Raw genomic sequence first — 57,671 nt, 5'->3', positions numbered from 1 at the left:
TGGTGCCGTAGGTGGTGTGATCGTAGTCTTCACCGTACCGATGCTGGACCGCATGAAGATCGACGACGTAGTTGGTGCGATCCCGGTTCACCTGATCGCAGGTTTCTGGGGCACCTTCATCGTGGCTTGGACCAACGATGGCGCATCGTTCGTAACCCAGATCATTGGTTTCGCTGCGATCGGTATCTTCGTCTTCGTAGTCAGCTTCATCCTCTTCTCGATCATCAAGGCAACTGTTGGCCTGCGGGTTGGCGAAGAAGAAGAAATCAACGGCCTGGATATGGGCGAGTTGGGTATGGAAGCCTATCCCGAGTTCTCCAAGGGCTAAGGCTTGAGTTAAAGAACCGAAAGCCGGGCGTTCGCGCCCGGCTTTTACTTTTGGTTAAACCCAACAATAAAAAAAGGCCGCGCAGATCAGCGCGGCCTTTGTTGTTTGATATCGTGTCTTCTTAAACGCCGACGTCAACAATCGCCTTCGCCAGAATCGGCACAGTGGTGGCGTTCAGGCCGGCGATGTTCAGACGGCTGTCGCCGACCATGTAGATGCCATGATCAGCGCGCAGTTTCTCGACCAACTCCGGCGCGGCACCCAGACGCGAGAACATACCGCGATGCTGGGCGACAAAGCCGAAACGGTCAGACCCGCTCAGGCGCTGCAACTCGTCAGCCAGTTGTTGGCGCAAGCCCAGCATAGACAGGCGAACTTCTTCCAGTTCCGCCGCCCAATCGGCGCGCAGAGCTTCGTCATTCAGGATCGTGGTTACGACGCGCGCGCCATGATCCGGCGGGAACGAGTAGTTCTGGCGATTCAGGAAGGCCAGAGTTGACTGGTTAAGCGAGGTCTGTGCCGCATCATCACTGATCGCCATCAGTAGACCGGTACGCTCACGGTAAACGCCAAAGTTCTTCGAGCAGGACGCCGCGATCAGGCAGCGTTTGACCGACGAGGCCACAAGACGGGTTGCCTGTGCGTCTTCTTCCAGACCGTCGCCGAAACCCTGATAAGCGATATCGATCATCGCAACGAGGCCAAGCTCATTGATGATGTTCACGACCTCTTGCCACTGCACCATGTTAAGGTTGGCACCGGTGGGGTTGTGGCAGCAGCCATGCAGCAGCACAACATCGCCTGCTTTGGCGGTTTTCAGGTCTGCAACCATGCCGTCGAAATCGACACCACGGGTTTCACCGTCGAAATAGCGGTACTGGACTGTTTCCATTCCCAGGTAGTTCAGGATCGACAGATGGTTCGGCCATGTCGGGTTCGACACGAACACACGCGCCGAAGGGTTGGCCATGCGGATCATCTCAAACGCCTGACGGCAAGCGCCGGTGCCACCGGGGGTCGCCACAGCCGCGATATTCGCGCGCGGAACCGAAGTACCAAGGATCAGGCCGATCATCGCGTCAGCATAGGCCGGATCGCCAGCCAAACCGGTATAAGCCTTGGTTTCCTGCTCTTCGAGAATGCGCTTTTCGGCAGCTTTGACAGCACGCATCACAGGCGTCACGCCCTCGGCATTCTTGTAGACGCCAACACCCAGGTCGATCTTTTCATCGCGCGGGTCTTCGCGGTACATCTGCATCAGCGCCAAGATCTTATCGGCGGGCTGCGGTTTGAGGTTCTCGAACATCAGTTCTCTCCGGTTGCGACGGGCAGGGTCGGGAAAGCACCCCATTCAGCCCAGGAGCCGTCATAAAGCGAATGATCTTTCTTACCCATGCGTTCCAACGCAAGGCTGAGGATCGCGGCGGTCACACCCGATCCGCAAGACGTGATGGCCGGCTTTGACAGGTCAACGCCAGCGGCTTCGAACACGGCACGGCAGTCATCGGGCGACTTCATCGTGCCGTTCTTGTTAAGCAGTGTCCCGAATGGCACATTGCGCGATCCCGGAATATGGCCCGAACGCAGACCTTCACGAGGTTCAGCCTCGGTTCCGGCAAATCGGGCGGCCGAGCGGGCGTCAATGATCTCGTGATCGGCCAATTTCGTGGCAGCCGACACTTGGGTCACATCGCGGACCAGATGGTTCTGCACGCGTACCGTCATATGTCGATCACGGATGACTGGAGGCAGATCCTCAATCTCACGGCCTTCGGCCTGCCATTTCGGGAAACCGCCATCCAGAACGGCGATATTCTCTTGTCCCATCAGGCGAAACATCCACCATACCCGAGCGGCGGACATCAGCCCGGCACCGTCGTATACAACAACCTGATGGCCATCGCCCACACCCATCGCCCGCAGGCGCGACATGAACTTTTCGACTGGTGGCGCCATATGCGGAAGGTCAGATCGCAGATCCGAAATCTCGTCGATATCGAAGAAGCGCGCACCCGGAATATGAGCTTCGTCATATTCGGCTTTGGCGTCCCGTCCCTGCTGCGGCAAGTACCACGAGCCGTCCAGAACCCTAAGGTCCGGATCGTTGATATGGGCGGCAAGCCATTCAGTGGAAACGAGTGTTTTCGGATCGTCCTGCATTAAAGCCTCCCCTAAGCGAGCTTGGTTTGTCCCTATACGCGCGCGCATTTGGGTTCAAGGCTGGATCAGGTTTTGAACGGCTACCGTACGCGTCGAAGCCGAAAAAACTGAATGATCCCGATCAAGCTGATCAGAATCCAAAAAGACTCGATCAACATCGACGCCAGATTGAAGTTTTCAAGCAGCGAATAGACGATCAGGATTGAGCCCCCGAGGTTCAACAGCGGAAAAGCCAAGTCATCCGAGTTCATCATCCGCATTTGGGTTGCGAAGTAAGCCGCAACAACGATCAAAGCGCCGAATGAGCCCACTGCATCCGCCAATGTCAGGCTTTCCCATAAACCAGTCATCAAATACCTTTTTCAATACGTTGCTTCAGCCAATCGCGGCCAGAGCGTCCAGTTGTGCGTAATGGTGCATGTTCAGAAACGCGGCGCCCATTTCTCCTGCGCGGTAACCATGTGGCAGATCCGCAGCAAAACGCAAACCCTGCCCTGCCGACAGCGGCACCCACTCGCCGTCTCGCAAAATCTCAAGCGATCCGTTTAGAACAAAAACCTCTTCTGTCACGCCGGTCGCGTGCGCGGCGCTTTCGTGGCTTTGGTTTGGGGCAAGGTCGACGTGAAAGGTCTCCGCGCGCAAGGCAGGATCAAACGGAAAGACAATCTTAACCTCGATGCTGCCGGGAAAAGTCACTGTATGGAATACGTCCGAACTGGGTGTGTCGCGCAAGGCCTCCGAGCCGATCAGGGCGCTCAGCGGCAGCTGAAACCCTTTGGCAATCTTCCAAAGCGTTGCGATGGTCGGGCTGGATTCGCCGCGTTCTATCTGGCCCAGCATGGCTTTGCTAACGCCGGTCATTTCGGCCACCTTGGACAGGCTCAACCCTGAGGCCGCGCGCACATCGCGTAATTTTAAGTTTATTTCGTCTGGTGCCATATCGATCGTCTTCCGAATCCTCTTGTGCGTTATAGCGCACATGTGATACGTGCGCTATAACGTACGCAGCCCGAATATCGCAAACGGGGCAAAAGGGAAACAGCATCATGCCAATGTACCGATCCAGAACCTCCACCCATGGCCGCAACATGGCCGGTGCCCGCGGCCTTTGGCGCGCGACCGGAATGGGCGACGATGACTTCGGCAAACCGATCATCGCCATCGTCAATTCATTCACCCAGTTCGTCCCCGGACACGTCCACCTTAAGGATTTGGGCCAGATGGTTGCGCGTGAGGTTGAGGCCGCAGGCGGCGTCGCCAAGGAGTTCAACACCATCGCGGTGGATGACGGTATCGCCATGGGTCATGACGGGATGCTGTACTCGTTGCCGTCACGCGAAGTGATCGCGGACTCGGTCGAATACATGGTCAACGCGCACTGTGCCGATGCAATGGTTTGCATTTCGAACTGCGACAAGATCACCCCCGGTATGCTGATGGCCGCCATGCGCCTGAATATTCCGGCTATCTTTGTCTCGGGCGGCCCGATGGAAGCCGGCAAGATCGACATCGCCGATCTGGAAGCCAAGAAGATTGACTTGGTTGATGCAATGGTTGCGGCCGCTGACGACAAGTTCACCGACGAGCAGGTTCAGCACATCGAAGAGAACGCCTGCCCCACTTGTGGGTCATGCTCGGGTATGTTTACCGCCAACTCGATGAACTGCCTGGCCGAGGCACTCGGTTTGGCTCTGCCGGGTAACGGGTCCACACTTGCCACACACGCGGACCGCAAAGAGCTGTTCCTTGAGGCCGGTCGCCGCATCGTCGAAATCACCAAGCGCCACTATGATCTCAACGAGAAAGGCTTCCTCCCGCGTGAGATCGCCACTTTCGAGGCTTTTGAGAACGCAATGAGCCTTGATATCGCCATGGGTGGGTCGACCAACACCGTTCTGCACCTTCTAGCCATCGCACATGAGGGCGAAGTTCATTTTACCATGTCCGACATGGACCGCCTCAGCCGCAATGTACCTTGTCTGTGTAAGGTCGCACCGAATACCGAGAACGTTCACATGGAAGACGTCCACCGCGCTGGCGGAATCTTCTCGATCCTCGGTGAGCTTGGCCGCGCCGGGCTGCTGCACGAAGATTGCAGCACGGTACACTCTGGCACGATGGGTGAAGCGATTGCCAACTGGGACATCAAAGTCGCCAATAACCCCAAGGCTCAAGAGTTGTTCAAGGCCGCCCCTGGCGGCGTCCGTACCACGCAAGCATTCAGCCAGTCGAACCGCTATAAAGACCTGGACACCGACCGCGAAAACGGTGTGATCCGCAGCAAGGAACACGCCTTCAGCCAAGATGGTGGCCTGGCCGTTCTCTTTGGCAACATCGCCCGCGACGGCTGTATCGTCAAAACTGCAGGTGTTGATCCGGCCAGCCTGACATTCACCGGCTCAGCCTATGTCTGTGAAAGCCAGGATCAGGCCGTGAACGACATCCTGACCGGCAAAGTAACTGCTGGCGACGTAGTGGTGATCCGCTACGAAGGACCGCGCGGCGGGCCGGGCATGCAAGAGATGCTGTACCCAACCTCGTACCTGAAATCCAAAGGTTTGGGCAAAGCCTGCGCCCTGCTGACCGATGGTCGTTTCTCTGGCGGCACATCCGGCTTGTCGATCGGTCACGTTTCACCCGAAGCCGCCGAAGGTGGCGAAATCGGATTGGTTCGTCAGGGCGACAAGATCGAGATCGATATCCCGAACCGCACGATCCATCTGGCCGTGTCGGACGAAGAGTTGGCAGCACGCCGCGAAGAGCAGGACGAAAAAGGTTGGCAACCCGCCGAACCCCGCAAACGCAAGGTCTCCACGGCGCTTAAGGCCTACGCCAAACTGACCACGAGCGCGGCAAAAGGGGCCGTGCGTCAAGTCTAATACAGTCTGGAAAAGCTTTCGAAAGGCCTCGTTGTATTGCGCAACGGGGCCTTTTCAGTTTGGGTGGCCCAACAAACGAACGAGGAACAGATGACGATCTGGCGCCCACATCCAAGTATTCGCGTCAAGGCAGTGGGACTATTGTGGAGGGGCAAACGATTGCTGGCCGCAGATGTTCACGATGACAGCGGTTCACTGAAAGGTGTGCGCCCTCTTGGCGGGTCAGTCGAATTCGGCGAGACATGGCAGAGCGCGTTGAAACGCGAGTTTCGAGAAGAGCTTGACGTTGACGTAGAAATCGCAGGCCCACCGCTGGTATTCGAGAACATCTATCACCACGAAACAGGACTCGGGCACGAAATCATTTTCGCTGCGGACGTGGTCCTCGCCAACCAATCGACTTTGCCAGACACTACCATAACTTTCGCAGAGGATAACGGTGTCATTTGCACAGCAAGTTGGCGGACCCTCGACGATCTAGATACAGCAAATGGCCCTGATCTTTTTCCTACTGGCCTGAAACAAAAGCTACTAGCACGCTAGAGAGTTCGGGTCCGGCGCCGTACCCAACAAGAGGAGATTTCCGTCCGATTCACTGTAGATGAAGGGGAGCAATCCCGATGCTTAATCAGTCGCCAAGCTTGGCGTGCACCTCATCCAGATCGATCTCACCTATCGGCATCTTATTTGCCGGGTTCTCGAAATCGTATTTGAACAGATCGAAATCCTGTTTGTAGATCTCATAGACCAAGTGCATGGAAAGGTCGTCAAAATAGGCTTCGACAGGGTGTGCTCGTTTTGGGCCATGCCCCTCAGATTCATTGAACCTTGGGATTTCTGACAGGTTAACCACGTTTGGCGTGTTGAGGTTGTCCAGAACGCCCTGCATCCCATCGTTGAACTTTTCAGTCCAGAAAATCCGATCGTAGCGCCCGCCATTCACGATGAAGGTTGAGACATGGCCTGACATAGCAGACCAGTGAATGTCTGGATCCATCGGCCGACGCCAACGGATGGTATCGCGGGCGAACAAAAGAAAGCGGCGAAAGCTGGCAATCTGGTCAAATTCTCCCTTGCCGTCATCGCCACCAACTTCGATGCCGTAGTTGTATATCAATGTGGGGACAAGGTTGCCCCGATATCGCTTACCGTTCCGTTGAATGCCGCAGATCTTGTCAAAAAACGAACTCAAAATCCGCGTGTAGGGATTGCGAACGCAGGTAAACGAATATGACGCGTGGTTCCTGATGTTACCTGAGATTCGATCTTGGCTATGATCGAAAGCCCATTTGTGCATCCCGTCTTTTGCGTCGTGAATATCACCGTCAAAAAACTGACCATGATCCGAGTAATACATGATCTGCCCAATGGTCGAACACGCGCATTTGGGCACAACACGATAGACCATACTTTCACTTTCGGTCATCCATGTACCGGGAAAACCCATCTGCAGTGCCTCCTTAACGGGTAAACAATTAACCTACACGCCCGCTTAGTTACCTAAACAACCAAAAATATTCTGTTTATTCAATCGCCCATCCTCAGTATCACGGGTCAAACAAGCTGAAACGGATATCACAGAAACGATATGGCAAGGATTGCCTATATTCTTTTGTGCCACAAAGACCCAGAAGCGATCATTGCACAAGCCGAGCAACTGACCGCCGCCGGTGATTGTATGGCCATACACTTTGATGCGCGCGCCAACGCGGCCGCGTATGAGCTCATTCGTAGTGCGCTGAAAGACAATCCAAATGTCACCTTTGCAGCCAAGCGCATCAAATGCGGTTGGGGCGAATGGTCTCTGGTGCAGGCCACGCTAAATGCCCTGCAAGCCGCCGTGGATGCATTTCCACGCGTCACCCATTTCTACATGCTGTCCGGTGACTGCATGGCCATCAAGACGGCTGAATACGCACATTGGTTTCTGGACGAAAATGACAAGGACTACATAGAAAGCCACGATTTCTTTGCCAGCAACTGGATCAAGACCGGCATGAAGGAAGACCGGTTGATCTATCGGCACTTCTTCAACGAGCGAACGCAAAGCAAGTTGTTCTACACCTCGTATGACTTGCAAAAGCGCTTTGGCCTGACGCGGGACATCCCGGCGGACATACAGGTGATGATAGGCAGCCAGTGGTGGTGTTTGCGTCGCCGCACAGTCGAGATGATCCTAGAGTTCCTCCAGCAGCGCCCGGATGTGATCCGCTTTTTCTCAACCACATGGATTCCGGATGAAACGTTCTTCCAAACATTGGTCCGTCATCTGATACCAAGGGAAGAAATCGAAAACCGTACCCCAACCTTCCTAATGTTTTCGGATTACGGGATGCCGGTCACCTTTTACAACGACCACTATGACATGCTGCTGGGGCAAGATTACCTGTTCGCCCGCAAGATCAGCCCCGAGGCACATGAACTGAAAGAGCGGCTCGGTAAGCTCTACGCCAGCGAAGGTGTCGAGTTCAAAATTTCGAACGAAGGCCGAAATCTGTATGGATTTCTGACTGGTCGAGGCCGAGTTGGACGTCGCTTTGGGCAACGTTTCTGGGAAGCCAGCAACACATTAGGCCCTGAGCGCGACATCTTTATTATCGTCTGCAAGAAATGGCACGTGGCCAAGCGCCTGGTCGATCAAATCGTTTCGGAAACCGATATCCCGTGCGTTGAATACTTGTTCAACGAAGAGGACACCGCCCTGCCCGACCTTGGGGGGATTGAGACCACACTGGTAAAAAGATCACGGCATCGGCGTGCCGTTGTCCGCATGCTGTTCGACCACTTTGGTAAAGACAGGCTTGTGCTGTGTGTAGATCCGGCCAATCTGGACATCATTCAGGATTTCTGCGCCGATCAGGCTAAGACGCACGTTCTGGAGATCGAATGCGAGTACTCAGACGATTATCTGATCGGACACGCGCGTCGAGTCGGTCTGGCCGGTGAGAACAGCCCCACTGAAAGTGTAGCTAATCTGGTGCCGACGCTCCGCAATTCGATGGCGTATGAATCTGAGATGATCCGAGGAGCAGGATTTGACGGGTATCTACGTATCCGCGAATCCAACACTCGTGCTGAAAACGAGGCTGCAGTGGCCGCGTTTCTCGACGTTTCACAAGACAAGGCTCATGCGGTGATGCGCCTGGATTACCTGTTTGCGGATTGAACCGGCGGCGTCGCGTGACACCGCCAGTTAGCTTAATCAGATATCGAACTTGACGCCTTGTGCCAGCGGCAGTTCGGCCGAGTAGTTCACGGTGTTGGTTTGACGCCGCATATAAGCCTTCCAAGCATCCGAACCGCTTTCGCGCCCTCCGCCTGTCTCTTTCTCACCACCAAAGGCGCCGCCGATCTCTGCTCCGGACGGGCCGATGTTGACGTTTGCAATCCCACAATCCGAACCGGCTGCAGTCAGGAATTGTTCGGCCTCACGCATGTTAAGGGTGAATACGCAAGATGACAGCCCCTGCGGCACATCGTTCTGCAGCTCAATCGCATCGTCAAATTCATCGTAGCCCATTACGTATAGGATCGGAGCGAATGTCTCGGTTTTCACCGTAGCGGTTTGCCCAGGCATTTCGACAATTGCGGGCTCCATATAGACCCCTGCGGGTACGCTTTCGGTCACACGGCTGCCGCCAAACACTGTACCACCTTCAGCGGCTGCGGATTTCAACGCTGCGGCCATAGCCGCACCCGATGCTTCATCCACCAGAGGGCCGATCAGAGTGCCCTCGGACAGCGGATTGCCAATCGGAAGACCAGAGTAAGCCTTCTTGAGACGGCCAACCAACTCTTCGCGGATCGAATTGTGCACGATCAGGCGACGCAGAGTTGTGCAACGCTGACCGGCAGTGCCGACAGCCGAGAACACGATCGCCCGCACCGCCATTTCCAGGTCGGCCGAGGGCCCAACGATCATCGCGTTGTTGCCACCGAGTTCTAGGATGCACTTACCAAAACGCTGTGCCACGACTGGCGCAACGGCTCGACCCATTCGTGTCGATCCAGTGGCCGAAATGACCGGCACGTCCTCGCTGGCGACTAGCGCCTCGCCCAGCGCGGCGCCACCAATCAGAGTCTGCAATAGGTTTTCAGGTGCGTCACCGAACCGGGCCAGTGCGCGTTCGAAAATCTTCTGGCACGCCATCGCTGTCAGCGGTGTCTTTTCTGACGGCTTCCAGATTACTGTATCACCACAAACCAGGGCGATCGCCGCGTTCCACGACCAAACTGCAACCGGAAAGTTAAAGGCCGAGATCACACCCACCGGGCCTGCCGGGTGCCAAGTCTCCATCATCCGGTGGCCTGGGCGTTCGGACGCGATGGTCAGGCCATACAGCTGCCGCGACAGACCCACTGCAAAGTCGCAGATGTCGATCATTTCCTGCACTTCGCCCAGACCTTCGGATGTGATCTTGCCGGCCTCCCAGCTGACCAATGCACCCAGATCATCTTTGGCTGCGCGCAGTTCTTCACCCAAGAGGCGGATCAATTCACCACGGCGCGGAGCCGGAACAGTGCGCCATGCCTTAAATGCCGTTTTGGAGCGGGCAAAAATCGCATCCATTTCCGAGGCTGGTGTTTCGTGCACTTCAGCAAGAAGGCTGCCATCGATTGGGGATCGCACGGCCAGCGTACCACCCGTTAGCTCGGCCTCCTTCAGATCCAGATTTGCGAGCGTGGTTTGGGCTGTCATAACGGTGTCTTTCATTTCTTAAGCCGCCTTGTTTTGTTCGGTTACGTCACCAGCGCGATAGAGCCGGCCAAATTCTGTGTTGAGGAAATCGGAAAGGTTCACTTGTTCCTGCCGGACAAACCCTTTCGAGGGCAAAGCACCGGTCCGCATCAGATCAACCACTCCCAGGACGCCAGCAGCGGTCGTGACCTGAATCGCACTCCAGACATGTCCGTTTATTGTGCGGGCAAAGGATTTGTTGATCAGAGATTTTTCCCGCAAGGTGCCATCAATCATGCCCTTCGCCGTGCAATAGACCAGAACCACATCCTGATCTGTGCGCGGCAGAGCGGCCTCAAAGATGTCTTTCAACAGATCACGGCGGCGCTCTAACCCCAGATCCTTGAGCAACAGTTTCAGGATATCGCAATGGCCGGGATAGCGGATAGAGCGGTAGGACACGGCCCGCGCTTTGCCATCCAGTGTTTCTGGCAGAGCTCCCAAGCCACCAGAGGTGTTGAAACACTCATACTCGACGCCGTCGTGGCCCAACACCTCGTAGTCTTCCAACGGAGCGGTCTTGACGCGTTCGCCGTTCACGATGGCATCGCAAGGGTTGCAGTATTCGTTGATCAGGCCATCGGTCGACCAAGTCAGGTTGTATTTCAACGCGTTGGTTGGATAGAGAGGCAACGCCCCTACCCGCATGTGCAGGCTGTCCAACTCATCGAATTCAGCCGCCAACGAGGCCCCGGCAATGCCGACAAAGCCAGGTGCTAAACCGCATTGGGGCATAAACGCAGTTTCACTGCCTTCGGCCAATTCGCGAACGGCATTGGTGGCCGCGACATCCTCGGTCAGGTCAAAGTAGTGTGCGCCAACAGACTTGGCGGCTTTGGCAATACTTGGTGTCAGAAAGAACGGAGCGGCGGAAATAACCGCGTCAAAGCCGGCAAGTCCCTGAGCTAATTGAGTGTCATCTCCAACATCGATTTGACGGGTCGAAACCCCTAGCCGATTTAGAACGGACAAAGCCGCCAAATCACGGTCGGCAACTGTCACGGAATAGTTCGACGATGATTGCAGCAGACTTGCGATCATCTGTCCGATCTTGCCTGCGCCGATGACACAAATTTTCCAGCTCAAAACGGGGCCTCCTCTTTCCTTTTGGAAAGTATGAGGCCCCGAGTGTTCGAACCGCAGAGGTAATCTTGACGAAATCGCAGATTATTCCGTTAATTTGACGATTTTACCGACGTATGGTCAAGTCAGGCGGTTAGCACCATTCGCGAATCCGCTGCCTCGGACGGTGGCGCTTCGCTCGTGACATCCAACTCTGAGAGCGCATGTTTTGCGGCTGCGATAACCGCTCGCACCATCTCAGAACTCATCCGCCCGATACAGCCGATGCGGAAATTTTCAACTTCGGTCAACTTGCCTGGATAGATGATAAAGCATTGATCTTTCATAAGATCATGAAACCGGTAAAAGCTGAAGTTAGGGTCCGCTGGACAGAAGAAAGTCACAATGATTGGGACGACCACTCATCCAACAACAAGGTTTCAAAGCCAAGTGCACGCATCCCATTGTGCATGCAGGTCCGGGCTGAGCGAATTGCAGTTGCCCTTGGCATCGGCAAGGGCTGTGTTCCGGGCCAGCACAAAATCAAAGCAGGGAACCTCTTCGATACCTTTGTTTGCGGATGAAACCATAGCGTCGAAGGTGTAATCTTCGGACTACAAGGTTACGGGCCCAAAGGCGGACAAGCTGTCAATCAATAGCTTTCGATCCGACGCTGCTATTGCTTCAGAGATTTCCCTCAGAGGATTCAGGATACCCGAGCTGGTTTCGCAGTGAACGGCAATGACATGGGTGATTGCTGGATCATCTGCTAAAAACCTTGCCACCTCGGCCCCGAGTGGCGGCCGGTATTCCCCTTTGTCCAACAAATCATATCACGCCCGGCATAGGCGAGGGGTTAAGCCGCGCGTTTTCCATAGGCGCCGCTGGACAGCACCAATGCTTAGCCCTTGGGCGAGATCATTGAGGTTAACATAGCCTCAACCACAAAACTTCCCGATCCCTGCATCGGCACACACTCATACGCATCTTTGCCATTCCCCAGCAGGCCTAATAGCCGCACACACAGATCGGCCGTCACGGCGCGAAAATTATCATGCCAACTGCCCCAATCCCGCATTATGGCTTGCTTTACGGTGAATGAAGTCGTCAGAGGCCCCAGTGTCGGCAAAAAAGGCTTACCGAGTTCAGGGCGGGATAGGGAAGTCGTGATACCGAACCTAATTCAGAGAAAACACTTGCCTCGCCTTCCATTGAGATGAGGGCTTTTTCTCTAGCTGCCATAGAGTTTTCCAATGACAATGACGTTGCTAGAAAAATGGCATCAAACTTCGGCCAATCTAACAGGACGGATGTGAACAAAAAACAGCCCTGATTACGAAGTCGTACAATCATATCAACGTGATCCGTGATTTTTGTATCTAAATAGGATACGGTTCATCCAATTGAGCCTATTTGTTTGCATTTTATTTCTCAGGCCTTTGGTCCGCCCATCTTAGCCTTGATCGCCGAGGCCAGGGATTAACTCGACCACGGACCGCCTGAAAGCTGCCTATGGATGCAACGCTGGCTCGTTGACGCGTTTGATGGCCAAGTTCAGGGGGGAAACAACGTGCCTAAGGATCCTATTGAAAACACTATGCCTTTTGACCCAACAGACGAAGACTGGGCATTGATTAATGCCGTTCTGCCTGCGGATGACCCGTCAGTCGTCAAACCACATTTTGAGTTTTTTGAAGTGGCCGAAGACACGGTTCTGCCTTCGCGGGGGATGTATGTCGTTCTCGGCGGCGTGGTGCAGCTGCGACAGGACCAGACTATTCTGGCGACGGCAGATATCGGTGATTATTTCTATGAAGAGCACCTTAAGATCTTTGATATACCTGTCAGCCTCGAAGCACTGGCAACACCCGGCACAAAGCTGGCCTATCTGTCCAGCAAACATTGGTTCGAAATACCAATCGAAATCCGCGAAGCTTGCTATTCTACATTGTTCGGTGACTTGGTCAGCGTGCATATGCAGAACTTCCAGCAGCCCATCAATTGTTGCAGTGTGACTGCCGCAGCACTGAGTATGTCGGCGCTTGGTTTCAGTTGCGAAGTAAACGACATCTTTCGCGAATGCTCGCTGCCAACTTCCTTTGTGGTGAATGACGGCATTTCGCTGGGTGAACTCTATGACGTCGCATGCACGTTCATTCACACGCAAGGACTGCGCGAGAAAGTACAGGTTCAGGCCTATTTCATGGACGAGGCCACAACCTCACCAGAATTGCTTCTTGAGGCGATTGACGAATCCAACCGTCTCGGCGGGGACAACGACATCCTGGTCGCGAATTTCCAGGTTGGCGTTGCACACGGTAAAGAGAACATGCCGGGCGGGCATTTTGCAATTATTGCCAAGTGTAACCCCAAAACCGGCCTGATTCACATGATGGATGTGCACCCCGAGAAATACGGCAAGCTGTGGGTCACCACCGTTGATCGGATTTGGGCCGGGATGTCTGATCGCGACGGAACGTCGATGCGGTCACGGGGCATTCTGCGCTTTTCGGCTCGCGAGGCCGTAAAAACCCATTTGCAGACCCTAAAACAGGACTGCAACTACGTCGACAGCACGCTTTACCTGGCGAAAGACCCCAAAAAACGGCGCAATCTGTTTCGGCGGGCCAGCCCGAACATGAACTCGCTTGGGGTATTGGCAGAAAGCCTAGCGATCCTGGGGGATGAGCAGGTCGACGAAGATAAACTGCTGATCGCAACTCAAACAGACTTCACCGAAGCCATTAGCCGGGTGTCTACCGCCAAAGAAATGCATGCGATGGCGCAACGGTATCTCAGCCAGTCGCCGGACGTTCATCTTGGCAGCGTTTTCCGCAGCTATGGGACGCGCCCCGACAAAGGTAACAAAACACCCGAAGAGTGGTTTCGGGATCAGCTGCGTAGCCTGAACAAACACGAAGATCGTCACTTGATGATCAACATAGACTTCAACCGCGTTCTCGGCTTCGAAGTCATCCGCCCGCCAGAAAACGTGTATCGCGAAACCGCGCTGCTGGAAGAATTCTGGTGTCTGTGCATCGCGTATGATGAAGAAACAGACCTTGTGACAGTCGTGGACATGAGCCCGGCAACATCACAAGTCTGGCAGGCGCCGAGAGGGCATATCTTCCGTGGTCTACGCGACCTCAAGAGCCCCGCAATGCTGGTGATTGAGGAACAAGAACCACCTGAAGACCCAACCGACGTTGCGCGCGTCGTACTAAAGAACGAGATCGTGCTGTATTATGCGGACGAAGACCCTTGGTCCTACATGCTGCGCAGTATGCTGCGCAATATTGGCATCACAACCGCCCGTCTGATCGACATCGAAGGTCATGGCGCCAATGTCATGAAGATGCGCCGGCAGTTGACGATGATGACCGGCAAGGAAAAGGCTCCATACCTGTTCTTCCAAGGCGAATGCATGGGACGGCGGCAAGACATAGTCGACTCTGTACTGGACGGCAGCTTTCAGAAGCGTGTGAAAGAAGCTGGTCTGCCTGTCCTGCTGCGCCACGAGTCCCCCAGCCTGGACAAAAACATCTTTGGGTATCCCAAGGGCGGCTTGACCGACGCACCAAGCGAAAAGCGCAACGTGTTGCTGTGCGCCTGTGGGTCCTCGGCGGCGGATAAGGTGCCGGACCTGGTCAAGCGGATCAAAGACGCAGGCCACAACGTCAAACTTATCCCTTCGGTTTCGGCCGAGAAGTTCTTTCGCGATATCGAAGTTGAGGAGGAAACCGGAAACATCAAGAAAACCCGGCCCAAGAAGATCGACGACTATATCTCGCACCACGACTATTACCGAGATGATGACGAGTGGAACTTTCGGTACACCGAGTTCGGAATGCCATTGCGAGCCTCACACCTTGCATTGTGCGACTGGGCAGATTGCGTGATCGTTGCGCCGGTTACGTGCAATACCATGGGCAAGATTGCCAACGGGATCGCCGACAATCTGCTGACATCAGTTTTTGTGGCATGGCAGTACCGGAACAAGCCGGTGATCCTCTGCCCCGCATGCAACACGAATATGTGGAACAACGTCACCACGCAGAATAACGTAGAAAAGCTGCGTGACCTCGGCATCGATCTGGTCGGGCCACGTAAAGGACGACTGTCTAACGGAATGATGGGGATCGGCATGATGGCGACCCCGGAGCAGATCATGGAGGTTCTGGACGAAGCCTTCGAAGAACTGGCCGATCAGGAACATAACATCTGCAGATGGGCACAGGAGGCTGCTGCTGCCGATAACTTCCAGCAATGGACACGCGTGTTGCAGGCCATCGACAACGGGATGACCGGAATCGACATCGTTGATGATTCCAACGGCGACACCTTGTTGCATTACGCAGCAGGTGGCGAAGGTGAGTTGCACGAGAATGGGGTAGATCTGGGCAAACCAGACCTTGAGGCCGCGCAGGCACTGATCGATCGGGGTATCAACGTCAACGCCAGCAATGACCACGGCTTTACCAGCCTGCATGTGGCCGTAATGAACAATTCGGTCGAAATGGTAGAAATCCTGCTCAAGGCAGATGGCATCGACGCAAGCTCATGCATTCACTTCCTGCAGAACCCGAACAATACCAAAAATATAAAGGTCGCCGAAGAGATTGTCGAAATGCTGGATGAATGGGCCAACACCCACACGCTGACGGAATTAGAGGAAGAGGACGAGAATGATCTGATCGACGATCGGGAAAAGACCTATCTCTATTTCACATATGGTTCACTAAAGAAGGGGTTCCCGAACCACGATGCCCATGCCGAAGTACTGGATGATTTCGTGGGTGAGGCGGTAACCCGACAGCGTATGCCTCTGATCGTGCCGAACGAGCCGCATTGCGATAACCCTAATTGCGGCTTCTTGCACCGCATGGCCACGCTGGTCGACCAGAAAGGCCGCGGCAAAGCGGTAATGGGCGAGGTCTACCGAGTCTCATCTACCGGGATGAAGGAACTGGACAAGCTGGAAGGGTATCACGGCCCCGGTTCTCCCGAGAACGTCTATGTGCGAAAACGGATCAACGTCTTGATCAACGGCGTGAAAAAGCCGGCCTATACCTATGTGATCGCTCATCCCACCCAGTATCTGGATCAATGGGAGAAAGGCACGTCTGGAATCGTAGCGGAGTACACACTGGATATGGCCACGGGCACACCCAAACCGGGGTACACGCCACCGCCGGCCTAGTTTTGCATCTCGATCACGGTTGCATCCTCAGGATCGGCTTTGAGGCTAAGGTTGTAGGCCGTGATCCCAACCATGCACAGTAGAACAAAGGGCCAAAACGCGGCCTTGGGTATAAGATTGTCGCGGTAGTGGATGAAACGCAGCGAGGGGACCGCCTCTGATGCGAAAAGGTAAGTGTTCACGGATACAGCCAGCAACAGGAAATACATCAGGAAAAAGAACGACTCCATGTAGATCACTGGCGATCCGGCAAATCCTTCTCTCAACTGAACATGGGCCAGCAGGATCACAAAGAACAGAACCGAACAGGTGCCGATCACGCTTGAGGTGCTGAAGTCGTGCCGCTCTACCAGATTGGGGCGGCGGGTCACGGTCATAACCGCACCAAACAGCAACATCGTCACCACAATCAGAGGGATCATGTGGACAATGAAGGCATTCCCAAAGTTTCGCTTGATGACAAAGTTATAGTGCAGTTCCGGCAGATTGGTCTGGAACTCATTCTCACCGATACCCAGCGTTGTGTTCAGATCGGACAGGCGATAGTCGAAATAGGTGTTTTCACGCTCCCACGTGCCCATAACAATGTGCGGATCGATACCGAAGATGTCGCTCGGCCCAGTAGCCGGATATGCTGAAAGATCTGGGATTAGAGCCACATTTGTATCGAACTCTGCGGGCCAGAAGCGAACCCAGACTGTTTTGTGGTCGAACGGGTAGCTGGTGTAATCGAAGTTCTGTCGCAGGGTCTGCTCAAAGTACCAGCCGATTAGTTCTGAGCCATTCTGATCCATGCGATAAGCTTCTTCGATCAGGCCGTTTGCGGCATCAGTGGCTTCGGGCAGAATGAAACCCACCTCACCCTTTACCGGTTTGATCGCATCATGGGTGCCGTCCAGGTAGTGCTGCCAAATATAGCCGCTGACATGTAAGTCGCTTGCCCCGATGAAATAGAAGGATTTGATGAAGATGCCGGTTTTCACGCGGTATTCCGGCACGTTCCCAAGTTCTTTAAAATAGTCGTCAACCGCGGCTTGATCCGGCAACTGCGTCGGATCGCCTTCGAAGTGATTCAATGCGACCAACAGCTTGAACAACAGCAAGGCCAGACCAAACGTCAGAGCACCGGAAATCAACCAAACCTTCTTTTCTATGCTCATTCAGCCCCTCTCATGCGTGGTCCAGTCGTCCGACGAGGGATTGTGTGATGCCCATTTCGGTAAACCGAGCACCCAGCGCTTCGAAGTCTTCATGCGCACTCATGGGAATACCCCAACCGCCGCATGCGGCCAGAACCCGCGCATGTTGAATGGACAGGTCAACCATCGGCAGGGGCTCATCTGCCGTGAACTTGCCCAAAGCTTCGGCGTATTCAGTGGCCCTGTCCCATTCCTGCCGTGCCAACATGACTGCGCTGGCATCTGGGTAGAAGTGCAAGTGACTGTGACCGACACAGCCTTCGGCGATGATCTGGGCGCCCAGTTTCAGGTGCTGATCCTGTTTATTAGGGTCTGTTTCGGCCATTGCCAGTGCCGACAGCGCCTTTGGCCCAACAAAGTTGCGGCCATGCTCCAAAGCAATATCAACGGCGCGTTGGCCGGTTTCCCGAGCCTCTTCCAATTGTCCTGCGTAAACCTGCGTACGGGCCAAATGTTCCAGCGCCTGCGCCTCAAGCCGTTTAGCTCCGACGCGGTTGGCGATCTCAGCCGAGACGGTAAAGGTCTCCAATGCCTGATCCAGCTCACCCAGAAACGTATGCGCAACACCCAAGCAGGTCTGCGCCACGCATTCAGGAACAAACGCGAAATACTTCTGTGAAACCTCGATAGCTTCCTGCGCATCCCGTTTGCCCTGCGCTACATCGCCAGTATAGCTACGCGCAACGCTCAGGTTGTGAAGGTTCGCCGCCAGATCCCGGACCAGCCCCTTCTCTCGGGCGCGTTCAACCGCCTGAGTATAAAACCCGGTGGCAGTCTGCATCGTGGCGTTCATGAAGTTCGCATCGCCAAAGCCGCTCAGCGCGCCTACTTCTAACCGAGCGGATTCAAGTTTTCGAGCCAGTGTTAGAGCCTTTTCGTTGCTCTGCAGCGCGTCCTCAACCCGCCCCAACGGGAAATAGACATTACCGCGCACATAGTTGATTTGGGCAATGTCCCGCTCGGATCCGGACCGCTCTGCCGCAGCCTCAGCGGTATCGAGGCTTTGCAGTGCTTCTTTATACAGGCTGGCCTGACGTGCCGCTTGCGCCAACCCGATATGGGCGCGACACACCTGTTCGTCTGCGTCGGCCAGATCTGCGGCCTCTTTGAACTCGCTCAGGGCGTCATCCGACAACCCCTGCAAGCGATGAGTTTCCCCGCGGGCACAGAACAGGTCAAACCGCACCCCTGACGGAGCAGGCAGTTCCAGCGCTCGCTCAATCAGCGGGCTGGCATCGTCGAACTGGAACGCCTGAATCAGCTTCTCGGCAGCCTCTAGGTAAGCCTGTGCAGCATTGGTGGCCCCGGCCCGGTCCAGGTGCTGAGCGCGCAGCGTGGCGTCTCGGTCCTCGAACCATTTCGCCGCCTGACGATGCAGTCGGGCGCGCTCGGATTTTACCAGTGTCGCATATGACCCGTCCCGGATAAGCGCGTGGGCAAACATCAGGTCAGTACCTGCCTCGCGGATCAGTGCTGAACGGATCAGGGTCGAGGTATCCAGATGCCCTTCGCCCAGAATGAAGTTCAACACCTCTGGCGAAAACCGTTGTCCAAGAACCGACGCCGCCTGAAGCGCGGCCCGGCTGGATCGGTCCAGCGCGTCCAAACGCGACTGCACAATGCCCTGAATGCTACCGGGAACAGATTCCCGTTTCAGCACATCGATATTCCGCAGCAACTGCTCCAAAAACAGCGGGTTGCCTCCGGCACGCTGCACGCAAGCGTCCAGTAATTCTGGATCAATGCCGGTGAACTCTTCGACCAGTTGGCGGGCCTGATCCTCACCCATTGGCGCCAGTTCAAGCTTGGAGATCAGCGCGCCATCCGTGCTCATCTGCCATTCTCGGTTGATCGGGTCGCCCTCAACGCGGCTGGTCATCAGCAAAACGCAGGGCAAGTCACGCGTGGTGGCGGCGATATGGGCGCAAGCGGTCAGGATATCATGCGCGGCCCAGTGAATATCTTCGATCTGGATGAGCATCGGCGCTTCGCTACTGCGCGCGGCAATCAACTCATCAATCACCTGCCGCCGCCCGCGCAACCGTGTCGCATTGTCCATCACGGCGTAAACCTCGGCCACGCCGGGATCTTGCTCCAACTCCAGCAACGCGTTCAGGTGGGCGGCATTTGAAGGCGACACCCAACCTTTAGCCACCGCGCTCTGGGCCATTTCTGCGCATGTGGCTGCATCATCCATGGCCTCAAGCCCCAGAATACTGCGTGCAACGGATTGAATGGCCGAGTGCCCCTCGCGCGCGCCGAAATCCATCACTACGCCATTATGGATCGAGTAACCCAAGCTACTGGCCATCTCGGCCACCTGCTCGGACAAGTGGGTCTTACCAATCCCCGGTTCACCAAGAACAATGTGAACCTCGCCTTTGCCATGTTGCTGGCACCGGTCGAACGTAGCCGAGAATAGCGACAACTCGCGCTCGCGTCCCACAAAGCGATGTCGACGTGACCGAATGTTTCGCGCCATGCGATCCAAACGCCAAAGCTCGACCGGCTCATTCAAGCCTTTTATCGCCTTCTCGCCCATACTCTCGCCCACGAAAAGCGGCCCTAACGCGCGCTGAATATCGTGTGAAACCAATGTTTCGCCCGGTACGGCCATATCAGTGATGCGCGAAGCGAGGTTCACGCCATCACCCGTTACTGTGTATTCCGTGTGGGCTTGACTGCCTGTCGTACTGGCGATCACCTGCCCCGAGGCGATGCCGATATGGCAAGACAAAGGCGGGTTCAGGCTGGGTAACACCGCGTGGATCTCTAGCGCCGCACGTGCTGCGCGCTCCGTATCGTTTGTGTGGGAAATCGGCGCGCCGAAAACCGCCATGACTGCGTCGCCGATATGCTTGTCGATCCGGCCGCCGAATTTCTCAACAACGTGATCAACCTTGGCGAAAAACGCGTTCAGCAAGGCGTGCATGTCCTCGGCATCCAATTCGCTGGTCAGGCGGGTGAAGCCCGTAAGGTCAGCAAACATGACCGTCACCTGCCGTTTTGCAGGCTCTAGTGGTGCTTCGGGCTCATAGGGTTTTACTGTCTCAACGGTCTCAAGCTCAGCAATCGCGCGCAGTAGCCTGCGGCGGTCTCCGACGGCGGTCACTCCGATTTCGATCAGGTCTTCGCCCGTCAAATCGGGCAGAATTGCGAAATCAATTTTGTTATCCAAAAAGGCTTGCGCGTATTCAGATAGCCCAAGCGCGTTTAGCCAGTCCCCTAGGTCCTGAGACATGTCGCCCCTCTGAAGCCCCACTACTTCAAAGTTAGACCTAGCACGGCAAACCCCTCTGAGTCTGCAATACATGACGAATTTAATGTTTATGTACGCCCATATGGCTCAAATATGGGCATCCAGCTTATAGGCCCAAGTTGCACATTCAACTCAAAGGGGCCCGTGAGCGATTGACTCAGAGCTAACCTAATTACGGAACGTTGCTGATCCAGTCGGCTGAAACACCCTCTGCAAACGCCACACTATGGCCCGGCGAATATGCCTAGACAAAACCGACAGCCCCAAGCAACAAAACAGGCTCTATGTAACAAGATTTTTAAGCTCAAAGGCTATTCTACAGGCAACTGGCTGCGTGTTTATGAACACGACAATTAATAAAGATGCGCGCCCCTTTATCATTTTTCTCAACGCGTGTAGAGAGCGGCAGTACACGCGTCCCGCGTGTTTAAAGGTATTTGGGATTGTAAATTTGATATGAAGCAGGTTCCAATTCACGACGCCGATTTCAAAGCAGGTGGAATTCCGGTGATCGAAGAAACCGGAGAAGATACGATCGACTTGGGTGCGTTGATCGGAACCTTGTGGCGCGGTAAATGGATTATCGCACTGGCAACCGCTGCAGCCATCTTAGTTGGTGGATATTACGCCTTTATAGCCGCAGTCCCACTGTATCGATCCACAGCCGTGGTCATGCTGGAAACCGACCAGGCCAGCGTAGTCGACCTGCAAAGCGTTGTAGGTGGGCTAGCCGGCGACACGACCGAGGTGAATTCAGAACTTGAAGTGCTGAAGTCCCGCGGCCTGATGGGAAAAGTTGTGGACCGGTTGGATTTAGCTTCGGACCCAGAATTTAATGGCGCGCTTCAACCTGAGTCCACGCTCGCCGGCCTGAAACAATTTGTAAAAGCGATGCTCGGAGCGGGCGGCCCGCCCGAAGAAGTACCTGAAGAGTTGGCCAAGCAATTAACCCGAGACAGCGTTATCACAGCTTTGCTCGAGAAGATCTCGGTGCACAATGTGCGGCAGAGTTATGTTTTTGAGGTCACGGTCGAAACTGAGTCAGCCCGCAAATCCGCCTTGATCGCCGATACAATTGTTGAACTGTATGTGCTGAACCAAATCGAGGTGAAGTTTGAGGCGACCGAACAGGCAACCGCGTGGCTGACTGATCGGGTGACGGAACTGCAGATCGAACTGGAAACCGCCGAAGCAAAGGTTAGCGAGTTCAATGCGACAACTGCGCTGATCTCGCCCCAAGCGCTTCAGTTACAGGAAGTGCAACTTAAAGACCTGCGCGAACGCGGTATTTCAGCTGAGGCGACCAATGAGGCAGCGCAGGCGCGCTATGAAGCTTTGATCGCTGCGGATACCCGTGCAGAGCAAGCACAGGTCAGTCAGAACCCGCAACTGGAACGCCTTTTTGAGCAAATCGAAGAATCCGGCGCAGGTGAAGAGGCATTCGACACCGCATTTCAACGCCTTGTTGCCCGCACCGCGCTTGAAGCGCGACGAGCCGCGCAGCAGGCTCAGGCCTTGACGCAGTCATCCGAAGAACTGGGCCAGCAAATCTCGCAACAAAACGCTGACCTGATTACGCTGCAACAGTTGGCACGCGAAGCCGAAGCGATCCGGCTGCTGTACGAGTATTTTCTGGCTCGCCTAAAAGAGACATCGGCCCAGGAGGGCATCCAGAAAGCGGACAGTCGGCAACTGTCGAGTGCTGTGATCCCTAACAATCCAGCTTCACCTCAGAAACCTCGCATCCTGGCGCTATCCCTTATTCTGGGTCTGTTGCTGGGCTCGGGTATCGTTTTGCTTCTCGAAACACGCCGAAAGGGTTTTCGCTCCGCCCAAGAATTAGAGCGCAAAACCGGTTACAGTGTTTTGGGCCAGATTCCGATCTTTCCGGCTCGTAAGCGCCGCAAGGTGCTGGAGTATCTTGCCAATAAACCCTCCTCTGCCACTGCAGAGGCCGTACGTAACCTGCGCACATCGGTGATGTTGTCTAACGTGGACCGCCCACCTCAGGTCGTAGTTATGACATCGGCCCTGCCCGGCGAAGGTAAGACAACGAACTCGCTCGCGCTGGCGCAGAACTTTGTCGGAATCGGTAAAAAGGTCTTGCTGGTCGAAGGTGATATTCGCCGCCTGACAATGACCGCGCAATTGGAGGGCGTACCGCGAAAGGGCATCGTATCCGTACTGGCCGGTGATGCGACCGCCCAAGAAGCGATCTTCCAAGACCCCTTGTTGGGTTGTGACATCTTGGCTGGAGAAGAAAGCTCGGCCAACGCGGCTGACTTGTTTGCATCAGAACGGTTCAAACAGTTCCTGGAGGACATGCGCAAACAGTATGATGTTATCCTGATCGATACGCCCCCGACCTTGTTGGTTTCAGACGCGCGTCTGATTGCGCGTAACGCTGATGCAGTGCTGCTGACCATCAAATGGAACGATACATCAGAGCAGGACGTTACCGAAGCCCTCCGGTTGTTCCATACTGACAATCAGCGTCTGGCTGGACTTATTCTGGGCCAGATCAATGCCCGGAACGCCAAACACTACGGCTATTCCTACGGCAGCTACGCTAACAAATATTACAGCGACTAAAATCGCTCCGCAAAAAAGAAAGAGCGCGCCAACCTGGCACGCTCTTTCTTTTTTTGGCATGAAACTTTTCGTTTAGTTGGTGCCAACCGTACTTGTGGTGCTGTTAGATGAACCACCGCCACCCGCAGCCGCTAGACCGACCCCCGCCGCTGCTGCAGCAAGCGCGGGAGCGACAAGCGGCACAAACCCTGTGATACCAGCCGCTCCTGCAGCACCGGCCGCCGCCCCGGCGCCAGCACCAGCTCCTGCGCCAGAACCAGCGCCTGCCCCGGCACCAGCACTACCGCTGCCTTGGGCAGCAGCTGCGCTACCGCCGGCCTCTTGTGCGTACGCACTTGTGGCTGAAAGGGCCACAATCAGAAGTGTCATTCTGATCATTGTGAATCTCCTAAAACAAGTCTTGGCGAAAACGTATCACAGCTGTTTTGACCTGAGAATGCCGCATCCGCAAAAAATCCCATAAATTTCTCGAAAAGCACAGTTTTTCGACTTGGAGGTAAGCCGCAAAACCCGCTCTGCGCAGGTGAGTGGATCATTTTCCTAGCCCAAACAGCAGCTCATCGTTTGATTTTATTTTGTGTGATTTGTTGTTGCGATTGATTGGAGACAGTTTGGTTGGAATTGGTTAATCAGGCGCCAAGAAAAAAGCGATAACTTGACGTGAAGATTCGAGCGGTATCTGTAAGGTTGAAGGGCCTGATGGCCTTGGCGTGCACTGTTGCCACTGGCATGGCGCAGGCGCAGTCTGTGTCGACCTATGGCACGCCCGGCCTGTTGGAGATTCCAACGGCCGAGATGTTCGACGACGGCATGCTGGTCTTTACTGCGTCCGGGCTCCGCAATACCGGGCGCGCGACGATGACCTTCCAGATGCTGCCCTGGGTGCATGGCAGTTTCCGCTATGCGATGATCGACCAGCTGGATGGCCCCGGCAGCAAACGATACGACCGCAGTTTCGACCTTCACTTCCGGCTGCGCGAAGAGAGCAAGCACGGCCCGGCCATTGTGATGGGACTGCGCGATTTCGGCGGCACCGGTGTTTATGCTGCGGAGTACTTCGTGGCCACAAAAACCTTTCGCGATCGGTTCAAGCTGACCGGCGGCATCGGCTGGGGGCGCATGGCGGGGCGGGGCGCATTCTCGAACCCGCTGGGCGTATTCGGCAGCCGGTTCGACACCCGACCTGCCTCGAACTCGAACGGTCAGGGCGGTGAACTGGAGTTCGGCAACTGGTTCCGCGGTGACGCAGCCCTGTTTGGTGGCGCGAGCTGGCAATATAATGACCGACTGACCTTTCTGGCCGAGTACTCGCCCGACCTGTACACTCAGGAAGGCGACGGCGGCAGCTTCCGGGTCCGGTCCCCCATCAATGTCGGTGCGCAATACAGGTTCAAAAACGGCTCGCAGCTGACCACGTCCTTTCTCTATGGCACGTCACTTGGGCTGACCTACAGCTACTTCATCGACCCGCGCAAAGCGGTGACCCCTGGCGGACAAGGTGCCGCGCCGCCGCCTCTGCAGCCCAGATCCCAGGTTGCGGCCGCCACCGCCAACCGCGCGCCCGTCGACATCCGCGACCGGCTGCAGCGCGCGCTGGATCAGGAAGGGCTGCGGCTGGTCTACCTGTCAGAGAGCGGCGACACCGTCCGCGTCGGGATCGAGAACAACAGATATGGTCAGGCCGCCCAGGCGCTTGGGCGCACCGCCCGCGTGCTGGCAAATGAAGAACCCCCGCAGACCGAACATTTTGACATCGCGCTGATGTCGGACGGCGTGCCGCTCAGTGCGGTACGGGTCAATCGCGACGACCTGTATGAGCTGGAGCATGACCCCGACAACGCCTGGCGCAGCTTTGCCCGGGCCGAGGTCTCTGACACGATCCCGCTGGTGCAGGGCGGCATCCTCACCGACGCCTTTCCGCATTTTTCCTACCGGTTCGGACCCTACCTGAACTTCTCGTTCTTCGACCCCGATGACCCGCTGCGGTACGAGGTCGGGGCCGCGTTGGGGCTGGACTATACCCTGTTGCCCGGCTTCACCCTGTCGACCGAGCTGCGTCAGCCGATCCTCAGCACATTGGATGACAGCACCCGCATCTCGGATTCACCCCTGCCGCATGTCCGCTCGGACTGGGCAATCTACGCCCGAGAATCCAACCTGCGGGTCGAACATATGACCGCCGAGTATATGTGGCGGCCCGGAACCAACCTCTATGCCCGCACCACGCTGGGCTATCTCGAGACCATGTTTGGCGGGCTTTCGGGCGAGTTGCTGTGGTTTCCCGCCGACAGCCGTCTGGCCCTTGGGGTCGAGGCCAACTATGTCGCCCAACGCGACTATGACGTGCTGTTCGGCTTTCAGGATTACAAAGTCGCCACCGGGCATATCTCGGCCTATTACGATCTGCCGGGCGATTACCACGCGCAGGTGGATGTCGGGCGCTATCTGGCCGGCGATTACGGTGCCACCTTTGCGCTGGATCGCGAGTTCAACAACGGCTTCAAGGTCGGCGCCTTCTTCACCCTGACCAATGTCAGTTCAGAAGAGTTCGGCGAAGGCTCGTTCGACAAAGGCATCCGGCTGGAAATCCCCATCTCCTGGATGACCGGCCGCCCGTCGCGGAACAAGATCGCCCAGACCATCCGCCCGGTCCTGCGCGATGGCGGTGCACGGCTGAACGTACGCAACCGGCTTTACGGCGTGACCCGCGAAGCCCGGGCGCAGGATCTGTCCCGCGGCTGGGGGAGGTTCTGGCGATGAAGGCTGTACGCACTGCCCTGCTGGCCCTGGCGCTTATCTCCTGCGGCGAGGCACAGGAAGATGCCGATCTGCTGAAGGGCACGCTGTTTCCCAACACCCCCCGGTTCCATCCCCGTGCTGAGGCGCTTGGGGCGCGTCGCCCGATCCCGCCCCGGCTTGAGGTCGGCTTTCCCAGCCGCGATCTGGCCGGCATCATGCTGCTGGAGACCGAACGCACCGGGGTACAGACCTGGCTGACCGCGGATGGCGCCACAATCACGCTGGAACAGGGCATGCTGACCTCGGCCAAGGGCTTCGGCACTGGCCTGTCCGGATCGGATGTTCGCCAGAGCGCCCGCCTGATCCTGACCAACAACTCAGGCCATGCCGACCGGTTCCACAGCTTTCTCAACGGCAATGATGAGATCGAGCTGCACGCCTATAAATGCCGGATCACCCCCCTGGGTTCCGAGACAATTCTGCTGCGCGGCAACCCTGTTGCAACAGCAAAACACCAGGAAGACTGCTATGGGGTGGCCGAACGCTTCACCAACATTTACTGGGTGCAAAACAGCACCGGTCGGATCGTCCAGTCCTCGCAATGGACCGGCGACTTTCTGGGCAACATGTTCATAAAGGTTGTGCCCGAATGATAGGTAAGATTTTGAACAGCGGAGGACAGTTCGTGCGTCAAATTCCACTTCTGCTCAGTGCACTGGCCCTTGGCGGCCTGATCACTGGATGCTCGACCATCTACCGCAGCCCCTCCGTAACCGCCGGAGTGTCCGACGCCGGCAAGGTCCGCGTCGTACCTGTGACGCCAGAGACCGTCATGGTCGCCAACCGCTCGCCGTATTCGCCCAAAACCCTGCCTTCGGTGTTCGGGCTATCCGCCGGATCGGGTTCCTCTACCAGCCTGCGCGGCACAGGCCCCCTGCCCGAAGCCCCCTCGACTCAGGGCGGATCGCGCGCCGGGCTGCAGCTGGACCCGCCGCCGCAGGTGAACCCCGGCCCCTACACGATCGGCATCGGTGACGTGCTGGTTCTGTCCACACCTTCAACCCAGGGCACTGCCGGAGAGCTGTCAGGTCTGCTGGCCGCGCAAAACAGCCGCAACGGCTATACCGTGCAGGATGACGGTTCGATCAATATTCCCGATGTCGGCCGCGTCCGCCTGGTCGGCCTGACCGTGGACGAGGCCGAGGCGCTGCTGTTCCAGCGTCTGGTGGAGAACCAGATCGACCCCACCTTCAGCCTGGAAATCGCCGAGTTCAATTCCCGCCGCGTCTCGGTCGGCGGTGCCGTCGGCCAGCCCGGCGTTCAGCCCATCACCCTGACCCAGCTCACCCTGGGCGAGGCGCTTTCGGCCGCGGGCTCTGTCTCGGTCAGCGATATCGACAACTCTTCGGTCCGCATCTACCGCAACGGGCAGATGTATCAGATCCCGCTCGAGGATCTCTATTCCCGCACCGAACTGCAGAACCTCAACCTGATTGCCGATGACTCGATCTTTGTCGACACCGACTACGATCTGGATCGCGCCGAGCGTTACTTTGCCCAGCAGATCGCCCTGCGCGAGACCGTCCTCGAAGGCCGTCAGACCGCCCTGCAAGAGCTGAACGTGGCCGTCAACCTGCGCCGTGCCGATCTGGATGAGCGCCGCAGCAACTTCGTCCAGTCTATCGAGCTGGACGCCGTCGACCGCGATTACGTATACCTCACCGGCGAAGTCCGCACCCAGGGCCGCTATGCCCTGCCCTTCAACCACTCCGCCACACTGGCCGATGCCCTCTATGACACCGGCGGCGGCGTGGCCAAGGAAACCGGCGACGCCTCAGAGGTCTACATCCTGCGCGCCTCCCAGGACCCCCGAGAGTTCGGCGCCGTCACCGCGTGGCACCTCGATACCAGAAACGCAGCTCACCTGACCCTCGCCGCTCAGTTCCAACTGCGATCAAACGACATCATCTTCATCGCAGAAAACCCCGTAACACGATGGGGCCGAACCATCTCACAAATCACACCATCTCTCATCACAACCCCCATCAACGCAGCCGTAAACTAAAAAAACGCAACCATACTCAAAAAGGGGCACTGTTTGTCAGTGCATACTCTTCTGGGTACGGGCCTGATGCAGGCGCTCGGACCGGACGTCCGCAAGGAAAACAGGCGCTGAAACAAACATTCTTTGCCACAGGCGGTGGGGTTGTCGCAGCAGGCGCGGTAACCACTCAAGGCCAAGCGCACGGAAAACTTTCGGCGAGCGTTTTACTGTGCCCGCAAAAAAGTCAAAGGCGGCGCCAATCGCTCCGGCTGCACCCACTTCGAGTTCTGCACGGTGCGCAGCAAGCCACTTTTCCTGTTTCGGCGCGGTCATTCCAACCCACAATACATCTGGTTGTGCTGCGTTTATTGCGGCGATCATTTGGGCATTCTCTTCTTCTGCGAACTCCGTTTTGAACGGTGGAGAGAATGTGCCAACCAGATTAATTCCAGGATAGTTTTCCTCAACTTTCCTGCGGATTATTTCCAAAGTGTCGTCCGTCGAACCCAAGAAGAAGACAGACCCGTTGCTTTGGTTGAGTCGATCCATAGTCGCCAGAAAAACATCGGGGCCAGTAACCCGCGCTGAGATTGGCAACCCAAGCCGTTTCGCGCCTAATACAACGCCCGAGCCATCCGGAACCAACCAATCTGCACTTTGTAGGGCATCACGAAAGACACCATCATCTTTTGCAACCACGTAGGAATGCGGGTTTAGACAAGAAAACAGCTTGCAGTCGCGCCTGCCGGTCGCTGCGGCTTCAACGATTTCGTCGGCACAACGCGAAACGTCGCCGTCGAACAGGTCGTAACCAAGAAAACCAATACCCATCTACCTTACCAATCCGTACTCTTTTCATACCCCATTCGGAGGAGCGTTTCGTTCGAACGGCGCTTAAAAGCCGCTATGTGCTGAGGTTTGAAATGTTCCTTCCAGCCGCCGATCTGGCCTTTGTGGAACGTCTTGGACCCCGAACTGCCGAACAGCTCGTCAGCCATCTTTTGGATGGTTACTTCATCAACGTCTGCACCTATGTGATCTGCGATCTGTCGGATCGTGTTGCGTTGAACTTCATCGCTGCCCCCACCTTTGGCTCCAACGAGGTCTTCGAAACGCACTATCAGGCAATTAGGTTCATCCAACCACGGCAGAAACGTAGTGAGCCCTTCGTTCTTCCATGCCTCAGGCAAACCAGCAAGCACGTCGGCGGGAGGATCTATCATCGTTAGCAGGCGAGCGTCATCGTCTGGCAACTGGGCCAAAACCTGGTGCAATGGATGCGAAAGATCCATTCGAGTCACGTAGTTAACGTTTGACACGGCGATATCACGCGGATCCCGGACCATCAGGAAAACCCGGCAGTCCAAATCACGGGCCAAGCCTGCCACCCCTTCGGACCAAGGGAAGTGTGCAGTCAACACTTGTCCACGTTTTACGGCCTGCAACTGGCGCTCAATACCAGGCAATGTTTCGTCTATATGATAACCCCAGCGGTCAACCGTATTGGGCATCATGCGGAGGATGCGAGATAAAAGGTTAGTTCCAGCCTTGGGAATTGAGTTTGCCAAAACACAAGGTCCCGTCTCAAGCAGGCGTTTCTCCTCCGCCGTGCGCGCCCGAATATTGCGCATCAGGGCATACTGTCCACGCTTTAGAACAGCACGGCGCGCCTTGCGGATGGTGTGCTTGGCATCGGGTAGATTCATGATTTAACTTCCTTGCGTCCGTTCCGCAGCACGTACTGATGTCTCATATCGCCGAGGCTTACCCGCGCAATTGGGCGCCAGGTTTCGATCTTTTGCCACGTGCTGGTTGTCTCGTCATAGAAGATTGCCGGAGCACGGCGGCGCAACATGATCCGCGCAAAACTGCGCCCTACCAAGCCGCGCTTAGACATCCATTTCCAAAGCACTGGCGGAGCAGGTAGTTCAGCCATAACGCGTGCCACTTCAGCATCGTATTCCTCTGCCCCGGTGCTTGAACGCTGCTCACCGGGCAGTTTTCGAAACGCCGCCAACGGCACCGAGACCGGGACCAAAGACGCGTGTTTGGCAAGAGACGTCCAAAGACCGTAATCCGCTGCGTATCGAAGAGAAAAATCGAGACCCGAGGTCTTTTCCCAAAGCGGCCGACGCCAGAACATACTTTCCTGCTGCAAGAAGCCGCCCAGATCTCGGTTGTACCAACCATTGGCGATGTAGTGCTGCGGATAGGCAGCAACGGCGCCGTAAATTGCAGTGGCTTGGCCTCGGCGGTTCAGGAATGCGGGTTGACCAGTGATCCAGTCGACGTCTGGGTGGGTCGCAAAAACCTCACCAACGACAGAGAGCGTCCAAGGCATAAAAATGTCGTCGGCGTTGAGCCAGCACATCACCTCACCCGTGGCGCGCGAAAGCCCCTTTTGAATAGCCTGATACTGCCCGTCATCCCGTTCTGAAACATAATAGGCAAGCCGGTCCCTGTAGCGCTCAATGATTTCCTGGGTGCCGTCCGTCGAGCCTCCGTCGATCACGATGTATTCGAGATCGTCATAGTTCTGATCCAGAACCGAACGCAGCGTCGTTTCAATGAATTCGGCCGCATTGTAACAGGCGGTGATGACAGAAATCTTAGTCATGATCTTAGGCTCTCGTTAACACCGTCTGTGTCTTCTCATTCGTGCGTGGCGCAGCATCAACGGCGTACGGAAAAGATTGTTTTCCACCTGCTCTTGAGGTCCTGCGGAGAGGTTTGGCGCGCCGCTCCAACCCTATGAAATGTAGCCCCAGATAAAACGGATAGGTCAGATAGCTCTGTCCATTGAGCTGGAGAACGATGATCAGAAAAATCAGGGTCCTAGACCAACGGAACACGCCAACTTGTCCTAATCCGACCCAGAACGACACCAGGAAAACCAACATACCTGCAAAGCCCATTTCTCGGATGTAACCACTAAACCCGTTTCCGGTGGCGTATCTGTCTAACCAAGGGAACAGGGAATAGAGCTCAGGGTCTGCCGGGCTCCAGCCGAAAACAGGACGTTGGCGAATGTGCTCCCAATCAAACAGCATCGCGCCGAAACGCGACAGTTGCCAGCCAGCCTCCATATTCACAGCGCGCAGATAAAGCTCTTGAATCTTGGGGCCCAGAAACTCGAGCTGCATCAGAAAACCAGATGCCGGTATCAATAACAGTAGGAAAACGACAACCCACAAAAGCCGGTTCACATGGTCGCCTCGCGCTTCGACCGCTATCAATGGCGAGACGAATAGAGCGAATGGCAAGAACAAATAACCAACTGTTGAAAAGGTGGTTAGGATCGCTACCACAAGGCAAATGCGCCACCGTTTGAAAACTGAAACGGGCAGATGAGACCGGATCGAGCCAAGCAGAACCAAAGCCACAAGCAGGTATCCTGAAAACGCTCCGGCTTCCCAAAAGATTCCGGCATTTCGGAACTGCGCTTCTCCGCCCATGAAATTATGTACAAGAATATTGACCCGCGGATTGACGCCACCAGGCTGTGCGCCAACGATGTCCGCGATCGGTTGTACGATTTCGTATAGTTTGACCCCGACTATTCCAAGCAGAACCGCCGGAACATAGAAAACCAAACTTAAGACCGCCAGCCAGACCATCACACGCACAAAAGCAAGGCGGAAGAACCGCACTGTGGCGATCACTCCGGCCCCGATGGTAAGCTTGACGATCATTCCAATTGGCGTAGTCAACGACACGTAATTCAAAAAGAGTGTCTGCATCAGTAGGATCAACGACACGCTCAACATGACCCACAAGAAGGTCCGTGTTTCGATCCCCCGCCGCATCGTGACCATCCGCAGGAAAACGGCCACAAACATTAGCAGGAGCAGCGGTTCCTGCCGCGGGCCAGTGGTGAATGCTTGGTTGCCCGAAAAACACATCAACAACAGGACAAAAACGTAGTCCATCTGTGTCGGCCGGTAGGGTAATGACAAGCCTTTCACTGACCACCCTCCGCGCTTGACGAATTTTGCCTTTCAGCGCTCGAAAAACGCGGCAACCAACACAACCAGAACCCATCGCGTAGGCGGATGGTCACTAGAACAGAGATATTCAGGATTGCCAGAGCGGCAGAAGTCGCAAGCGCTGGCCCCCAGAGCCCAAAATGAGGTGTCAGAACAACCGTCAGAACGATTGAAATGCAGGCGGCAAAGAACGTGATTTTAGCAACTTTGTGCTGCCCTCCGGTCATTGTGAGATATGGGTTGGTCGCACCGGTAAGCGCGGCCACCGCATGCCCTAAAAGCAAAATCACCAATAGCGACGAAGCCTGCTCAAATTCCGGGCCGAATGCAGTCTCGATCAACCACCTCCGCGCAAGAAAGAGCACGGCCACAATCGGCACTGTTGTCCAGAATATAAGATCGCTGACCTGACGCGCATATCGGCGCATCTCACCAGGGTCGCCCGAACGGCGCCGAGCAAGTTCAGGCTGAGCAATTAAGCTAACGGATATCAGGGCGAAAGACGCCAATACCGAGGTACGATGAGCAACCGAGTACACGCCAATTTCAGATGCAGGTAAGAAAAGCCCCGCCATAACGATATTGCCCTCTGTGAGGAGCACTGTCGAAAGCGTTGCAATGGCGAATGGAGCACCCAACTTCACTAGACTGGGCAGGGACGGCGTTTGAAGAGCCTGCCTCGGGCGCGGAGAGGTTTCGCCAGACGAAGAGACTGACATCCAGCCTAGCCGGACTAGGCTGACGCTAACCGCTGCGACACCCGTTGCACACAAGGCGATGGCTAGCGAAGCGCTGGGAACCAAGACGGCCGTGTTGGCGACGCTCCCCCAGATGCCCACCATCGACAAGTTAAGGATGACAGGCATGATGAGTAGCGCGCAAAACACAGGCGCGGGAACCAACGCACGGCTGGTATTCACCGAAAACTCGACAAAGCTGCGACCAACCAGAGCAAAGCCAACAATAAATATCGCTGCTGATGAGCTGGTCCAAACAGGGTCGGGAAAGCTCTGTCGCAGTAAGAACGCTGCTGGTCCGGCTAAAGCGAGAGAGGTCACCAAAACCAGAGTAAGCGATCGCACGTAAAGTTGGCGTCTTTCGACGCCGTCAAAGCCAGAACCCTTATGAGACAGTTCACGAACCAGAAACGTGTTTTGCCCAAGAACAGCAAAGGTGCCAAATACGAGGGCCGATGAATTTACTAGCGCCACAAACCCAGTTGCCGAAGTGCCATACCAACGCGCCACAATTATCGTCACGACGAAGCCGAAGACGAGCGCGAGGATCCGGGTGGCGAACACCAAGGCAGAACTGCGGAGAAGACCACCGCTAAATCGGGAGTTTCCTGCAGGTGGGGTTGGTGATGCCGCTTCGGTCATCTGGCCTCCTGAGGCATCCCAAGGCTCTTTTTTGCACTACCGTTGGTCAGAACCGGAGAAAGCGAGGCCACGTGGGCGTCAATTTCGGCGTAGGTGGCCTTTAGTTGGTCACCTGTTTCCCCGAGATCCAAACCTTTGCTTTCACGCGCACGACGCTCGGGTAAGCGCACTTGTAGACCTACAAACTTCGACAGTGCCTCTTCGGCCCCCGAGGTCCACAAATCTTCGTAACGAAGGGCCAGAACCGGTACGTCCTCACAAGACAACCAAGCGTCAAGCTGTTCGCCAAACCGCAAAACGTCATTGTTCGGAATGTCTTCGAAAACACCATCGGCTTGCAGGTGTTCTAAGTGTTCCTTGATCCAATCGCGCCCATAGGTGGTGTCGCACCGCAAAACACTGCGTGCTGCATCGCTCGCCGAACCAAACAGGAATACAACCAAAGGCCGCTCACCGGGTTGAAGACCATAGGGGAAATCATGTGTTTTGTAGACTCGCCCATTCCGGTAACGCTTAGCTCCTAGCCGCCATGCCGTATCGCGCACCAAACCACCAAGCTTGGGCGACCGGGTGCCAAATCGTTTCGCGGTCATACCTTCGACCAAGCTGTTGTAGATGAGCGTTGAGCCGGACCGCCCCATACTTGCCACCAAAATTGGCGGTTGTGTTGAGGGTAAAATGGCTTTCAGCAGTTCCCGAACAGTCGTTTTCAACATCATCCTTGTCTCATCTCAAACGGGCTTACCCGCACATTTGTCGCCCCAGAACGCTGCCCTTACACCTGAAACTGAAACCCTTGTCAGCAGTGAAACCCACTTAAAAGCTGCCTTGCTTTTCGGTTGCTCTCGCAGCCCAGATGCATATCCGACCCACCGCTCAATACTGCTGCGAACTTTGTGAAACACGTCCATTAAAACCACTGAAAATGACATATCGATAAAACGCACGCTGAAATCACTTTTTGAGTGCCGAGGCTTTTAGGGCGGAGAATTCTACTTCTGAGAGATCGCTGCTCAGTTCTTCAACCTCTGCTTTTATCATCTCGTATTCTGCTATCTTTCGGATCAGAAATCGCCGGGTCAGAGCTGCCCTCTCTGCAATGCCCTTTGGCGTCAACACATAGGCGTAGCGGCGCTTATCTTCTGAGGCTGTAAAGTTACCAAGCTTCACTAGGCCCTTGTCCACCAAGGCCTTGAGAACGTAATGCGTGCTGCCAGTGCTGATGCCGACTGCGGCGGCCAAATCGCGCTGTGACATTTCGGGGTTCTGCTCAAGAAGACGGAGCACTCGGAAACGGGTCTCGTCTTGAAATTTGCTAAGACTTTCCGTCACGACTTCAATGCTTTTAAGTTACCGCACAGCGACAGTCGCTCGTGCCTTGTTCTGATCTAAAAACGAGCGACGAAAGATTCGCTCATGCGCGAGCGATATCAGGTACATGCTAGCCCGTCTAGCGTACATGCGTTGCGCAACATTGGATTATTTTCCAGCGCCCAATAATCAATCAGAGCCGATGATTCCCGCCCCAAATTTTCCGCTTGTGAGCTGTTCAGAAAGGGGCAGTCAGCGCGGAGCTCAAGGCACTAAGCCCGAAGTAGATATCACAAATGCATGGCTATCGCGGGGAAAGAAGGACTTGGTTTAGAGAGGTTCGTCTTCCATTCGCCAAATGGTCTTCAACGACCCTTCCTTTGCGTCGATCTCCACGCTCGAACTTGAACCGAGAAGCAACCGAACAACCCCAATATTTGGCTTCGTCAAGCTCCGGACAAAAGAAGTCATGCCCAAACCGCAGAGGGTAGGAGGACCCATCAGCGCAAGCAGTTGGAAACCGCAGTCGCCCTCAATGCGCCCTGGCTGAAAGGTCGACAAGACCCGGGCTCATTTTTTGAGCGCCGCTATGTGACAATCCGGTGAAAAAGTTAAAGTTCAAGGCAATTTTGCCTCAAAATGGTTGACTAACTCACGGCTGCGTTACTAAACGATTAATATAAGATTTATGCAGGGTGGCTGCAATTCCTGCGTGTTTAACAATCGAAGTAGTTAAGGTTTTTCAGCAGTTATGTTTGATTTTGATTTGCCCAACCAGGAAGCCCGGGAATCTGCTGCTCTGTCGCGTTCTGCGGCCTCCACTTCTGGTGTCTACTTCACTCTGGCAAAGCGAGCGTTTGACCTTGCTGTAAGCGCGTTCGTTTTGTTACCGATCACGGTGATTTGTGGGGTAATCCTGCTCATCCTGAACCCTTTCTGGAACAAGGGGCCGCTGATCTTTGCTCAGGAACGAATGGGGCGCGATTGCGTTTCCTTTACCGCATACAAGTTCCGCACTATGCGTCCCGTCGAAAAGATAGAACGAAGCGCAGATTGCCCGCTTGAAGAGCACAGAATCACGCCGCTTGGTCGTTTTCTACGCAAATCCCGAATTGATGAGCTGCCGCAGATTATCAATGTTTTCAAAGGGGAAATGAGCCTGATCGGTCCTCGACCGGACTATATCGAACATGCCCGCATGTACCTGTCCCAAGTGCCTGGATATCAAAATCGCCACTTAGTGCGCCCTGGAATTAGCGGCTGGGCACAGGTCGAACTGGGGTATATCGAGGGCATTGACGCAACCACACGGAAAGTGGAAGCCGACCTGTACTATATCGCTAACGCCGGGTTGGCGATGGACGCGCGTATCGTTTGGAGAACCCTCGCCATCATGATCCGTCGGGCCGGTGCTTGATCGAAAGCTTGATCGGGTCTCGAAGCTTGGCCTTTTAAGATTTCGTCCACCGCTTCACGTAGTCGACCGAAGACTAAGTAAATAACGCCAAAATGGTACGGAGCAGAGAACGAACCCGCCCTTCACCTCTCGACTGAACTATGCATTCTTCAAGAGTATACTCTCTCTTTGGTTGTATTTAGTTACCTTTCAGAACTCACTAATTGCACTCATCGTTTGATTTTATTTTGTGTGATTTGTTGTTGCGATTGATTGGAGACAGTTTGGTTGGAATTGGTTAATCAGGCGCCAAGAAAAAAGCGATAACTTGACGTGAAGATTCGAGCGGTATCTGTAAGGTTGAAGGGCCTGATGGCCTTGGCGTGCACTGTTGCCACTGGCATGGCGCAGGCGCAGTCTGTGTCGACCTATGGCACGCCCGGCCTGTTGGAGATTCCAACGGCCGAGATGTTCGACGACGGCATGCTGGTCTTTACTGCGTCCGGGCTCCGCAATACCGGGCGCGCGACGATGACCTTCCAGATGCTGCCCTGGGTGCATGGCAGTTTCCGCTATGCGATGATCGACCAGCTGGATGGCCCCGGCAGCAAACGATACGACCGCAGTTTCGACCTTCACTTCCGGCTGCGCGAAGAGAGCAAGCACGGCCCGGCCATTGTGATGGGACTGCGCGATTTCGGCGGCACCGGTGTTTATGCTGCGGAGTACTTCGTGGCCACAAAAACCTTTCGCGATCGGTTCAAGCTGACCGGCGGCATCGGCTGGGGGCGCATGGCGGGGCGGGGCGCATTCTCGAACCCGCTGGGCGTATTCGGCAGCCGGTTCGACACCCGACCTGCCTCGAACTCGAACGGTCAGGGCGGTGAACTGGAGTTCGGCAACTGGTTCCGCGGTGACGCAGCCCTGTTTGGTGGCGCGAGCTGGCAATATAATGACCGACTGACCTTTCTGGCCGAGTACTCGCCCGACCTGTACACTCAGGAAGGCGACGGCGGCAGCTTCCGGGTCCGGTCCCCCATCAATGTCGGTGCGCAATACAGGTTCAAAAACGGCTCGCAGCTGACCACGTCCTTTCTCTATGGCACGTCACTTGGGCTGACCTACAGCTACTTCATCGACCCGCGCAAAGCGGTGACCCCTGGCGGACAAGGTGCCGCGCCGCCGCCTCTGCAGCCCAGATCCCAGGTTGCGGCCGCCACCGCCAACCGCGCGCCCGTCGACATCCGCGACCGGCTGCAGCGCGCGCTGGATCAGGAAGGGCTGCGGCTGGTCTACCTGTCAGAGAGCGGCGACACCGTCCGCGTCGGGATCGAGAACAACAGATATGGTCAGGCCGCCCAGGCGCTTGGGCGCACCGCCCGCGTGCTGGCAAATGAAGAACCCCCGCAGACCGAACATTTTGACATCGCGCTGATGTCGGACGGCGTGCCGCTCAGTGCGGTACGGGTCAATCGCGACGACCTGTATGAGCTGGAGCATGACCCCGACAACGCCTGGCGCAGCTTTGCCCGGGCCGAGGTCTCTGACACGATCCCGCTGGTGCAGGGCGGCATCCTCACCGACGCCTTTCCGCATTTTTCCTACCGGTTCGGACCCTACCTGAACTTCTCGTTCTTCGACCCCGATGACCCGCTGCGGTACGAGGTCGGGGCCGCGTTGGGGCTGGACTATACCCTGTTGCCCGGCTTCACCCTGTCGACCGAGCTGCGTCAGCCGATCCTCAGCACATTGGATGACAGCACCCGCATCTCGGATTCACCCCTGCCGCATGTCCGCTCGGACTGGGCAATCTACGCCCGAGAATCCAACCTGCGGGTCGAACATATGACCGCCGAGTATATGTGGCGGCCCGGAACCAACCTCTATGCCCGCACCACGCTGGGCTATCTCGAGACCATGTTTGGCGGGCTTTCGGGCGAGTTGCTGTGGTTTCCCGCCGACAGCCGTCTGGCCCTTGGGGTCGAGGCCAACTATGTCGCCCAACGCGACTATGACGTGCTGTTCGGCTTTCAGGATTACAAAGTCGCCACCGGGCATATCTCGGCCTATTACGATCTGCCGGGCGATTACCACGCGCAGGTGGATGTCGGGCGCTATCTGGCCGGCGATTACGGTGCCACCTTTGCGCTGGATCGCGAGTTCAACAACGGCTTCAAGGTCGGCGCCTTCTTCACCCTGACCAATGTCAGTTCAGAAGAGTTCGGCGAAGGCTCGTTCGACAAAGGCATCCGGCTGGAAATCCCCATCTCCTGGATGACCGGCCGCCCGTCGCGGAACAAGATCGCCCAGACCATCCGCCCGGTCCTGCGCGATGGCGGTGCACGGCTGAACGTACGCAACCGGCTTTACGGCGTGACCCGCGAAGCCCGGGCGCAGGATCTGTCCCGCGGCTGGGGGAGGTTCTGGCGATGAAGGCTGTACGCACTGCCCTGCTGGCCCTGGCGCTTATCTCCTGCGGCGAGGCACAGGAAGATGCCGATCTGCTGAAGGGCACGCTGTTTCCCAACACCCCCCGGTTCCATCCCCGTGCTGAGGCGCTTGGGGCGCGTCGCCCGATCCCGCCCCGGCTTGAGGTCGGCTTTCCCAGCCGCGATCTGGCCGGCATCATGCTGCTGGAGACCGAACGCACCGGGGTACAGACCTGGCTGACCGCGGATGGCGCCACAATCACGCTGGAACAGGGCATGCTGACCTCGGCCAAGGGCTTCGGCACTGGCCTGTCCGGATCGGATGTTCGCCAGAGCGCCCGCCTGATCCTGACCAACAACTCAGGCCATGCCGACCGGTTCCACAGCTTTCTCAACGGCAATGATGAGATCGAGCTGCACGCCTATAAATGCCGGATCACCCCCCTGGGTTCCGAGACAATTCTGCTGCGCGGCAACCCTGTTGCAACAGCAAAACACCAGGAAGACTGCTATGGGGTGGCCGAACGCTTCACCAACATTTACTGGGTGCAAAACAGCACCGGTCGGATCGTCCAGTCCTCGCAATGGACCGGCGACTTTCTGGGCAACATGTTCATAAAGGTTGTGCCCGAATGATAGGTAAGATTTTGAACAGCGGAGGACAGTTCGTGCGTCAAATTCCACTTCTGCTCAGTGCACTGGCCCTTGGCGGCCTGATCACTGGATGCTCGACCATCTACCGCAGCCCCTCCGTAACCGCCGGAGTGTCCGACGCCGGCAAGGTCCGCGTCGTACCTGTGACGCCAGAGACCGTCATGGTCGCCAACCGCTCGCCGTATTCGCCCAAAACCCTGCCTTCGGTGTTCGGGCTATCCGCCGGATCGGGTTCCTCTACCAGCCTGCGCGGCACAGGCCCCCTGCCCGAAGCCCCCTCGACTCAGGGCGGATCGCGCGCCGGGCTGCAGCTGGACCCGCCGCCGCAGGTGAACCCCGGCCCCTACACGATCGGCATCGGTGACGTGCTGGTTCTGTCCACACCTTCAACCCAGGGCACTGCCGGAGAGCTGTCAGGTCTGCTGGCCGCGCAAAACAGCCGCAACGGCTATACCGTGCAGGATGACGGTTCGATCAATATTCCCGATGTCGGCCGCGTCCGCCTGGTCGGCCTGACCGTGGACGAGGCCGAGGCGCTGCTGTTCCAGCGTCTGGTGGAGAACCAGATCGACCCCACCTTCAGCCTGGAAATCGCCGAGTTCAATTCCCGCCGCGTCTCGGTCGGCGGTGCCGTCGGCCAGCCCGGCGTTCAGCCCATCACCCTGACCCAGCTCACCCTGGGCGAGGCGCTTTCGGCCGCGGGCTCTGTCTCGGTCAGCGATATCGACAACTCTTCGGTCCGCATCTACCGCAACGGGCAGATGTATCAGATCCCGCTCGAGGATCTCTATTCCCGCACCGAACTGCAGAACCTCAACCTGATTGCCGATGACTCGATCTTTGTCGACACCGACTACGATCTGGATCGCGCCGAGCGTTACTTTGCCCAGCAGATCGCCCTGCGCGAGACCGTCCTCGAAGGCCGTCAGACCGCCCTGCAAGAGCTGAACGTGGCCGTCAACCTGCGCCGTGCCGATCTGGATGAGCGCCGCAGCAACTTCGTCCAGTCTATCGAGCTGGACGCCGTCGACCGCGATTACGTATACCTCACCGGCGAAGTCCGCACCCAGGGCCGCTATGCCCTGCCCTTCAACCACTCCGCCACACTGGCCGATGCCCTCTATGACACCGGCGGCGGCGTGGCCAAGGAAACCGGCGACGCCTCAGAGGTCTACATCCTGCGCGCCTCCCAGGACCCCCGAGAGTTCGGCGCCGTCACCGCGTGGCACCTCGATACCAGAAACGCAGCTCACCTGACCCTCGCCGCTCAGTTCCAACTGCGATCAAACGACATCATCTTCATCGCAGAAAACCCCGTAACACGATGGGGCCGAACCATCTCACAAATCACACCATCTCTCATCACAACCCCCATCAACGCAGCCGTAAACTAAAAAAACGCAACCATACTCAAAAAGGGGCGACGTCAAAACCAACGGCGTTGTGAAACAAAGCGAAAAGGGCGGTCAGATATGACCGCCCTTTTAAGAAATTCACGTTAACTTGGAAGTCGCCGCACCAGGCTTAGCCCTTTGCTCCCTGCCCGCGTGCGTATTTGTCCTCGTATCGGACAATGTCATCCTCACCCACGTAAGCTCCGGTCTGAACTTCAATCAAAACCATCGGTACTTTGCCGGGGTTTTCCATCCGATGAACTGCCCCCAGTGGGATGTAAACCGACTGGTTTTCCGTAACCAGCTGCTGGTGATCGTCGATTGTAACCCGAGCGGTACCCTCGACAACGATCCAATGCTCGGACCGGTGGAAATGGCTCTGAAGGCTCAGAGAGGCCCCGGGGTGTACCATAATCCTTTTCACCTGGAACCGATCACCAACAACAAGGCTTTCAAACCAACCCCATGGCCGGTGGTCTTTCGGGAACGCCGTTGCCTGAGGCGCACCTTTTTTCTTTAATTCGGTAACAGCCTTTTTAACATCCTGAGCACGAGATGAGTCAGCCACCAGAACCGCGTCATTCATGGCTACGGCGATGATGTTCTCCAGCCCGATCCCAACGACTTCCATCTGATCGCTATCTGAGCGCAACAAGGAGTTTTGGCAGTCGATTGCAGTGGCTTCGCCACTTGTCACAACACCGTTTTCGTCCGGGTTGCTTTCCCGCCACACTGCATCCCAGCCGCCCAGATCGGACCAAGCAGAGTCAAATGGAACAACGGACAGGTTTTCCGCCTTTTCCATAACCGCATAGTCGATCGAAATGTCTTCGGCGTGCCCCCAAGGCTCAGGGTTCAAACGCAGGAAACCCAGATCCGAAGTGGCGGTTTCTACTGCGGCTTTGACTGGTTCGATCAAATCAGGCGCGTGCTTTTTGAACGCAGCGATAATATCAGCAGCGCGGAACAGGAAAATCCCTGCATTCCATTTGAAATTCCCGGCAGCCAACATTTCTGTTGCACGAGCATGATCGGGTTTTTCAACGAACTGCTTTAGTGAAACGGGCGCGCCATCGCTGTCAGGAGCAGTTGCCAGTTCCAGATAACCATACGCAGTTTCAGCATGAGTGGGTGTGATGCCGAACGTAACCAACTGCCCTTGTTCGACGGCAGAGAGGCCGCGAGCGACAGCCGCTTGAAAGGCCGCTGCGTCGGGAACAACGTGATCAGACGGAGCGATGAGCAGGATTGCCTCATCGTTTTCTTCATAGGCCCGCAGTGCGGCGGCTAGAATTGCAGGCGCTGTGTTGCGTCCTTCGGGTTCAATAATGATCGTTCCCGGATCAATACCAGCAGCTTGGAGCTGTTCTGCTACGATGAAACGGAAATCCGAGTTAGTCAGCACTACGGGTGCTGCGAATTTCAAGTGTTCCGTCCGACCGGACAAGCGCCTTGCCGAAGCCTGGAAGAGCGTTTCCTCTCCTACAAGTGGCACAAATTGCTTGGGATAACTCTTGCGCGATAGTGGCCAGAGCCTTGTGCCGGAACCTCCGCAGAGGAGAACTGGTGTGATCATCATTAAAAGCTCGAAATCTGTTCTTCTATAATCCGGTCCTATTGAATGTGTTTTAAAGTTACAAGACATTGTCCGGAAACATCGAAAAAATAGCTTTTTTACCGGCGTTTGTTTGCTAAGGGCGCGCGGTCACAAACCTCGGTTCCGACCCATCAAGACAAACAGCGCTTAAAACTCCGGTCGCAAATGCGCCTGTGTCTATAGCGATACGCCCCCGACTTGCGTTTGCCTGACTGACGATAGTGTGGCCATGCACAACCCAAACGCCGTCCCGCCGATCAATAGATTGAAAGTCTTGATGCCCCCAGATCAGCGTTTTGTCAGTTTGTTGATCCGCCGCCGCTTGGGGATCTGCGCCAGCATGAGTGATCAGAATATTGCCTGACTGAAGTGACGTGCGGAGGCCCCCAAGCCACCGGCACAATTGTTCTCCCATTGCGTCCTTCAGACTGTCACGACAGTCCTTCAGCTCGGGTGCAGTCATTTCAGGCCGAGCGCCGCGGACGCCGAAAGAAGCAAGCGTTTGCAGCCCTCCGTAACGCAACCATCGTGCCCCTTGTTCTTCTGGGTTCTTCAGAAAGCGCAGTAGCATTTCCTCATGATTGCCCATGAGGCAGGTCAGTTCCAAGCGTTCACTCACCAACTTCAAAACATCTGCGCTGTATTCGCCCCGATCAACGTAGTCACCGACCAGGACAACCCGATGACCACTTGGCGTTTGTTGCAGAAGTTTCTCTAGCTGGACCAAGCACCCATGCACGTCTCCTATCACGAACAAAGGCGTGGCAGGCGAAGGTAGAGGAAACGTTGCACGCCTTCCAAAACGACGAAGAAAGGAAGATAGCAAGGTACTCGAATCTCCTGCCTGAATTGCTGAAACGGGCCGCAGCGTGTCCTACAGCCCATTTTCGCACGAACATATGGCAGATACCTACCCCATCCGGTAGGTTCAAGACCGCGCTCAAGCAGTTCTACATGCTGGAACGCCTAATCTGATGAGTTCGGCGCCCTTGATTTTGTATACGCCGTTAATGCGATTGCGCCCCTTTTCCATAAACCATGATTTGAGGGGTTCGGGATAATAGTCAGCCATGACTTTGCTGAAGTAGTCGAAATCCTCTTTGGCCAGGCGACGCCCGCTCCGGGACGGGCCATGGAATCCAAACGTTGTTTTGGGCTCAACACAGGTGCCAGGCAAACCCAGATACATTGTGCAGGTCGAAAAACATACACGGCCGCGAATTTCCACCTGAACGCCGTTGCGCTGCAAGTTTTCGATTTCGATTAAACGGTCATGCAGATAGCCACCCCGGTCGTTACCGACGACATATTGGAGGCTGCTGTCAGCGAGGGTTGCTGTGCCACCAAAAGGTACGAGAAACCCCGTGAGTATAAGTAAGATCACAAATTGATACGCGCGATGAGCGCTACAAAGGCTTTGTGTTGGAATCGGTGCTTTGCGAAATTTGGTAATTGCCAGCATATGTCAGTCTCCAGTTCCAAAATCGGTCTGGATCAGAACTACGGAGAGGCAGTGCCCCACCTATGCGCAACGCACGGCGAAATTGTGCCTTAAATCAAAGATTTAACACGGTATTGAATCAATTTTTTTTGGTTCGGATACAGCATGCGTCTCAGAGCTACATGCTGTGATATCCATTATTCAGATAACGGACCAATTTTGCGTTTCGTCAAAAGGTCCCGCCACTGTCATCGCTCGATCTTCGGTCTCTGCGTGCCTCAAAAGTTGCGCAGCGTTCCAAACGCGAAGTGGTCTTAACAAGAACTTTTTTCTATCAGAAATCAGGTCGTTTTGCAAAAATCGACCACTTTGCGAGAGCTGTATGGCGAACCAAAACCGGAATGGTTGTGTTCCTGGATTTATCTGACAACTGTGCATTTTGTGAAGATGACTTGGCTTGCGGATTCAGAATTCACCTGTGCCGTTTCTTGCCCAAACCCTTTCAAACGAGCCTCTCCGCTTCCTCTCGGCGAGACTACTTTGGCCGGGGCAAGAAAACAGATCCAAAGTTCACAACCTACCTTTTTTAAGCAATTCAGCCAGCCATTCGATCCTTACAGATTGTCCGTCCCAGTCACTTTTTGCAGCTCGTGGAATAGTGGGACAGGAACATGTCCAAGCAGTCCGACATGATACCGTCCGTATCTTGCTTGGCTCCGAACATGAATTCGGGAGCGTAAAAGAACTCTCTAATAAGGCTGTGTAATTGCCGTGAGGCATACTGAGGGTCTGCAGCGCGAATGGCGCCAGCTTGCATTGCTTCCGAAATCAATCCGGTTATCGGATTTTGGAACTTGGCAACTTCTGCGACGTAGGCTTTGGACCGTTCTGGGTCGATCAGCATTTCTGCGGTCACCATCCGTGTAATGGCAATGGTTTCCGGTTCAGTCAGCTTTTCGACATAGTTGGTGATAAGCTCTTCGAGCTGTGTTTTCAGATCGCGCTCTGGATCGAAGGGCACATAGCCAATAGCCCCTTTTTTCTTGATCATCGCTTCCGAGATCTCCTGGAACAGAGCCTCTTTGCTGTCAAAGTGGTTGTACAGAGTACGACTCGAAACTCCCGCCTTGCTTGCGATCCGCGTCGTCTTAGCCCCTCGGAACCCGTATTCCTGGAATTCCTGAACGGCTGCTTCAAGAATATTTTTTCTTTTTTTATCAGTTAGCTTCACGTCATTTCCTTCATCGTAATCGTCAATATGTAAATTAGCTGTTTACATTTTACGATCTAATCCAATAAGTAAACGAAGTGTTTACATTTGTCCATCGGCGCAAACGAAGACCGCGCCACTACCAGCACACAGAAAGGAAAACAGTCATGGGTTTGAGATCTGCCCTTTGTACCGCCGCACTTGTGCTTTCGGTCGCACCAGCTTTTGCACAAGGAGATAATTCGTTGGTCAACAAAACGCTCGGAAGCCCCATCACCGCAGAAAACCTTGTTGATGTTCTCGAGATCCAACGCACCGCCACCAATCTTACGCTCAGCGTCGACACCCAACAATGGGACGTCACAGCTGACCTGTTGGATGGAGATATCGAAACCACGATCGGCGAGCCCGTGAATGGCGCGCCAGTGGTTAAGCCGAAAGAAGAAATCCTGACACGTTGGAAAGGCTTCTATGAGACGGCAGAGAAGCTGGTCATTCACCATGTGACTTCGAACGATCGCGTTTTCTTTGAGGATGCCGACACAGCTACGGTTTTCAGCAAAGGTGTTATCGTGCTTGAGAATACGCCTGCTGGTGAATTTGCTGACGATGGTGGCACACTGAGAGGCTATCGCTGGGTGGACTATGAAATTGGCGTGCACAGAACAGATGCCGGTTGGAAAGTGCACAAGGTCAACGTCACATACCTTGTTCAGGAATTTGCCTCGCTTCCGCCCACCTAAACCAGATCTCAATCGTGATAGCAGCGCACAGCTTTGGTCGGTTGTACGCTGCCACCAACTCTCAAATCTGTGGCGTCAACCGGCCTTCCATTTCGCGAAACACGCTCTTCCGCCCGTGTAACAGCAGGCTGCTCCGCTACGAAGGGCTTCTGACAGCCCAAAGCGATAAACCTGCACACGCTGAATTTCTTACAAATCCGAGAAAGGGGTTAAGGCCAAGTGTCGCCTAACCCTTAACGTGATCTGGGCGGCGCCCAAAACTTCATCCCAAAACGCGCCTTGTTATACTTTATGTAATAACGTAACAAATTAAATTGTATTCAAGATACAGGGATTCAGACCTCACACCCGCGTGACGGTCCGGCTGACCCTTCCAGATGAGGATTTCGATCTATGATAGACACCCGCCTTCCAGTTACCGTGCTGTCCGGCTTTCTAGGAGCAGGTAAAACGACACTTCTGAACCGTGTGCTGAACAATCGTGACGGGCGTCGGGTCGCTGTCATTGTAAACGACATGTCCGAAGTGAACATCGATGCCGATCTTGTGCGCGCAGACACCGAACTATCCAGAACAGACGAAACCCTTGTGGAAATGTCGAACGGTTGCATCTGTTGTACGCTTCGCGACGATCTATTGGATGAAGTCAGGCGTTTGGCGGCCGAGGACCGGTTCGACTACCTGCTGATTGAATCAACCGGTATTTCCGAGCCTCTACCTGTTGCTGCCACATTCGACTTTCGAGACGCGGAAGGAAACAGCCTGTCAGATGTATCGCGGCTGGATACCATGGTGACAGTTGTCGATGCCGTAAACCTGCTCAAGGACTATTCCAGCCACGACTTTCTGCGCGACCGGGGCGAGGTGCTAGGAGAAGAGGACGAGCGCACCCTAGTCCACCTGCTTACAGACCAGATCGAGTTTGCTGACGTCGTGATTTTGAACAAGGTCTCCGATGCCGGACCAGATCAAGTGGATGCTGCGCGCAAAATAATCCGAAGCCTGAATGCGGATGCGCAGATCATCGAAACCGACCACTCCGAGGTACCCGCGGATGCAATTCTGGATACCGGTCTATTTGATTTCGAGAAAGCACATGAACACCCAATGTGGGCCAAAGAGCTTTATGGGTTTGCGGACCATGTTCCCGAAACCGAAGAATATGGCGTAACAAGCTACGTCTACCGCGCTCGGCAGCCTTTCGTGCCCGAGAAAATTCTGACTGTGCTCAACGGTGAATTGCCCGGTGTGATCCGTGCCAAGGGGCATTTCTGGATTGCCACACGCCCGGATTGGGTTGCCGAATTTTCACTTGCAGGCGCTTTGTCCTCGGTCAAACCCCTTGGCACATGGTGGGCCACTGTCCCAGAAGACCGGCGCCCTGATCATGAGAGCGCTCGGGCTTACATGGAGGCACATTGGCAAGAGCCTTGGGGCGATCGGCGCCAGGAAATCGTGTTTATCGGGAGCGGCATCGATTGGCCAGCCTTAAAGGCCCGGCTGGACGCAGCCCTGCTTCCCGCGCTTGTCGCGGGTCGGCCCGAGGATCTACCAGAAATGCCCGATCCCTTCCCAATGTGGCGCCGCGCCGAGGCGGCAGCATGATTCATACTCGCGAAGCCATCAAGGACGCGGCGATCGGTGTAGGAGTTGCAGAAAGCCCAAAGGGTCTTTCAGCTATCCATCACCCGGGTTGTGCCGCCGTGGTCTGGCGCCGAAACCCCTTGCAACAGTTCCAGTCATGGATCGACGGGTTGCCACCAGAGAACCTGCCCAAAGCGCGATTGATACTGCGTCCAGAAATGGTTCGACGGGCGGTTGCCGAAACATGTGAAGCGTCCGGAACTCCAAAAGGCGCCGAATGTAATCGCTTGGTTGAGGACATAGCCGCACTGTCGGATATCTTCGCAGATGTAATGGACGCAAAGTGGCTGCGCCTTCGTCTGGACATCGTGACCACGAATGCCTGTCGCAGGTTCCACATTGATGCCGTCACTGCGCGTCTCGTTTGCACGTATCGCGGCACAGGTACGCAGTATGGCATCTCAACCGACGGGGCTGAACCAAGCCGCGTTTTCACAGTTCCTACGGCGTCTCCTATATTGCTGCGAGGAACGCGCTGGCCCGAAGAGCCGAAGTCGGGTCTCTTGCACCGTTCACCACCGATTGAAGGTTCAGGCGAAACAAGACTGTTGCTTGTCCTTGATCCGGTCGTCGACCCTGAGAGTGAATTCGACCAAGTGCTGGTACACTGACTTAAGAAATGATCGCCACGTTGAAATTGGTGTGGCGATCATTTATCTTAGGAACGTGCAGCTCCTCTGTTTTCATTTAGCCGCCTTGCGTGAAAAGACTGCCATTCGCCTTAGTTACGACAATGCCAGCTTTTGGTTTGCGGTCAAAAGCAGTCGTTATGGCCGGTAACAAGAACTGTAGAGCTCGGCAAAACACCCGTCCTCAGTAAGGCCGTTTAAGTGCCGGAGACTCCTATCCTAGCCGGATCGGCACGCGGCTAAATGCTTTGCTAATCCTGTTTGTAGTACGCCATGAACATCCCAACACACTCGTCCATAACCTCCTTTGGAATAGAGCTTTCGCCTTTAAAGAACTCTGGCCAAAAGAAGTAGTTTTTGACAAGCGCCAGAAGTTGACTGGTCGCGAAAATGGGATCCGCTTTACGTAGGACGCCTGCTTCCATTGCCTCCGCAATCAATCTGGTCATCGGATAATCATGCGTCGCAGACTCGGAAAAGAACTTACGAGAGCGATCCAGATCGCGGATCAGCTCAGACAGGACCATGCGATTTAGCCCAATAGCCGTTTCGTCCGTGATGACCTGAATGTAACGCCACAAGGCGTCCTCCAATTGCTCAACGAAATCGCGTTCCGGGTCGTAGGGCACCGATTCCATGAGCCAATTTCGTTCGATCATGATCTCAGAAATCGCTTCGAACAGGGCCTCCTTACTCTCAAAGTGATTGTAGAGCGTGCGACTCGATACGTTCGCTTTTTTGGCAATAGAAGTTGTCGTTGCCCCGAGAAAGCCCTGCTCACGGAACTCATCGATGGCAGCTTCGATGATATCTTTTCTTTTCTTTTCAGTGCGCTTCACGATTTTAACCCTAAAAGTAAAGGGATCTATTTACAAACGATACCCAACACCCTAAGTAAACACTGCGATGTACTTTTGCAAGGCAAGTTGCCGACCACCCCGAGAAAGCGGAGCCTCATCATGATTAGACTGTCACGGCGCGACGTCCTCCAAACTGCCTCCTTCGCTTCGTTGCTGTCCCTCACGGGCTGGGGAGCAAATGCCAAACAAACCACACAACCCTCTATCGAAGGACTTTCAGATATGGCCCTCACTGCTGGCAAAAACCAAGTAACTTTCAAATCCTTTGGCGTGGATTTGGCTGGCGACCTTTACCTTCCCGAAGGTTTTGATGCGTCCAAGAAATATAAGGCTATCGTTGGCGCCAGCCCATTCCCGCAGGTGAAAGACCAAATTCCGGCGACTTACGGCCCGGAAATGGCCGATCGCGGTTTCATCTATCTGGGTTTCGACTATCTGGGCATGGGTGATTCCCCGGCGCTTCCCGGTGAGTTCATGAAGTCCCGCTACATGTTCCGCCTAATCGAAAACACTTGGGATGCGGTTTCCTATCTGGGCACCTTGCCCTTCGTCGAAGAAATCCATGGCCTGGGCGTTTGCCAAGGTGGTTCGATCATCGCAGCGGCCGCTGTGACCGACCACCGGATCAAGAAAATCGCTCTGGTGTCAGGCATGATGGCATCGGATGCGTTCCTGTGGACGGATCTAAACGGAGCGCACCAGATGATCGAGGGCGCAAACGCTTCGAAGCAGAAGATGTATGAAACCGGCGAACCGATCTATGTTGATACGTTCGGCCTGGATGACGATATCTCCCGCGAAGATTTCATCAAAGCGTCTCCGATTCCAACGATGGCTGAGCAAAGCTATGACTATTATGGCCGCACCGGGGCCAAAGGGCCGGTTGCGGTTCCGAACTTCTCGAACATGCATATCGCCGACCAGGCGATGCAATCCTCGTTTGCACTCGCTGAGCATTACGCCGACAAAATTGTTCAGCCCACGCTGACCATTTACAGCAGTTCGGCCTTCACTGCGATCTGTTCGACCGCATTCGTCGAGAAACTGACAAACGACCACAAAGAGTTGGCTTTTGACGAATTCAACCATGTGGATTTCTACTACAAGCCCGAGGCTGTCAAAGCTTCTACCGATGCTGTAGCTGAGTTCTTCAACGCCTAAACTTTTAGGTAGAGGTCATCGTTTGACCTCTACCTTCACCCACCAAGAATGCGTAGATCGCACCTTATGGGCCGTTTACGAGCGCTTGGGAAACTGCATAGCGAAAGCCCCCGACCAGCCGTTCAAGCTCAGCGCAAGTTTTCAGCACTGAGTATGCTCCACCCCACCGAAACTTGTTACTCTTTTGGCAATTCTCTGGGCGCGCTTCGTCAGTACCTGCTGAGCACTTCAATTATCATGTCCCGCGTTGTTCCGTCGTTTTGAAAAATCCTGTCGGCAAGAAACTCAGAGGGAAACTCGGGCCACGTCTTTCGCATTTCGGAAATGAGTTTTTGTGCTTCCTCAGAATTTCCCAGCTGATCTTGCGCAACGGCTTGGAACAATAACGAAGGAGCGCTGACAGGCGCACCGGCGGCGGGCGCTCCCTGAAAAGCGTCGACCACATTTTCGTAGTTCCCGAGCATGAGCTGGGAGACACCCCAGATATTTCTCGCGCCAAATCGGCCAGATCCCGTTCTGGATCTCTCAGGGTCGCTGACTTCGGCGGCGAGTTCGGGCGCGTTGGCAACAATGGCCGTAATTCCAACGAGGTCCAAAATATGTCCATCCAAAGGCGCAAGTTCTTTCGACATTCGCGCGTATTTCAAAGCCTTGTCTGGCTGGTCCCAAACGGCCGATACCCAACCGCTTGCAGCATTGGCCCACGCGTCTGTTGGCGATAGGTCAAGCGCTATTCCCGACATTTCCGAAGCTTGAGCAAAGAAAACATCTCTTTGCTGTTCGTCCGGCTGCAACATGGCCAGAGTCGCCAAGACCTGCGCCGACCCCGCATAACCGTCAGCCAAAGCTGGGTCCAACTCTGTGGCATGCTGAAACATTCCCAACGCCATTTGCTGACGTTTGACATCAAAAACGGGGAAAAACATTCCACGGGCTTGGTCCGCGAGGTTAGCCGCCTGCAAACTGGACAACGAATGCTCACCAAGTGCTGCTCGTCTCGCCTGCTCTGATGATTGATCCGTCGGCTGGGGCTCAGTGTTTTGCCGAACCAACCAAAATCCAAACACTATGACGACAGCTAGGGCACCCAACCCAGCAAACAGCAGGGGTCGCAAAGGCGTCGTAGGATGTCCGCGCTTTTTCACCTCTGAGGAGTTATCTTCAGGCGTTGTTTCGTATGAAAACCGGGGTTTGTATCCGCCAGAATCGACAAAGATGCGAATGCCCTCACCGTCCCAATGGTTTTCGTAGAACTCACGCAGCAATCGGCGCAGCCGCCTGGCTTCAACACGAACGAGATTTTGGCCGCCAGTGCCGTCTATGCGTCGCCCGTACACTTCGACAGCGATTGCTTTGCCTCGTATTTGGGCACCGCGACCTGCGAGAGTTTCCTCGACGATGTAGGTGAGAAACTGCTGGAGGCGGGGCGAAGCCTGAAACTCGCTGCTCGACACAATGCGCATGAGAGCTTCTCGGACAAGATCCGGAGACGGCTGCCCACTATGTTGATCTGTCGGTAAATCATTGGCTTTGTTCAAGACAAACTCACCCCCAACTCACGGTGACTCACTTGGTCTCTGCGGTCAACCACACTCATCTTGATGTGAGAATAGATAGTGGGAACCGGGATTTATCCAGTGACGGTAGACCTGAGTGAAGAAATTCCAGAGCTTTTCGACGTGCTTACCAAGCACTCCAAAGCGGATGCGTTGTTCATTGAGGTCGTAGAAGACCTAAAGAAAGTTTCTGCGCTTTTGGAAGATTTATCAATCCCTGCCTCAGAGCGCGCGGAATGGACCCACATCAGATCAGAACTTGTGAACGAGCTTCGCCGGATGGTGAAGCGCAATCCCCGCAGCATTTCAGATTGAGGGCATAGCTATGACAACAAAAGACAACGGCAAAGATCTCGAGAACGAACAGAACCAGCACCCCGATGAGATCGAAAACCCTTCCCGGCGGCACGTCATGCAGGGTCTGGCTGCGGGAGCGGTCGCAACAGGTGCGGTAAGTTATGGTTCAAGTGAGGCGCAAGCGCATCCTGGCAGCGGTCCGCTAGGTGAAAACCTTAAGAACCCATATGGCGGCAGACCTGCCGGAGGCATTACTTTACCTGAGTATTTCCGGCCTACGAAATACATGACCGGATCGAACGCAAACTACTTTCCGCTTTCCGAAGATCTCGGGCCTGATGAAATGCGGATTTCATTTTGCGGATCCACCCCATTTCCACCGCGTGAAGATCAGGCTGGCACCTGTGTAATGGTAGAGTTGGGCAACGGAAAACGGTTCTTCTTTGACTTTGGATCAGGCTGCGTTCGCAACATCATTGGGATGCAAGTTCCAGCCCAATTGATCAATGATATCTTCATTACGCACCTTCATGTCGATCACTACGCCGACATTCCTTACATTTATCCTTTCAGAGCTTGGTCCGGAGGCTACACTCCGTTGCGCATACACGGACCCTCCGGTCGCACCCCTGACCTTGGGACGGCGGGTATGGTCAAAGGGATGCAGCAGATGCTCAAATGGCACCTTGAGGCCTTTGATGTGTTCCCAATCGGGGACGGTTACGAAATTGAGGTCAACGAATTCGATTTCCGTCAGGAAGGCGGCATCGTTTACGAAGAAGATGGGGTCGTAGTTCGGTCATGGCCTCGAAGCCACGCCAAAGACGGCGCTGTCGGATATCGGCTCGATTGGAACGGTTTGAGTTTCGTTTGGACCGGTGATGGTCGTCCCGATGAACTGAGCCTTGAATACGGAAAAGGCGTCGATGTGTTTGTAACAGAGATGTCTGGTCAGGATATCGGCCAGCTCATGACGTACAAATACGGTCTGCCGCAAGAGTTGTTTAACTATACAATCGATACGCACCATACGTCACATTATGCGGTTGGTAAGATGATGGCCGAAGCACGCCCGCGGCTTGCGATGGTGACCCACTATACACAAGACGAAGATATCGATGCTGAAATGCTGGCGGGAATACGTGCTCATTATGATGGGCTGTTCGCCTGGGGTTTGGATGTAGCTGTCGTCAACGTCACGAAGGATGCGATCTGGTATCGAAAGGCGACGCTTCCCGGGAAATCTGGCTCGGTCGCTCCGTTCCGCGAGCTGGGCAAGATGGAGGCAGAAGGGAAGATCACCTTGCCGGATGAAATCAAGCCCCCCGCACCGCGATCCTCACGTGCTGAACAGCAAGACCAAAAATACCGCGATATGGAAATCGACCCCAAGGAATACTATCCGGCTGATGTCTTCCGCGCCCCTGACCCTGAGTGGCCTAGCGATTTCGTAATCAAAACCGACGACGTCATCCCGAACCGAAAAAAGAAATCGGAGTGATAGAATGATCGAATTTGGTTCGACCTCTGCGGTCCCCGTCACGATCCTTACCGGCTTTCTCGGAGCCGGTAAGACGACACTATTGAACCGTATCCTTACCGGAAATCACGGTTTGCGGGTCGCTGTATTGGTCAACGACTTTGGATCAATCAACGTCGACGCCGACCTCGTAGTCGGCCTCGAGGATGATGTGATGAGTTTGGCGAATGGGTGCGTTTGTTGCTCAATCCGAGATGACCTGATCGAAACGGTTGAGGCCGTTCTCGCTCGCCCTGAAAGACCAGAATACATCATCCTTGAAGCCAGCGGCGTATCAGACCCGTCTTCAATCGCGATGACGTTCACAGATCAAAAGTTCCGAGACATGATCCGCTTGGATAGCCTCATGTGCCTGGTCGATGCAGAACAACTGTTTGCCGCGCCGGAACAAATGGAATTGAAGCTCCGCCAAATTGCATTTTCTGACATGGTTATTCTGAACAAGGTTGACCTTGTCGATAGAGCTACAGTTCAGAAGGTGCATGATTGGCTTGGGTCGCGCTTCCGTCGGTATCGGCTGGTTGAGGCCGTAAATGCTGATGTCCCGTTAGACATATTGCTTTCCGTCGGTCGTTTTGCCGCCGAACAACTTGAACCAGAAAGGGTCAGGCATCATGAGCATGGGCCAGACTGCGGTTGTCAGCACACGGACCATTCGGACAGCTTTTCAACGACAATGATGAAAGCTGAACAGCCGATAAATCTATCCTCGCTCCGGAGCGCAATTCGGAAGCTTCCGGGCGACGTCTATCGCCTCAAGGGTTTTGTCTTTAGTCAGGAGGACCCGGACCATCGAATAGTTGTTCAGGTCGTAGGAAAACGCATGGACATTGCACGAGATGGTCCATGGGGAGATCGCAAGCCCGAAACAAAGCTGGTAGCGATTGGTGCGCCGGGAACCCTTTCAGAACACGCACTTTCCGATACGCTATTAAGAACAGCCTAACGACAGAACCGGTAGAGCTCGGCTCTTGGCGTCGCAATGACGCCGAAAGGGCGCCGCCGAATGCGAATGCAGATGATATACAAGGCCAACAAACACTTTGTTGTTTAGGTGCACGCTCAAAAAAGGTTCATAAATTGAGTTTGGCAGACCGTTTGATCGGCGGTTCGAAGATACAACTGATAGCGCTCAAACGACTGATACCAAATGTTTCGGAAGAATGGCTTTTACCTGGCTTTGAGTAGATACTCTTGAGCCTCATGCAGGGGCGTCATCTTTCATTTGGATCAGCTGAATGAGGTTTCCGCATGTGTCATCCAAAACGGCCATGTGAACCGCCCCCGCATCTACTGGCTCGGTTACGAAATCCACACCCAAGTCTCTCAACCTCCTCCACTCTGCACCAAGGTCCTGGACCAGAAAGGAGTGTGCTGCGATGCCATCTGCAAATAAGGCCTGTTTGTAAGGGCTCACCGCAGGATGGTCACTTGGTTCGAGCAGCAATTCTGTACCTTCAGTGTCTTCCTTGGAAACAACTGTTAACCAACGATTTTTTCCCAAACTGATATTGTTCTTCACCTTGAACCCGAGAACCTCGGTATAGAACTTCTCTGCTTTATCTTGGTCATCGACGAAGACGCTAGTTACGTAGATTTTCATGGCTAGAATCCACTTAGTCTGTATCTGGCAAGCTAGGATGCAGCAATGATAGGTTCTTTGCTGCCGCTGAACGAGGGCTGTTTTGTGGAAGCTTGACACAAGAGGAGCGGCTCACTAAGTCAACTGACGCGAGAGGCAACCCGCCTCATGCAACGGAGATTTTATGAAAGAGACCCGGGCCTAACGCCCGTTCCTGGCGACCCGAATTCAGGAACACAAACAATGAAAGGCACACTCACGCGCGACGCTGAGTGAACCTGTCTTTGTGCTTTCGTAAGATCGAGACATCCCAATGAATATATCAAAGCACGAGCAACGTGTTTTGCACGAACTCGCCCTGGGCGGGTCAATCCATCATGAGCGCCTGGATAATGGAAAGATCCAGGGCGTCACTTGTTATACGCGCGACGGATATATCCTCGCTGACTGCACCTTGGACGTTTTCAAGCGCCTTCTGAAGCGCCGTTTCATTCGTTCGAAAAACGGTAGCCCCTACCGCGCATCCGCGTTGGGGATCAAATCCGTGCGTGCACAAATGAACCAAAGGTAGGAAAGAACAATGGACCAAGCAGAAATCGAAGCCATAGCGCATGTTCACCGACTAGCGTTTGACGAAGAAGGGCCCGAAGTTGAGCAGCTTGCCCTAGGCTTTTTGGCGCTTTCAGAAACAGTTTCAATCAGTGTCCGGCGCGACGGAAGAATCGTGGGCAACGTGTTGTTCACACCGTTTGTGTTTCAGGAACATCCAAAGGCCAAGTGCTTCCTATTGGCCCCGTGTGGTGTTTCACCTGACCACCAAGGGAAGGGTGTTGGCAGGGAACTTATGGAAAAGGGCCTAGAGCATCTGACTTCTATGAATGTCGACGCCGTGTTTGTGTTGGGTGTACCCAGTTTTTACCCGAGGTATGGGTTTGTTCCATCAGACAAACAAACTCCCTATCCCGAACTTTTGACGCTCCCCCAGTCGTGGATGGGGTGTGAATTGAAGCCTGGGTCGGCAAAAGTTCTGGGCGGTAAGACGACTGCTGTCGCGCCAATCATGCAGCCGGAGTTTTGGGACACATCCGCATATGGCTGAATTCCTGTGCACTGCCCAAACCCCCTCGACAAATAACTGAATTAGAATGTGAGCACCGATGAACACACCGACAGTTAGACAAACAATAAAACAGGACATTCCGGCGTTGAAAGTAGTGCTGGATCAAACTCAACTCTTCCCCAGTGAACTGTTGCCCGACATGTTAAGACCCTCGCTCGACCAAAAGGGCGAGTCGATATGGCTGACCTGTCATCAGGAAGGTACCGCGGTTGGGTTTTGTTATGCAGGGCCAGAGGAGCTGGCGAACGGAACGTGGAACATGCTTGCCCTCGCCATTCGGCCCGATTTTCAAGGACAGAGTCTGGGATCGGCTTTGGTCGAAACCTTGGAGCAATTGCTAAGGAATATGGGGCAACGACTGTTGATTGTGGATACGTCAGGAACTGACGAGTTTGAACTTACACGCAAGTTCTATTCTAGAAACGGCTACGAAGAAGAGGCGCGGATCCGCGATTTCTGGTCTGCCGGGGATGACAAAGTTATCTTTCGAAAGGCCTTGTAGACAGCTCTGCCTTTCGCCGACCAATCGGCGGAGGGCACCACAGGCGGACCAGTGGCGGTTCCAGTTTAGTTTCCTAAGAATTCCGCGTCTTCCAAAACAACTGATGGGCAATTTGGAGTGTAATGAACGGCGAAATTCTGCCGGGTCATTGGCAAGACTCTTCCCAACGCCTATCGGATCACCGTAGAACCGCAGGAGTTTTCGATATGGCAAAAAACTTCGTGCAGATCAGCGCCTACAGAACGACTAAGCCACGCTTGATTGGTATCGCCCGAACTGCGGTCGCATTAGGGTTCATAAATCTCATTTCAGCCTGCGCCCAGAGCCCAAGCGAGGCCGATCTGAATCCAGAACGTCAATTAATGGCATTGCGAGAGGTCGCAAAAAAGCAGGCTCGCGGACAAAGAGTGTGGTGCGTTCCCTACGCACGAAACCTCAGCGGTATCCAAATTCGGGGCAACGCGAAGGACTGGTGGGGCAAGGCACACAATATTTTTGAGCGAGGCAATGAACCAGTTGTTGGCTCGGTCATGTCCTTTCGAGCAACCCGAGGTATGCCCCTTGGGCATGTGGCGGTTGTGTCCGATGTTGTCACAGACCGGGAAGTTATTGTGAACCACGCCAATTGGCACCGTAACAAGGTGTCGTTGAAAATGAGCGTCAAGGACGTATCCAAACGCAATGATTGGACGCTGGTCCGAGTTGAAAGCCAGCCTGGTCATTACGGCAGTTTCTATCCGGTGAACGGGTTCATTTACCCGAAAGTTGTCGAGTAACCCAATTCGGTTTCTCTTTTGCATCTGACGCAATAGAGCAGATTCTTCTGAGGGAGAATTTTGTCGTTTCGTTCCCGTGTGCAAACGTTCGCTTTACAAGAATGAACTTTGATGTCGTGTTGCGTGCCTGTAAAAGCAAGGCGTAAATTTGAATGCCGGGCGAAGACGCCCTAAACGCAAAAAGCGCCCCTTGGGGCGCTAAGTGTTTGATTATTTGACGCTGGTTGCGGGAGTAGGATTTGAACCTACGACCTTCAGGTTATG

At 55.0% G+C, this 57,671-nt stretch carries 49 protein-coding genes (1 of these 49 running past the window's edge); 25 read left to right on the top strand and 24 right to left on the bottom strand.

What is annotated here, in order from left to right; genetic code table 11:
• Window positions 1–328, top strand: partial view of an ammonium transporter gene (locus ACR0EO_RS15830; protein WP_480691467.1) — the 3' end only. 998 nt of this gene lie to the left of the window's left edge; the window shows 328 of its 1,326 coding nt (coding positions 999–1,326); its start codon lies off the left edge, out of view; its stop codon occupies window positions 326–328.
• 121 nt (window positions 329–449) lie between these two features.
• On the opposite strand, the gene ACR0EO_RS15825 is transcribed toward ACR0EO_RS15830, so the two are convergent.
• The 4 genes from ACR0EO_RS15825 to ACR0EO_RS15810 form a co-directional block, all read right to left on the bottom strand.
• On the bottom strand, window positions 450–1,634 hold the full coding sequence (locus ACR0EO_RS15825; RefSeq protein WP_480691466.1) for an amino acid aminotransferase: 1,185 nt from the start codon (window positions 1,632–1,634) through the stop codon (window positions 450–452).
• Window positions 1,634–2,488, bottom strand: coding sequence for a 3-mercaptopyruvate sulfurtransferase (gene sseA / locus ACR0EO_RS15820; RefSeq protein ID WP_480691465.1), 855 nt, complete (start codon window positions 2,486–2,488; stop codon window positions 1,634–1,636). Before sseA ends, ACR0EO_RS15825 begins: the two co-directional genes overlap by 1 nt.
• Window positions 2,489–2,568: 80 nt before the next feature.
• Window positions 2,569–2,838, bottom strand: a complete 270-nt coding sequence (locus ACR0EO_RS15815) for a CBU_0592 family membrane protein (protein WP_480691464.1) — start codon at window positions 2,836–2,838, stop codon at window positions 2,569–2,571.
• A 25-nt stretch (window positions 2,839–2,863) separates the two neighbouring features.
• Entirely contained in the window at window positions 2,864–3,427 is a 564-nt protein-coding gene (locus ACR0EO_RS15810) for a helix-turn-helix domain-containing protein (protein ID WP_480691463.1), read from the bottom strand.
• 107 nt (window positions 3,428–3,534) lie between these two features.
• Between ACR0EO_RS15810 and ilvD the strand changes: the two genes are divergently transcribed.
• Entirely contained in the window at window positions 3,535–5,367 is a 1,833-nt protein-coding gene (gene ilvD / locus ACR0EO_RS15805; protein WP_480691462.1) for a dihydroxy-acid dehydratase, read from the top strand.
• 90 nt (window positions 5,368–5,457) lie between these two features.
• Entirely contained in the window at window positions 5,458–5,910 is a 453-nt protein-coding gene (locus ACR0EO_RS15800) for an NUDIX hydrolase (protein WP_480691461.1), read from the top strand.
• Between the two features lie 85 nt (window positions 5,911–5,995).
• On the opposite strand, the gene ACR0EO_RS15795 is transcribed toward ACR0EO_RS15800, so the two are convergent.
• Window positions 5,996–6,814, bottom strand: a complete 819-nt coding sequence (locus tag ACR0EO_RS15795) for a sulfotransferase family protein (RefSeq protein ID WP_480691460.1) — start codon at window positions 6,812–6,814, stop codon at window positions 5,996–5,998.
• Between the two features lie 141 nt (window positions 6,815–6,955).
• On the opposite strand from ACR0EO_RS15795, the gene ACR0EO_RS15790 reads away from it, so the two are divergent.
• On the top strand, window positions 6,956–8,533 hold the full coding sequence (locus ACR0EO_RS15790) for a DUF5928 domain-containing protein (protein ID WP_480691459.1): 1,578 nt from the start codon (window positions 6,956–6,958) through the stop codon (window positions 8,531–8,533).
• A 36-nt stretch (window positions 8,534–8,569) separates the two neighbouring features.
• Here the strand turns inward: ACR0EO_RS15790 and amaB are convergent, their stop codons facing one another.
• On the bottom strand, window positions 8,570–10,081 hold the full coding sequence (amaB, locus tag ACR0EO_RS15785; protein ID WP_480691458.1) for an L-piperidine-6-carboxylate dehydrogenase: 1,512 nt from the start codon (window positions 10,079–10,081) through the stop codon (window positions 8,570–8,572).
• A 3-nt stretch (window positions 10,082–10,084) separates the two neighbouring features.
• The gene (locus ACR0EO_RS15780; RefSeq protein ID WP_480691457.1) at window positions 10,085–11,191 is read right to left on the bottom strand and encodes a saccharopine dehydrogenase family protein; all 1,107 of its coding nucleotides are present in this window, start codon (window positions 11,189–11,191) and stop codon (window positions 10,085–10,087) included.
• A 200-nt stretch (window positions 11,192–11,391) separates the two neighbouring features.
• Between ACR0EO_RS15780 and ACR0EO_RS15775 the strand changes: the two genes are divergently transcribed.
• Window positions 11,392–11,751, top strand: a complete 360-nt coding sequence (locus ACR0EO_RS15775; protein ID WP_480691456.1) for a hypothetical protein — start codon at window positions 11,392–11,394, stop codon at window positions 11,749–11,751.
• Window positions 11,752–12,737: 986 nt separating this feature from the next.
• Window positions 12,738–16,367 (top strand): flavoprotein, encoded by a 3,630-nt coding sequence (locus ACR0EO_RS15770; RefSeq protein WP_480691455.1) that lies wholly within the window; start codon window positions 12,738–12,740, stop codon window positions 16,365–16,367.
• On the opposite strand, the gene ACR0EO_RS15765 is transcribed toward ACR0EO_RS15770, so the two are convergent.
• Window positions 16,364–17,527 carry a hypothetical protein gene (locus ACR0EO_RS15765; RefSeq protein ID WP_480691454.1) on the bottom strand — a complete coding sequence of 388 codons (1,164 nt, stop codon included), beginning with the start codon at window positions 17,525–17,527 and terminating at the stop codon, window positions 16,364–16,366. The two genes, ACR0EO_RS15770 and ACR0EO_RS15765, sit on opposite strands and share 4 nt — an antisense overlap.
• A 10-nt stretch (window positions 17,528–17,537) precedes the next feature.
• Window positions 17,538–20,807: an adenylate/guanylate cyclase domain-containing protein gene (locus ACR0EO_RS15760; protein ID WP_480691453.1), complete on the bottom strand. Its 3,270-nt coding sequence runs from the start codon at window positions 20,805–20,807 to the stop codon at window positions 17,538–17,540.
• 474 nt (window positions 20,808–21,281) lie between these two features.
• Between ACR0EO_RS15760 and ACR0EO_RS15755 the strand changes: the two genes are divergently transcribed.
• Window positions 21,282–23,417 carry a polysaccharide biosynthesis tyrosine autokinase gene (locus ACR0EO_RS15755; RefSeq protein WP_480691452.1) on the top strand — a complete coding sequence of 712 codons (2,136 nt, stop codon included), beginning with the start codon at window positions 21,282–21,284 and terminating at the stop codon, window positions 23,415–23,417.
• A gap of 72 nt (window positions 23,418–23,489) precedes the next feature.
• On the opposite strand, the gene ACR0EO_RS15750 is transcribed toward ACR0EO_RS15755, so the two are convergent.
• Window positions 23,490–23,795, bottom strand: a complete 306-nt coding sequence (locus ACR0EO_RS15750) for a hypothetical protein (RefSeq protein WP_480691451.1) — start codon at window positions 23,793–23,795, stop codon at window positions 23,490–23,492.
• A 369-nt stretch (window positions 23,796–24,164) separates the two neighbouring features.
• On the opposite strand from ACR0EO_RS15750, the gene ACR0EO_RS15745 reads away from it, so the two are divergent.
• Genes ACR0EO_RS15745 through ACR0EO_RS15735 form a run of 3 tightly spaced genes read left to right on the top strand, consistent with a single transcriptional unit; the run spans window position 24,165 to window position 28,221 of the window.
• A complete protein-coding gene (locus tag ACR0EO_RS15745; protein WP_480691442.1) occupies window positions 24,165–26,177 on the top strand; it encodes a YjbH domain-containing protein in 2,013 nt (670 codons plus the stop codon).
• Window positions 26,174–26,809: a YjbF family lipoprotein gene (locus ACR0EO_RS15740; protein WP_480691441.1), complete on the top strand. Its 636-nt coding sequence runs from the start codon at window positions 26,174–26,176 to the stop codon at window positions 26,807–26,809. The genes ACR0EO_RS15745 and ACR0EO_RS15740 overlap by 4 nt, the downstream gene beginning before the upstream one ends.
• Entirely contained in the window at window positions 26,806–28,221 is a 1,416-nt protein-coding gene (locus ACR0EO_RS15735; protein ID WP_480691440.1) for a polysaccharide biosynthesis/export family protein, read from the top strand. Before ACR0EO_RS15740 ends, ACR0EO_RS15735 begins: the two co-directional genes overlap by 4 nt.
• A 36-nt stretch (window positions 28,222–28,257) precedes the next feature.
• Here the strand turns inward: ACR0EO_RS15735 and ACR0EO_RS15730 are convergent, their stop codons facing one another.
• The 7 genes from ACR0EO_RS15730 to ACR0EO_RS15700 all read right to left on the bottom strand — a co-directional run bounded on the left by ACR0EO_RS15730 (window position 28,258) and on the right by ACR0EO_RS15700 (window position 34,897).
• On the bottom strand, window positions 28,258–29,031 hold the full coding sequence (locus tag ACR0EO_RS15730) for a WecB/TagA/CpsF family glycosyltransferase (RefSeq protein ID WP_480691450.1): 774 nt from the start codon (window positions 29,029–29,031) through the stop codon (window positions 28,258–28,260).
• Between the two features lie 5 nt (window positions 29,032–29,036).
• Window positions 29,037–29,906: a sulfotransferase domain-containing protein gene (locus ACR0EO_RS15725; RefSeq protein ID WP_480691449.1), complete on the bottom strand. Its 870-nt coding sequence runs from the start codon at window positions 29,904–29,906 to the stop codon at window positions 29,037–29,039.
• On the bottom strand, window positions 29,903–30,817 hold the full coding sequence (locus ACR0EO_RS15720) for a glycosyltransferase family 2 protein (RefSeq protein WP_480691448.1): 915 nt from the start codon (window positions 30,815–30,817) through the stop codon (window positions 29,903–29,905). The genes ACR0EO_RS15725 and ACR0EO_RS15720 overlap by 4 nt, the downstream gene beginning before the upstream one ends.
• A gap of 4 nt (window positions 30,818–30,821) precedes the next feature.
• A complete protein-coding gene (locus ACR0EO_RS15715; protein WP_480691447.1) occupies window positions 30,822–32,129 on the bottom strand; it encodes a hypothetical protein in 1,308 nt (435 codons plus the stop codon).
• Window positions 32,130–32,161: 32 nt separating this feature from the next.
• The gene (locus ACR0EO_RS15710; protein ID WP_480691446.1) at window positions 32,162–33,565 is read right to left on the bottom strand and encodes a flippase; all 1,404 of its coding nucleotides are present in this window, start codon (window positions 33,563–33,565) and stop codon (window positions 32,162–32,164) included.
• Window positions 33,562–34,284: a hypothetical protein gene (locus tag ACR0EO_RS15705; RefSeq protein ID WP_480691445.1), complete on the bottom strand. Its 723-nt coding sequence runs from the start codon at window positions 34,282–34,284 to the stop codon at window positions 33,562–33,564. The genes ACR0EO_RS15710 and ACR0EO_RS15705 overlap by 4 nt, the downstream gene beginning before the upstream one ends.
• 235 nt (window positions 34,285–34,519) lie before the next feature.
• The gene (locus tag ACR0EO_RS15700) at window positions 34,520–34,897 is read right to left on the bottom strand and encodes a MarR family EPS-associated transcriptional regulator (RefSeq protein WP_480691444.1); all 378 of its coding nucleotides are present in this window, start codon (window positions 34,895–34,897) and stop codon (window positions 34,520–34,522) included.
• 730 nt (window positions 34,898–35,627) lie between these two features.
• Between ACR0EO_RS15700 and ACR0EO_RS15695 the strand changes: the two genes are divergently transcribed.
• The 4 genes from ACR0EO_RS15695 (at window position 35,628) to ACR0EO_RS15680 (ending at window position 40,749) form a co-directional block, all read left to right on the top strand.
• Window positions 35,628–36,293 (top strand): sugar transferase, encoded by a 666-nt coding sequence (locus ACR0EO_RS15695; RefSeq protein ID WP_480691443.1) that lies wholly within the window; start codon window positions 35,628–35,630, stop codon window positions 36,291–36,293.
• A 399-nt stretch (window positions 36,294–36,692) separates the two neighbouring features.
• Window positions 36,693–38,705 (top strand): YjbH domain-containing protein, encoded by a 2,013-nt coding sequence (locus tag ACR0EO_RS15690; RefSeq protein WP_480691442.1) that lies wholly within the window; start codon window positions 36,693–36,695, stop codon window positions 38,703–38,705.
• Window positions 38,702–39,337 (top strand): YjbF family lipoprotein, encoded by a 636-nt coding sequence (locus ACR0EO_RS15685; RefSeq protein ID WP_480691441.1) that lies wholly within the window; start codon window positions 38,702–38,704, stop codon window positions 39,335–39,337. The genes ACR0EO_RS15690 and ACR0EO_RS15685 overlap by 4 nt, the downstream gene beginning before the upstream one ends.
• Window positions 39,334–40,749 (top strand): polysaccharide biosynthesis/export family protein, encoded by a 1,416-nt coding sequence (locus tag ACR0EO_RS15680; protein ID WP_480691440.1) that lies wholly within the window; start codon window positions 39,334–39,336, stop codon window positions 40,747–40,749. The genes ACR0EO_RS15685 and ACR0EO_RS15680 overlap by 4 nt, the downstream gene beginning before the upstream one ends.
• 130 nt (window positions 40,750–40,879) lie before the next feature.
• Here the strand turns inward: ACR0EO_RS15680 and ACR0EO_RS15675 are convergent, their stop codons facing one another.
• From ACR0EO_RS15675 to ACR0EO_RS15660, 4 genes are all read right to left on the bottom strand, one after another.
• Window positions 40,880–42,328, bottom strand: coding sequence for a mannose-1-phosphate guanylyltransferase/mannose-6-phosphate isomerase (locus ACR0EO_RS15675; protein WP_480691439.1), 1,449 nt, complete (start codon window positions 42,326–42,328; stop codon window positions 40,880–40,882).
• Between the two features lie 112 nt (window positions 42,329–42,440).
• Window positions 42,441–43,097 carry a metallophosphoesterase gene (locus ACR0EO_RS15670; RefSeq protein WP_480691748.1) on the bottom strand — a complete coding sequence of 219 codons (657 nt, stop codon included), beginning with the start codon at window positions 43,095–43,097 and terminating at the stop codon, window positions 42,441–42,443.
• A 189-nt stretch (window positions 43,098–43,286) separates the two neighbouring features.
• Window positions 43,287–43,808, bottom strand: coding sequence for a hypothetical protein (locus ACR0EO_RS15665; protein ID WP_480691438.1), 522 nt, complete (start codon window positions 43,806–43,808; stop codon window positions 43,287–43,289).
• A gap of 613 nt (window positions 43,809–44,421) precedes the next feature.
• Window positions 44,422–45,018 carry a TetR/AcrR family transcriptional regulator gene (locus tag ACR0EO_RS15660; RefSeq protein WP_480691437.1) on the bottom strand — a complete coding sequence of 199 codons (597 nt, stop codon included), beginning with the start codon at window positions 45,016–45,018 and terminating at the stop codon, window positions 44,422–44,424.
• A gap of 146 nt (window positions 45,019–45,164) precedes the next feature.
• Here ACR0EO_RS15660 and ACR0EO_RS15655 point away from each other — a divergent pair, with 146 nt between their 5' ends.
• From ACR0EO_RS15655 to ACR0EO_RS15645, 3 genes are all read left to right on the top strand, one after another.
• Window positions 45,165–45,740 carry a nuclear transport factor 2 family protein gene (locus tag ACR0EO_RS15655; protein ID WP_480691436.1) on the top strand — a complete coding sequence of 192 codons (576 nt, stop codon included), beginning with the start codon at window positions 45,165–45,167 and terminating at the stop codon, window positions 45,738–45,740.
• Window positions 45,741–46,133: 393 nt separating this feature from the next.
• Window positions 46,134–47,345 (top strand): GTP-binding protein, encoded by a 1,212-nt coding sequence (locus tag ACR0EO_RS15650; RefSeq protein WP_480691435.1) that lies wholly within the window; start codon window positions 46,134–46,136, stop codon window positions 47,343–47,345.
• Window positions 47,342–47,995, top strand: coding sequence for a DUF1826 domain-containing protein (locus ACR0EO_RS15645; protein ID WP_480691434.1), 654 nt, complete (start codon window positions 47,342–47,344; stop codon window positions 47,993–47,995). Before ACR0EO_RS15650 ends, ACR0EO_RS15645 begins: the two co-directional genes overlap by 4 nt.
• A 269-nt stretch (window positions 47,996–48,264) precedes the next feature.
• Here the strand turns inward: ACR0EO_RS15645 and ACR0EO_RS15640 are convergent, their stop codons facing one another.
• Window positions 48,265–48,852, bottom strand: a complete 588-nt coding sequence (locus tag ACR0EO_RS15640) for a TetR/AcrR family transcriptional regulator (RefSeq protein ID WP_480691433.1) — start codon at window positions 48,850–48,852, stop codon at window positions 48,265–48,267.
• A 243-nt stretch (window positions 48,853–49,095) separates the two neighbouring features.
• On the opposite strand from ACR0EO_RS15640, the gene ACR0EO_RS15635 reads away from it, so the two are divergent.
• Complete coding sequence (locus tag ACR0EO_RS15635; RefSeq protein ID WP_480691432.1) at window positions 49,096–50,034, top strand: alpha/beta hydrolase; 939 nt, start codon at window positions 49,096–49,098, stop codon at window positions 50,032–50,034.
• Window positions 50,035–50,243: 209 nt separating this feature from the next.
• Here ACR0EO_RS15635 and ACR0EO_RS15630 read toward each other — a convergent pair whose 3' ends face one another.
• Window positions 50,244–51,497: a hypothetical protein gene (locus ACR0EO_RS15630; RefSeq protein WP_480691431.1), complete on the bottom strand. Its 1,254-nt coding sequence runs from the start codon at window positions 51,495–51,497 to the stop codon at window positions 50,244–50,246.
• Between the two features lie 174 nt (window positions 51,498–51,671).
• Here ACR0EO_RS15630 and ACR0EO_RS15625 point away from each other — a divergent pair, with 174 nt between their 5' ends.
• From ACR0EO_RS15625 to ACR0EO_RS15615, 3 genes are read left to right on the top strand one after another with little or no spacing between them, the layout of a single operon-like run.
• A complete protein-coding gene (locus tag ACR0EO_RS15625; protein WP_480691430.1) occupies window positions 51,672–51,905 on the top strand; it encodes a hypothetical protein in 234 nt (77 codons plus the stop codon).
• Between the two features lie 10 nt (window positions 51,906–51,915).
• Complete coding sequence (gene gntH, locus ACR0EO_RS15620) at window positions 51,916–53,388, top strand: guanitoxin biosynthesis MBL fold metallo-hydrolase GntH (protein ID WP_480691429.1); 1,473 nt, start codon at window positions 51,916–51,918, stop codon at window positions 53,386–53,388.
• A gap of 4 nt (window positions 53,389–53,392) precedes the next feature.
• Entirely contained in the window at window positions 53,393–54,373 is a 981-nt protein-coding gene (locus tag ACR0EO_RS15615) for a CobW family GTP-binding protein (protein WP_480691428.1), read from the top strand.
• Window positions 54,374–54,628: 255 nt separating this feature from the next.
• On the opposite strand, the gene ACR0EO_RS15610 is transcribed toward ACR0EO_RS15615, so the two are convergent.
• A complete protein-coding gene (locus tag ACR0EO_RS15610) occupies window positions 54,629–55,030 on the bottom strand; it encodes a VOC family protein (protein WP_480691427.1) in 402 nt (133 codons plus the stop codon).
• A gap of 292 nt (window positions 55,031–55,322) precedes the next feature.
• On the opposite strand from ACR0EO_RS15610, the gene ACR0EO_RS15605 reads away from it, so the two are divergent.
• The 4 genes from ACR0EO_RS15605 to ACR0EO_RS15590 all read left to right on the top strand — a co-directional run bounded on the left by ACR0EO_RS15605 (window position 55,323) and on the right by ACR0EO_RS15590 (window position 57,407).
• A complete protein-coding gene (locus tag ACR0EO_RS15605) occupies window positions 55,323–55,580 on the top strand; it encodes a YjhX family toxin (protein ID WP_480691426.1) in 258 nt (85 codons plus the stop codon).
• Between the two features lie 9 nt (window positions 55,581–55,589).
• Window positions 55,590–56,108, top strand: a complete 519-nt coding sequence (locus ACR0EO_RS15600; protein WP_480691425.1) for a GNAT family N-acetyltransferase — start codon at window positions 55,590–55,592, stop codon at window positions 56,106–56,108.
• A 58-nt stretch (window positions 56,109–56,166) separates the two neighbouring features.
• A complete protein-coding gene (locus ACR0EO_RS15595; RefSeq protein WP_480691424.1) occupies window positions 56,167–56,631 on the top strand; it encodes a GNAT family N-acetyltransferase in 465 nt (154 codons plus the stop codon).
• A gap of 206 nt (window positions 56,632–56,837) precedes the next feature.
• A complete protein-coding gene (locus ACR0EO_RS15590) occupies window positions 56,838–57,407 on the top strand; it encodes a CHAP domain-containing protein (RefSeq protein ID WP_480691423.1) in 570 nt (189 codons plus the stop codon).
• Window positions 57,408–57,671: the final 264 nt, after the last annotated feature.

Source organism: Ruegeria sp. BE9, from assembly GCF_056538765.1.
The sequence above is the reverse complement of the archived record's forward strand: the minus strand, read 5'-3'. Positions and strand labels throughout refer to the sequence as shown.

Coding starts and splice junctions, on each gene's coding strand:
- ACR0EO_RS15825 (WP_480691466.1), bottom strand. CDS start 1,634: ATGTTCGAGAACCTCAAACCGCAGCCCGCCGATAAGATCTTGGCGCTG.
- sseA (WP_480691465.1), bottom strand. CDS start 2,488: ATGCAGGACGATCCGAAAACACTCGTTTCCACTGAATGGCTTGCCGCC.
- ACR0EO_RS15815 (WP_480691464.1), bottom strand. CDS start 2,838: ATGACTGGTTTATGGGAAAGCCTGACATTGGCGGATGCAGTGGGCTCA.
- ACR0EO_RS15810 (WP_480691463.1), bottom strand. CDS start 3,427: ATGGCACCAGACGAAATAAACTTAAAATTACGCGATGTGCGCGCGGCC.
- ilvD (WP_480691462.1), top strand. CDS start 3,535: ATGCCAATGTACCGATCCAGAACCTCCACCCATGGCCGCAACATGGCC.
- ACR0EO_RS15800 (WP_480691461.1), top strand. CDS start 5,458: ATGACGATCTGGCGCCCACATCCAAGTATTCGCGTCAAGGCAGTGGGA.
- ACR0EO_RS15795 (WP_480691460.1), bottom strand. CDS start 6,814: ATGGGTTTTCCCGGTACATGGATGACCGAAAGTGAAAGTATGGTCTAT.
- ACR0EO_RS15790 (WP_480691459.1), top strand. CDS start 6,956: ATGGCAAGGATTGCCTATATTCTTTTGTGCCACAAAGACCCAGAAGCG.
- amaB (WP_480691458.1), bottom strand. CDS start 10,081: ATGAAAGACACCGTTATGACAGCCCAAACCACGCTCGCAAATCTGGAT.
- ACR0EO_RS15775 (WP_480691456.1), top strand. CDS start 11,392: ATGTTTTGCGGCTGCGATAACCGCTCGCACCATCTCAGAACTCATCCG.
- ACR0EO_RS15765 (WP_480691454.1), bottom strand. CDS start 17,527: ATGAGCATAGAAAAGAAGGTTTGGTTGATTTCCGGTGCTCTGACGTTT.
- ACR0EO_RS15760 (WP_480691453.1), bottom strand. CDS start 20,807: ATGTCTCAGGACCTAGGGGACTGGCTAAACGCGCTTGGGCTATCTGAA.
- ACR0EO_RS15755 (WP_480691452.1), top strand. CDS start 21,282: ATGAAGCAGGTTCCAATTCACGACGCCGATTTCAAAGCAGGTGGAATT.
- ACR0EO_RS15750 (WP_480691451.1), bottom strand. CDS start 23,795: ATGATCAGAATGACACTTCTGATTGTGGCCCTTTCAGCCACAAGTGCG.
- ACR0EO_RS15740 (WP_480691441.1), top strand. CDS start 26,174: ATGAAGGCTGTACGCACTGCCCTGCTGGCCCTGGCGCTTATCTCCTGC.
- ACR0EO_RS15735 (WP_480691440.1), top strand. CDS start 26,806: ATGATAGGTAAGATTTTGAACAGCGGAGGACAGTTCGTGCGTCAAATT.
- ACR0EO_RS15730 (WP_480691450.1), bottom strand. CDS start 29,031: ATGGGTATTGGTTTTCTTGGTTACGACCTGTTCGACGGCGACGTTTCG.
- ACR0EO_RS15725 (WP_480691449.1), bottom strand. CDS start 29,906: ATGAATCTACCCGATGCCAAGCACACCATCCGCAAGGCGCGCCGTGCT.
- ACR0EO_RS15720 (WP_480691448.1), bottom strand. CDS start 30,817: ATGACTAAGATTTCTGTCATCACCGCCTGTTACAATGCGGCCGAATTC.
- ACR0EO_RS15715 (WP_480691447.1), bottom strand. CDS start 32,129: ATGGACTACGTTTTTGTCCTGTTGTTGATGTGTTTTTCGGGCAACCAA.
- ACR0EO_RS15710 (WP_480691446.1), bottom strand. CDS start 33,565: ATGACCGAAGCGGCATCACCAACCCCACCTGCAGGAAACTCCCGATTT.
- ACR0EO_RS15705 (WP_480691445.1), bottom strand. CDS start 34,284: ATGATGTTGAAAACGACTGTTCGGGAACTGCTGAAAGCCATTTTACCC.
- ACR0EO_RS15695 (WP_480691443.1), top strand. CDS start 35,628: ATGTTTGATTTTGATTTGCCCAACCAGGAAGCCCGGGAATCTGCTGCT.
- ACR0EO_RS15685 (WP_480691441.1), top strand. CDS start 38,702: ATGAAGGCTGTACGCACTGCCCTGCTGGCCCTGGCGCTTATCTCCTGC.
- ACR0EO_RS15680 (WP_480691440.1), top strand. CDS start 39,334: ATGATAGGTAAGATTTTGAACAGCGGAGGACAGTTCGTGCGTCAAATT.
- ACR0EO_RS15675 (WP_480691439.1), bottom strand. CDS start 42,328: ATGATGATCACACCAGTTCTCCTCTGCGGAGGTTCCGGCACAAGGCTC.
- ACR0EO_RS15665 (WP_480691438.1), bottom strand. CDS start 43,808: ATGCTGGCAATTACCAAATTTCGCAAAGCACCGATTCCAACACAAAGC.
- ACR0EO_RS15655 (WP_480691436.1), top strand. CDS start 45,165: ATGGGTTTGAGATCTGCCCTTTGTACCGCCGCACTTGTGCTTTCGGTC.
- ACR0EO_RS15650 (WP_480691435.1), top strand. CDS start 46,134: ATGATAGACACCCGCCTTCCAGTTACCGTGCTGTCCGGCTTTCTAGGA.
- ACR0EO_RS15645 (WP_480691434.1), top strand. CDS start 47,342: ATGATTCATACTCGCGAAGCCATCAAGGACGCGGCGATCGGTGTAGGA.
- ACR0EO_RS15635 (WP_480691432.1), top strand. CDS start 49,096: ATGGCCCTCACTGCTGGCAAAAACCAAGTAACTTTCAAATCCTTTGGC.
- ACR0EO_RS15630 (WP_480691431.1), bottom strand. CDS start 51,497: ATGCGCATTGTGTCGAGCAGCGAGTTTCAGGCTTCGCCCCGCCTCCAG.
- gntH (WP_480691429.1), top strand. CDS start 51,916: ATGACAACAAAAGACAACGGCAAAGATCTCGAGAACGAACAGAACCAG.
- ACR0EO_RS15615 (WP_480691428.1), top strand. CDS start 53,393: ATGATCGAATTTGGTTCGACCTCTGCGGTCCCCGTCACGATCCTTACC.
- ACR0EO_RS15610 (WP_480691427.1), bottom strand. CDS start 55,030: ATGAAAATCTACGTAACTAGCGTCTTCGTCGATGACCAAGATAAAGCA.
- ACR0EO_RS15605 (WP_480691426.1), top strand. CDS start 55,323: ATGAATATATCAAAGCACGAGCAACGTGTTTTGCACGAACTCGCCCTG.
- ACR0EO_RS15600 (WP_480691425.1), top strand. CDS start 55,590: ATGGACCAAGCAGAAATCGAAGCCATAGCGCATGTTCACCGACTAGCG.
- ACR0EO_RS15595 (WP_480691424.1), top strand. CDS start 56,167: ATGAACACACCGACAGTTAGACAAACAATAAAACAGGACATTCCGGCG.
- ACR0EO_RS15590 (WP_480691423.1), top strand. CDS start 56,838: ATGGCAAAAAACTTCGTGCAGATCAGCGCCTACAGAACGACTAAGCCA.